General features: G+C 72.9%; 54 protein-coding genes, 1 tRNA gene, 1 pseudogene and 1 riboswitch (1 of these 57 only partly in view). Of the genes and pseudogenes, 35 read left to right on the forward strand and 21 right to left on the reverse strand.

The genetic code is table 11. The annotated features are described in order from the left end of the window. A pseudogene (locus JMJ56_RS09400) lies at positions 1-892 on the forward strand (hypothetical protein); the annotation flags it as partial. A 24-nt stretch (positions 893-916) separates the two neighbouring features. Here the strand turns inward: JMJ56_RS09400 and JMJ56_RS09405 are convergent. Then, positions 917-2,395, reverse strand: coding sequence for a protein adenylyltransferase SelO (locus tag JMJ56_RS09405; RefSeq protein ID WP_202831355.1), 1,479 nt, complete (start codon positions 2,393-2,395; stop codon positions 917-919). A gap of 80 nt (positions 2,396-2,475) precedes the next feature. Next, the gene (locus JMJ56_RS09410; protein WP_202831356.1) at positions 2,476-3,420 is read right to left on the reverse strand and encodes an NYN domain-containing protein; all 945 of its coding nucleotides are present in this window, start codon (positions 3,418-3,420) and stop codon (positions 2,476-2,478) included. A gap of 131 nt (positions 3,421-3,551) precedes the next feature. Here JMJ56_RS09410 and thrS point away from each other — a divergent pair, with 131 nt between their 5' ends. The 12 genes from thrS to dctP all read left to right on the forward strand — a co-directional run bounded on the left by thrS (position 3,552) and on the right by dctP (position 14,235). Continuing rightward, positions 3,552-5,510, forward strand: coding sequence for a threonine--tRNA ligase (gene thrS, locus JMJ56_RS09415; RefSeq protein WP_202831357.1), 1,959 nt, complete (start codon positions 3,552-3,554; stop codon positions 5,508-5,510). Positions 5,511-5,563: 53 nt separating this feature from the next. After that, a complete protein-coding gene (gene infC, locus JMJ56_RS09420) occupies positions 5,564-6,103 on the forward strand; it encodes a translation initiation factor IF-3 (protein ID WP_202831426.1) in 540 nt (179 codons plus the stop codon). Positions 6,104-6,272: 169 nt separating this feature from the next. After that, the gene (ffh, locus tag JMJ56_RS09425; RefSeq protein ID WP_202831427.1) at positions 6,273-7,670 is read left to right on the forward strand and encodes a signal recognition particle protein; all 1,398 of its coding nucleotides are present in this window, start codon (positions 6,273-6,275) and stop codon (positions 7,668-7,670) included. Between the two features lie 27 nt (positions 7,671-7,697). Then, positions 7,698-8,030, forward strand: coding sequence for a 30S ribosomal protein S16 (gene rpsP / locus JMJ56_RS09430; RefSeq protein WP_202831358.1), 333 nt, complete (start codon positions 7,698-7,700; stop codon positions 8,028-8,030). Positions 8,031-8,047: 17 nt separating this feature from the next. Next, positions 8,048-8,560 (forward strand): ribosome maturation factor RimM, encoded by a 513-nt coding sequence (gene rimM, locus JMJ56_RS09435; protein WP_202831359.1) that lies wholly within the window; start codon positions 8,048-8,050, stop codon positions 8,558-8,560. 47 nt (positions 8,561-8,607) lie between these two features. Further along, positions 8,608-9,300 (forward strand): tRNA (guanosine(37)-N1)-methyltransferase TrmD, encoded by a 693-nt coding sequence (trmD, locus tag JMJ56_RS09440; protein WP_202831428.1) that lies wholly within the window; start codon positions 8,608-8,610, stop codon positions 9,298-9,300. A 26-nt stretch (positions 9,301-9,326) separates the two neighbouring features. Beyond that, on the forward strand, positions 9,327-9,713 hold the full coding sequence (gene rplS, locus JMJ56_RS09445; RefSeq protein WP_202831360.1) for a 50S ribosomal protein L19: 387 nt from the start codon (positions 9,327-9,329) through the stop codon (positions 9,711-9,713). A 61-nt stretch (positions 9,714-9,774) separates the two neighbouring features. Next, the gene (gene leuC, locus JMJ56_RS09450) at positions 9,775-11,205 is read left to right on the forward strand and encodes a 3-isopropylmalate dehydratase large subunit (RefSeq protein ID WP_202831361.1); all 1,431 of its coding nucleotides are present in this window, start codon (positions 9,775-9,777) and stop codon (positions 11,203-11,205) included. Continuing rightward, positions 11,205-11,819, forward strand: coding sequence for a 3-isopropylmalate dehydratase small subunit (gene leuD / locus JMJ56_RS09455; protein ID WP_202831362.1), 615 nt, complete (start codon positions 11,205-11,207; stop codon positions 11,817-11,819). The genes leuC and leuD overlap by 1 nt, the downstream gene beginning before the upstream one ends. A 15-nt stretch (positions 11,820-11,834) precedes the next feature. Continuing rightward, positions 11,835-12,950: a 3-isopropylmalate dehydrogenase gene (leuB, locus tag JMJ56_RS09460; protein ID WP_202831363.1), complete on the forward strand. Its 1,116-nt coding sequence runs from the start codon at positions 11,835-11,837 to the stop codon at positions 12,948-12,950. Between the two features lie 70 nt (positions 12,951-13,020). After that, positions 13,021-13,097 (forward strand) — tRNA-Arg (locus JMJ56_RS09465). Positions 13,098-13,185: 88 nt separating this feature from the next. Continuing rightward, positions 13,186-14,235: a TRAP transporter substrate-binding protein DctP gene (gene dctP, locus JMJ56_RS09470; RefSeq protein ID WP_202831364.1), complete on the forward strand. Its 1,050-nt coding sequence runs from the start codon at positions 13,186-13,188 to the stop codon at positions 14,233-14,235. 6 nt (positions 14,236-14,241) lie between these two features. Here the strand turns inward: dctP and JMJ56_RS09475 are convergent, their stop codons facing one another. Next, positions 14,242-14,715, reverse strand: a complete 474-nt coding sequence (locus JMJ56_RS09475) for an Lrp/AsnC family transcriptional regulator (protein WP_202831365.1) — start codon at positions 14,713-14,715, stop codon at positions 14,242-14,244. A 119-nt stretch (positions 14,716-14,834) separates the two neighbouring features. Here JMJ56_RS09475 and JMJ56_RS09480 point away from each other — a divergent pair, with 119 nt between their 5' ends. Both JMJ56_RS09480 and JMJ56_RS09485 read left to right on the forward strand, forming a co-directional pair. Further along, positions 14,835-15,080, forward strand: a complete 246-nt coding sequence (locus JMJ56_RS09480) for a DUF6356 family protein (protein WP_202831366.1) — start codon at positions 14,835-14,837, stop codon at positions 15,078-15,080. 91 nt (positions 15,081-15,171) lie between these two features. Next, positions 15,172-16,935: a flavin-containing monooxygenase gene (locus tag JMJ56_RS09485; protein WP_202831367.1), complete on the forward strand. Its 1,764-nt coding sequence runs from the start codon at positions 15,172-15,174 to the stop codon at positions 16,933-16,935. On the opposite strand, the gene JMJ56_RS09490 is transcribed toward JMJ56_RS09485, so the two are convergent. Genes JMJ56_RS09490 through JMJ56_RS09505 form a run of 4 tightly spaced genes read right to left on the reverse strand, consistent with a single transcriptional unit; the run spans position 16,898 to position 20,565 of the window. Continuing rightward, on the reverse strand, positions 16,898-17,491 hold the full coding sequence (locus JMJ56_RS09490; RefSeq protein ID WP_202831368.1) for a histidine phosphatase family protein: 594 nt from the start codon (positions 17,489-17,491) through the stop codon (positions 16,898-16,900). The genes JMJ56_RS09485 and JMJ56_RS09490 overlap by 38 nt on opposite strands. A gap of 4 nt (positions 17,492-17,495) precedes the next feature. Further along, positions 17,496-18,272 (reverse strand): adenosylcobinamide-GDP ribazoletransferase, encoded by a 777-nt coding sequence (locus JMJ56_RS09495; RefSeq protein WP_202831369.1) that lies wholly within the window; start codon positions 18,270-18,272, stop codon positions 17,496-17,498. Continuing rightward, positions 18,269-19,267: a nicotinate-nucleotide--dimethylbenzimidazole phosphoribosyltransferase gene (cobT, locus tag JMJ56_RS09500; RefSeq protein WP_202831370.1), complete on the reverse strand. Its 999-nt coding sequence runs from the start codon at positions 19,265-19,267 to the stop codon at positions 18,269-18,271. The genes JMJ56_RS09495 and cobT overlap by 4 nt, the downstream gene beginning before the upstream one ends. Beyond that, positions 19,264-20,565, reverse strand: a complete 1,302-nt coding sequence (locus JMJ56_RS09505) for a cobyrinate a,c-diamide synthase (RefSeq protein ID WP_202831371.1) — start codon at positions 20,563-20,565, stop codon at positions 19,264-19,266. Before JMJ56_RS09505 ends, cobT begins: the two co-directional genes overlap by 4 nt. Before the next feature lie 47 nt (positions 20,566-20,612). Here JMJ56_RS09505 and JMJ56_RS09510 point away from each other — a divergent pair, with 47 nt between their 5' ends. Continuing rightward, the gene (locus tag JMJ56_RS09510) at positions 20,613-21,707 is read left to right on the forward strand and encodes a cobalt-precorrin-5B (C(1))-methyltransferase (protein ID WP_202831372.1); all 1,095 of its coding nucleotides are present in this window, start codon (positions 20,613-20,615) and stop codon (positions 21,705-21,707) included. On the opposite strand, the gene cobM is transcribed toward JMJ56_RS09510, so the two are convergent. From cobM to cbiE, 3 genes are read right to left on the reverse strand one after another with little or no spacing between them, the layout of a single operon-like run. Further along, positions 21,674-22,435: a precorrin-4 C(11)-methyltransferase gene (gene cobM / locus JMJ56_RS09515; protein WP_202831373.1), complete on the reverse strand. Its 762-nt coding sequence runs from the start codon at positions 22,433-22,435 to the stop codon at positions 21,674-21,676. The two genes, JMJ56_RS09510 and cobM, sit on opposite strands and share 34 nt — an antisense overlap. Then, complete coding sequence (locus JMJ56_RS09520; protein ID WP_236037577.1) at positions 22,432-22,899, reverse strand: cobalamin biosynthesis protein; 468 nt, start codon at positions 22,897-22,899, stop codon at positions 22,432-22,434. Before JMJ56_RS09520 ends, cobM begins: the two co-directional genes overlap by 4 nt. After that, complete coding sequence (gene cbiE / locus JMJ56_RS09525; protein WP_202831374.1) at positions 22,896-24,116, reverse strand: precorrin-6y C5,15-methyltransferase (decarboxylating) subunit CbiE; 1,221 nt, start codon at positions 24,114-24,116, stop codon at positions 22,896-22,898. Before cbiE ends, JMJ56_RS09520 begins: the two co-directional genes overlap by 4 nt. Between cbiE and JMJ56_RS09530 the strand changes: the two genes are divergently transcribed. Then, positions 24,115-24,864, forward strand: a complete 750-nt coding sequence (locus JMJ56_RS09530) for a cobalt-precorrin-6A reductase (RefSeq protein WP_236037578.1) — start codon at positions 24,115-24,117, stop codon at positions 24,862-24,864. The genes cbiE and JMJ56_RS09530 overlap by 2 nt on opposite strands. Here the strand turns inward: JMJ56_RS09530 and JMJ56_RS09535 are convergent. The 7 genes from JMJ56_RS09535 to JMJ56_RS09565 are packed head-to-tail and all read right to left on the reverse strand — an operon-like array spanning position 24,837 to position 32,683. Continuing rightward, positions 24,837-25,589 carry a precorrin-3B C(17)-methyltransferase gene (locus JMJ56_RS09535; RefSeq protein WP_202831375.1) on the reverse strand — a complete coding sequence of 251 codons (753 nt, stop codon included), beginning with the start codon at positions 25,587-25,589 and terminating at the stop codon, positions 24,837-24,839. The two genes, JMJ56_RS09530 and JMJ56_RS09535, sit on opposite strands and share 28 nt — an antisense overlap. Further along, entirely contained in the window at positions 25,586-26,314 is a 729-nt protein-coding gene (locus tag JMJ56_RS09540; protein WP_328702330.1) for a precorrin-2 C(20)-methyltransferase, read from the reverse strand. The genes JMJ56_RS09535 and JMJ56_RS09540 overlap by 4 nt, the downstream gene beginning before the upstream one ends. Before the next feature lie 2 nt (positions 26,315-26,316). Further along, positions 26,317-26,943 (reverse strand): precorrin-8X methylmutase, encoded by a 627-nt coding sequence (locus tag JMJ56_RS09545; RefSeq protein ID WP_202831377.1) that lies wholly within the window; start codon positions 26,941-26,943, stop codon positions 26,317-26,319. Continuing rightward, the gene (locus tag JMJ56_RS09550) at positions 26,940-28,022 is read right to left on the reverse strand and encodes a hypothetical protein (protein WP_202831378.1); all 1,083 of its coding nucleotides are present in this window, start codon (positions 28,020-28,022) and stop codon (positions 26,940-26,942) included. Before JMJ56_RS09550 ends, JMJ56_RS09545 begins: the two co-directional genes overlap by 4 nt. Then, on the reverse strand, positions 28,019-31,291 hold the full coding sequence (gene cobN, locus JMJ56_RS09555; protein WP_202831379.1) for a cobaltochelatase subunit CobN: 3,273 nt from the start codon (positions 31,289-31,291) through the stop codon (positions 28,019-28,021). The genes JMJ56_RS09550 and cobN overlap by 4 nt, the downstream gene beginning before the upstream one ends. A gap of 4 nt (positions 31,292-31,295) precedes the next feature. Beyond that, a complete protein-coding gene (gene cobW, locus JMJ56_RS09560) occupies positions 31,296-32,324 on the reverse strand; it encodes a cobalamin biosynthesis protein CobW (protein ID WP_202831380.1) in 1,029 nt (342 codons plus the stop codon). Further along, positions 32,321-32,683 carry a DUF1636 family protein gene (locus tag JMJ56_RS09565; protein ID WP_202831381.1) on the reverse strand — a complete coding sequence of 121 codons (363 nt, stop codon included), beginning with the start codon at positions 32,681-32,683 and terminating at the stop codon, positions 32,321-32,323. The genes cobW and JMJ56_RS09565 overlap by 4 nt, the downstream gene beginning before the upstream one ends. Before the next feature lie 115 nt (positions 32,684-32,798). Then, positions 32,799-33,008, reverse strand: a riboswitch (cobalamin riboswitch). A 78-nt stretch (positions 33,009-33,086) separates the two neighbouring features. On the opposite strand from JMJ56_RS09565, the gene cobU reads away from it, so the two are divergent. The 3 genes from cobU to JMJ56_RS09575 are packed head-to-tail and all read left to right on the forward strand — an operon-like array spanning position 33,087 to position 35,690. Further along, positions 33,087-33,617, forward strand: a complete 531-nt coding sequence (gene cobU / locus JMJ56_RS33765; protein WP_236037579.1) for a bifunctional adenosylcobinamide kinase/adenosylcobinamide-phosphate guanylyltransferase — start codon at positions 33,087-33,089, stop codon at positions 33,615-33,617. Next, positions 33,614-34,231 carry a cob(I)yrinic acid a,c-diamide adenosyltransferase gene (cobO, locus tag JMJ56_RS33770; RefSeq protein ID WP_407927897.1) on the forward strand — a complete coding sequence of 206 codons (618 nt, stop codon included), beginning with the start codon at positions 33,614-33,616 and terminating at the stop codon, positions 34,229-34,231. The genes cobU and cobO overlap by 4 nt, the downstream gene beginning before the upstream one ends. 4 nt (positions 34,232-34,235) lie before the next feature. Next, a complete protein-coding gene (locus tag JMJ56_RS09575) occupies positions 34,236-35,690 on the forward strand; it encodes a cobyric acid synthase (protein WP_202831383.1) in 1,455 nt (484 codons plus the stop codon). Here the strand turns inward: JMJ56_RS09575 and cbiB are convergent. After that, complete coding sequence (gene cbiB / locus JMJ56_RS09580; protein ID WP_202831384.1) at positions 35,674-36,636, reverse strand: adenosylcobinamide-phosphate synthase CbiB; 963 nt, start codon at positions 36,634-36,636, stop codon at positions 35,674-35,676. The two genes, JMJ56_RS09575 and cbiB, sit on opposite strands and share 17 nt — an antisense overlap. Position 36,637: 1 nt before the next feature. Here cbiB and cobD point away from each other — a divergent pair, with 1 nt between their 5' ends. The 12 genes from cobD (at position 36,638) to JMJ56_RS09640 (ending at position 48,433) form a co-directional block, all read left to right on the forward strand. Next, on the forward strand, positions 36,638-37,636 hold the full coding sequence (gene cobD / locus JMJ56_RS09585) for a threonine-phosphate decarboxylase CobD (protein ID WP_202831385.1): 999 nt from the start codon (positions 36,638-36,640) through the stop codon (positions 37,634-37,636). Positions 37,637-37,671: 35 nt separating this feature from the next. Then, complete coding sequence (locus JMJ56_RS09590) at positions 37,672-38,295, forward strand: HupE/UreJ family protein (protein WP_202831386.1); 624 nt, start codon at positions 37,672-37,674, stop codon at positions 38,293-38,295. A gap of 158 nt (positions 38,296-38,453) precedes the next feature. Then, positions 38,454-39,662 (forward strand): YbfB/YjiJ family MFS transporter, encoded by a 1,209-nt coding sequence (locus tag JMJ56_RS09595; protein WP_202831387.1) that lies wholly within the window; start codon positions 38,454-38,456, stop codon positions 39,660-39,662. Between the two features lie 22 nt (positions 39,663-39,684). Then, positions 39,685-40,800 carry an ABC transporter substrate-binding protein gene (locus JMJ56_RS09600; protein WP_202831388.1) on the forward strand — a complete coding sequence of 372 codons (1,116 nt, stop codon included), beginning with the start codon at positions 39,685-39,687 and terminating at the stop codon, positions 40,798-40,800. Further along, on the forward strand, positions 40,800-42,623 hold the full coding sequence (locus JMJ56_RS09605; RefSeq protein WP_202831389.1) for an ABC transporter permease: 1,824 nt from the start codon (positions 40,800-40,802) through the stop codon (positions 42,621-42,623). Before JMJ56_RS09600 ends, JMJ56_RS09605 begins: the two co-directional genes overlap by 1 nt. Beyond that, the gene (locus tag JMJ56_RS09610) at positions 42,623-43,468 is read left to right on the forward strand and encodes an ABC transporter ATP-binding protein (protein WP_202831390.1); all 846 of its coding nucleotides are present in this window, start codon (positions 42,623-42,625) and stop codon (positions 43,466-43,468) included. The genes JMJ56_RS09605 and JMJ56_RS09610 overlap by 1 nt, the downstream gene beginning before the upstream one ends. Further along, entirely contained in the window at positions 43,465-44,205 is a 741-nt protein-coding gene (locus JMJ56_RS09615) for an ABC transporter ATP-binding protein (RefSeq protein WP_236037580.1), read from the forward strand. Before JMJ56_RS09610 ends, JMJ56_RS09615 begins: the two co-directional genes overlap by 4 nt. After that, entirely contained in the window at positions 44,202-45,230 is a 1,029-nt protein-coding gene (locus JMJ56_RS09620; protein WP_236037581.1) for a putative FMN-dependent luciferase-like monooxygenase, read from the forward strand. The genes JMJ56_RS09615 and JMJ56_RS09620 overlap by 4 nt, the downstream gene beginning before the upstream one ends. Next, positions 45,230-45,817: a CMD domain protein gene (locus JMJ56_RS09625; protein ID WP_202831391.1), complete on the forward strand. Its 588-nt coding sequence runs from the start codon at positions 45,230-45,232 to the stop codon at positions 45,815-45,817. The genes JMJ56_RS09620 and JMJ56_RS09625 overlap by 1 nt, the downstream gene beginning before the upstream one ends. After that, complete coding sequence (locus JMJ56_RS09630) at positions 45,814-46,410, forward strand: alkylhydroperoxidase domain protein (protein WP_202831392.1); 597 nt, start codon at positions 45,814-45,816, stop codon at positions 46,408-46,410. The genes JMJ56_RS09625 and JMJ56_RS09630 overlap by 4 nt, the downstream gene beginning before the upstream one ends. Before the next feature lie 104 nt (positions 46,411-46,514). Next, positions 46,515-47,420, forward strand: coding sequence for an amidohydrolase family protein (locus JMJ56_RS09635; RefSeq protein ID WP_202831393.1), 906 nt, complete (start codon positions 46,515-46,517; stop codon positions 47,418-47,420). Positions 47,421-47,434: 14 nt separating this feature from the next. Next, a complete protein-coding gene (locus tag JMJ56_RS09640) occupies positions 47,435-48,433 on the forward strand; it encodes a 4-hydroxythreonine-4-phosphate dehydrogenase PdxA (protein WP_236037582.1) in 999 nt (332 codons plus the stop codon). Here the strand turns inward: JMJ56_RS09640 and JMJ56_RS09645 are convergent. After that, positions 48,411-48,986 (reverse strand): TetR/AcrR family transcriptional regulator, encoded by a 576-nt coding sequence (locus JMJ56_RS09645; protein ID WP_202831394.1) that lies wholly within the window; start codon positions 48,984-48,986, stop codon positions 48,411-48,413. The two genes, JMJ56_RS09640 and JMJ56_RS09645, sit on opposite strands and share 23 nt — an antisense overlap. 153 nt (positions 48,987-49,139) lie before the next feature. Between JMJ56_RS09645 and JMJ56_RS09650 the strand changes: the two genes are divergently transcribed. Genes JMJ56_RS09650 through JMJ56_RS09660 form a run of 3 tightly spaced genes read left to right on the forward strand, consistent with a single transcriptional unit; the run spans position 49,140 to position 52,940 of the window. After that, on the forward strand, positions 49,140-49,637 hold the full coding sequence (locus tag JMJ56_RS09650) for a (2Fe-2S)-binding protein (protein WP_202831395.1): 498 nt from the start codon (positions 49,140-49,142) through the stop codon (positions 49,635-49,637). After that, complete coding sequence (locus JMJ56_RS09655) at positions 49,634-50,692, forward strand: FAD binding domain-containing protein (RefSeq protein ID WP_202831396.1); 1,059 nt, start codon at positions 49,634-49,636, stop codon at positions 50,690-50,692. The genes JMJ56_RS09650 and JMJ56_RS09655 overlap by 4 nt, the downstream gene beginning before the upstream one ends. After that, positions 50,685-52,940, forward strand: a complete 2,256-nt coding sequence (locus JMJ56_RS09660; protein ID WP_202831397.1) for a xanthine dehydrogenase family protein molybdopterin-binding subunit — start codon at positions 50,685-50,687, stop codon at positions 52,938-52,940. The genes JMJ56_RS09655 and JMJ56_RS09660 overlap by 8 nt, the downstream gene beginning before the upstream one ends. On the opposite strand, the gene JMJ56_RS09665 is transcribed toward JMJ56_RS09660, so the two are convergent. Both JMJ56_RS09665 and JMJ56_RS09670 read right to left on the reverse strand, forming a co-directional pair. Further along, positions 52,931-53,680 carry a sulfite exporter TauE/SafE family protein gene (locus JMJ56_RS09665; RefSeq protein ID WP_202831398.1) on the reverse strand — a complete coding sequence of 250 codons (750 nt, stop codon included), beginning with the start codon at positions 53,678-53,680 and terminating at the stop codon, positions 52,931-52,933. The two genes, JMJ56_RS09660 and JMJ56_RS09665, sit on opposite strands and share 10 nt — an antisense overlap. A 26-nt stretch (positions 53,681-53,706) precedes the next feature. Next, a protein-coding gene (locus JMJ56_RS09670; protein ID WP_202831399.1) for a hypothetical protein crosses the window boundary here: on the reverse strand, positions 53,707-53,731 show its 3' portion. Its footprint extends 239 nt past the window's final position; only the last 25 of its 264 coding nucleotides appear in the window; its start codon lies off the right edge, out of view; it ends in the stop codon at positions 53,707-53,709.

Genomic DNA, 53,731 nt, shown 5'->3' on the forward strand with positions numbered 1-53,731 from the left:
TGCCGCGCCGCCGGTGGTGGAGCATGGGACGCCGAAGGGCCCGGTCGAGGCCGTGCTGGACGAGGTGCCGGTGGTCGCGCCGGTGGTGAAGCCCGAGGTGCCTGGGGTAATCGATCCCGTGATGCCGGCGGATGGCCCGGTCGTTGCCGCGCCGCCGGTGGTGGAGCATGGGACGCCGAAGGGCCCGGTCGAGGCCGTGCTGGACGAGGTGCCGGTGGTCGGGCCGGTGGTGAAGCCCGAAGTGCTGGGGGTTGCCGATCCTGTGGTGCCGGCCGATGGCCTGGTCGTCGGCGCGCCGCCGGTGGTGGAGCATGGGACGCCGAAGGGCCCGGTCGAGGCCGTGCTGGACGAGGTGCCGGTGGTCGGGCCGGTGGTGAAGCCCGAGGCGCCTGGGGTAATCGATCCCGTGATGCCGGCGGATGGCCCGGTCGTTGCCGCGCCGCCGGTGGTGGAGCATGGGACGCCGAAGGGCCCGGTCGAGGCCGTGCTGGACGAGGTGCCGGTGGTCGGGCCAGCAACGCCGTCCAGCATGCCGGCGGCCGATCGTGGCGGGCCCGCTGATACCCCAAGGTCGCCGGGCGCGATGCAGGAGGCCCCAAGCAAGCCGGCCGCGGCGCCGGGCGTGGATCAGGCGGACAAGACTGGTTCCGTGGGGAACCAGGGGGAGGCGACGTCGGTTGAGCCCGAGGCGCCCAGCCACACGGTGCTGACAGGGGCGGACAGCTTCAGCTTCAAGGATTCAGGAAGCGGTCCGGATGAGGTGATGCTGCCCACCGAGGCACATCACATCCTGCCGGAGCCGGGAAACGAGTCTGGGCTGCTGGTTGACCCCGTGCCGTCCTACGAGATCCTGCCGGATCACCCGGTGCAGCCGGATTACCATCTCATCTGAGGCATAGCCGCGCCGGAGTGGGGCTCAGGTGCCGCAGAAGGTCTGCAGCACCCGCTGCTCCGGCTCGGGCGGGGCGGCGTAGCGGGCGTGGTGGGGCTGGTCCTCGAAGGGACGGGCGAGGACGGACAGCAACTCGTCGAAGGGGCCGAAATCCTCGCGCTCGGTGGCGGCGGCGAGGGCGGCCTCAACCATATGGTTGCGCGGGATGAAGGCCGGGTTGACGGCGCGCATGGCGGCGGCACGAGCGGTGGGGGCGAGGTCTTCCGAGGCGAGCCGGGCGCGCCATTGCGCGGCCCAGGGGGCGTAGCCGCCGGTGGTGGCGAAGAGGGCCGCGAGGTCGGCATCGGCGGCGGGGTCGGCGGCGGCCTCGCAAAGCAGGCGGAAGGTCTGGGTGAAGTCGGCGCCGGCCTCCTGCATCGCGCCAAGCAGGGCGGCGATGAGGGCGGCATCCTCCTCGCGCGCCGTGGCGAGGCCGAGCTTGCGGCGCATCCCATCGAGCCAGGCGGCCTGGAACTGCGTGACGAAGCCGGTGAGCGACTCCTGGGCCAGCTCGACGGCCTTCTGCTCGTCATCGGCGAGGAGAGGGAGGAGGGCTTCGGCCAGGCGGGCCAGGTTCCACTGCAGGATGCGCGGCTGGTTGCCGTAGGCATAGCGGCCGGCATGGTCGATGGAGCTGAAGACGGTCGAAGGGTCGTAGTGATCCATGAAGGCGCAGGGGCCGTAGTCGATCGTCTCGCCGGAGACGGTGGTGTTGTCGGTGTTCATCACGCCGTGGATGAAGCCGACCAGCATCCATTGCGCGACGAGCCGCGCCTGGCGGGCGATGACGCCCTTGAGCAGGGCGCGGTAGGGCGCCTCGGCGGCGGCGGCTTCCGGGTAGTGGCGGGCGATGACGTGGTCGGCGAGGAGGCGGATGGCGTCCGCATCGCTGCGGGCGGCGAAGAACTGGAAGGTGCCGACGCGGATATGGCTGGCGGCGACGCGGGTCAGCACCGCACCGGGCAGCGCCGTCTCGCGGAAGACCTGGTCGCCGGTCAGCACCGCGGCGAGCGACCGGGTGGTCGGGATGCCGAGGGCGAACATCGCCTCGCTGATGATGTATTCGCGCAGCACCGGGCCGATGGCGGCGCGGCCGTCGCCGCCGCGGGAGAAGGGTGTGCGGCCCGAGCCCTTCAATTGCAGGTCGCGGCGCTGGCCGTCGCGGCCGACCACCTCGCCGAGCAGGATGGCCCGGCCATCGCCGAGCTGCGGGTTGAAATGGCCGAACTGGTGGCCGGCATAGGCTTCGGCGATGAAGGCGGCGCCCTCCGCGACGCGGTTGCCGGCGAGGATCTCGACGCCCTCGGGGCTGGCCAGCGCCGCCGGATCGAGGCCGAGATCCGCGCAGAGCGGCAGGTTCAGCTTCACCAGTCGTGGGGCGCTGACCGGCTGGGGCGCCATGCGGACGAAGAAGCGCTCGGGAAGCCGGGCGTAGCTCGTATCGAAGGGGATCTGGACGGGCATGGGGGGTTCCTCGGCGCGTCGCGCGGCGCGCCTCTGCCGGTAGTGCCTCGTTCAACGCCCCCGGGAGCCAGGGTTCCGGGCTAGGGCTCCTCGGGCGCGCGCGGGGCGTCGGGCAGGGGGACGAGGTCGGGCTGCTGGAGCGAGGGCAGGGCGTGGCGGCGCGGGTCGTAGAGCCAGCCGCCGCCGGGGCCGGATTCCAGCACCAGGTCCTCGGCGCCCTCGATCAGCCGGGCGAGCGTGCCGGCGCCGCCGAAGCGGCTGCGGCGGACCCAGCCGCCAAGCTCCAGATGGATGCGCTTGCCGAGCGCCGGCAGGTGGAGCGGCACCTCGGCGGCCGCGACCAGGCGGCGCAGGGTGGCGAGGATGGCGGCGCGCTGGGCGGCGGGCTCCACCGGGTCGCCAGTGGGGTCGCTACTGGGGTCGCTATTGGGGTCGCCGGAGGGGACAGGCGGCTCGGTCTCGGCGGGGATGGTGATCTCGGCGAAATCGCCCAAGGGGATCACCTGGTCGGCGGCGGCGCGGAGGGCGGCGGCGGCGCTGTCCGGGGCGATCACCATGATGCGGCGGTCGTGCTCGCGCAGCCGGTGCAGCAGCGGGGTGAAGTCGCTGTCGCCGGAGAGGATCAGCATCTCCTCGAAGCGCGTCGGGTGGCCGAGCGCCTCGTGGATGTCGAGCGCCATGACGATGTCGGCGGCGTTCTTCAGCCGGGCGAGGCGGGGGCAGTCCACTACGGTGAAGCCGGCGCGGACGAAATCGGCGCGGAAGCGGCTGTAATAGAGGCGGGGCTGGCCGAGCCAGCCGGCCAGCTCGCCATTCGGCTCCGGCTCGGTCCAGCCAGCCGGGTTCAGGTAGCAGCGGCGGACCAGCAGGCGGCGGGGGCCGCCTGGGGCGCTCTCGGCGAGCCAGGCGAGCCAGCGGGTGGGGTGGGAGGCGAAATTCCAGGCGGCCCATTCGTCGATGGCGGCGAGGCCGGCGAAGACATTGTCGAAATCGAGGTAGAGCGCCGCCCGGCGCGGTTCCGTCACTGGCGTTTCCTGTTCGTTAGGCATGGCCGCAATAAATGGGAGGCGTGCGGTAGCGGACAAGCTCGGCGCTTGACGCGGGTGGGGCCTGCCGCCCATGGTCCGGCCCCTTTCCTGAAGGACTAGCCAGAGCCATGCCTGCGATCACCCTGCCCGACGGTTCCGTCCGCGCCTTCGATGGGCCGGTGACGGGGACTACCGTGGCGGCGGCGATCGGGCCGGGTCTCGCCAAGGCGGCGCTGGCCATGCAGGTCGATGGCGTGACGCGCGACCTGGCGATGCCGATCGAGCATGATGCGAGCCTGCGCTTCATCACGCGGCGCGACCCGGAGGCGCTGGAGATGATCCGGCACGACGCGGCGCATGTGCTGGCCGAGGCCGTGCAGGCGCTCTACCCGGGCACGCAGGTGACGATCGGGCCCTCCATCGAGAACGGCTTCTACTACGACTTCGCCCGCAACGAGCCCTTCACGCCGGAGGATTTCGGCGCGATCGAGGCGAAGATGCGCGAGATCGTGGCGCGCAACGCGGCCTTCGTGCGCTCCGTCATGCCGCGGGATGAGGCGATCGCCTTCTTCGAGGCCCGCGGCGAGAAGTACAAGGCGCAGCTCATCCGCGACCTGCCGGAGACGGAGGAGATCAGCCTCTACTCCCAGGGCGACTGGATCGACCTCTGCCGCGGGCCGCATATGCGGGGCACGGGGGATGTCGGCACCGCCTTCAAGCTGATGAAGGTGGCCGGGGCCTATTGGCGGGGCGACCACCGCAACGCCATGCTGAGCCGCATCTACGGTACGGCCTGGCGCGACCAGAAGGAGCTGGACGCCTATCTCCACCAGCTGGAGGAGGCGGAGAAGCGCGACCACCGCAAGATCGGCCGCGAGATGCACCTCTTCCACCTTCAGGAGGAGGCGACGGGGAGCATCTTCTGGCACCCCAAGGGGTGGAAGCTCTACCGGACGCTCGAGGACTACATGCGGCGCCGGCTGGATGCGACGGCCTACCAGGAGGTGCGGACGCCGCAGCTGCTCGACCGGAAGCTCTGGGAGGCCTCGGGGCATTGGGAGAAATTCCGCGAGGCGATGTTCATCGCGCGCGTCGAGGATGAGTCGGAGAAGGACCGTGTCCTCGCCCTGAAGCCGATGAACTGCCCCTGCCATGTGCAGATCTTCAACCAGGGGCTTCGCAGCTACCGGGAGTTGCCGCTGCGCATGGCGGAGTTCGGCGCCTGCCACCGGTATGAGCCGTCAGGGGCGCTGCATGGAATCATGCGGGTGCGCGCCTTCACCCAGGACGACGCGCACATCTTCTGCACCGAGGAGCAGATCGCGGCGGAGACGGTGGAGTTCGTGGCGCTGCTCTCCTCCATCTACCGGGACCTCGGCTTCGAGGAATTCCGGGTGAAGTTCAGCGACCGGCCGGCGATGCGTGCGGGGACGGACGCGGTGTGGGACCAGGCGGAGGGGGCGCTGCGCGAGGCCTGCCGGACGGCGGGCGTCGAGTACACGCTCAATCCGGGCGAGGGGGCCTTCTACGGGCCGAAGCTGGAATTCGTCCTGCGCGATGCGATCGGGCGGGACTGGCAGTGCGGCACGCTCCAGGTGGATTTCGTCCTGCCGGAACGGCTTGGGGCCGAGTATGTGGCGGAGGACGGGTCGCGGAAGCGCCCGGTGATGCTGCACCGCGCTATCCTTGGGTCCTTCGAGCGGTTCATCGGCATCCTGATCGAGCAGCATGCCGGGCGGTTCCCGCTCTGGCTGGCGCCGGTGCAGGTGGTGGTGACGACCATCGTCTCCGATGCCGACGACTATGCGCGGGAGGCGGCAGCCGCTTTGGCCAAGGCCGGACTGCGCGTTGACCTTGATCTGCGGAACGAGAAGATCAACCGCAAGGTTGTCGACCACATCGAGCAGCGGGTGCCGGTGCTGGCCGTGGTCGGCCGGCGCGAGGCGGAGGAGCGGACGCTGGTGCTGCGCCGCCTCCCAGGCCGTGAACAGCAGGCGGTGCCGCTGGAGGAGGCGGTTCGCCTGCTGAGCGCCGAGGCATTGCCGCCGGATCGTGCAGAGGCCGCGCCGATGGTTGCAGCGGCGTGAGGCAAGCCCCATAAAGTAACGCTCTACCCCTTTTACTACGACAGGAGACGACCATAGCCAGAGGCCCCGTTTCGAATCAGCCGCCGACGCGCGACGGCCCGCGCGTCAACGAGGATATTCGCGTCCCCCAGGTGCGGCTCATCGACCAGGAAGGCGAGATGATCGGCGTCATGTCCGCGCGCGATGCGCTGCTGCGGGCCTATGACGCGGGGCTCGATCTGCTCGAGATCAGCCCCAATGCCGTGCCGCCGGTGTGCAAGATCACCGACTACGGCAAGTTCAAATACGAGCAGCAGAAGAAGGCGAACGAAGCCCGCAAGCGGCAGAAAGTCGTCGAGATCAAGGAAGTCAAGGTCCGCCCGAACATTGATGACCATGACTACGAGGTCAAGATGCGCCAGATGAAGAGCTTCATCGGCGAGGGCGACAAGGTGAAGGTCACGCTCCGCTTCCGCGGCCGCGAGATGGCGCACCAGGACCTCGGCATCAAGGTATTGGAGCGGATCCGGATCGAGCTTGGCGAGACCATCAAGGTCGAGCAGATGCCCCGGCTGGAGAACCGCCAGATGATTATGGTGCTGGCACCGAAGTAACCCGAGGCTTGCCCCGAGGCTTGACTATGGGGGTGTGAGGCCTTACGGCTCCTGCCCTCGGGTCGCCCCGAACCAGACGGTCCCCTGCCACGCAGGGGGCTCCGCCGCTCCGCGAAGGCTCGCGCAGCGGCGCGTTCTGTTTTGGGCGGGCCGGATGTAAAGGGTGACCATGTTCGAGGCATTGTCCGGCAAGCTGAACGGGGTCTTCGACCGGCTGCGCCGCCGCGGCGCGCTGACCGAGGCCGACGTGAACGAGGCGCTGCGTGAGGTGCGCGTGGCGTTGCTGGAGGCGGATGTCGCCTTGCCGGTGGTGAAGGACCTCGTCACCAGGGTCCGCGAGCGGGCGGTCGGCGTCGAGGTGCTGCGGAGCGTCTCGCCGGCCCAGCAGGTCATCAAGATCGTCAACGACGCGCTGGTCGAGGCGTTGGGCGGCGGCGAGGGGGATAACGGGGCGCGGGGGCTCGACCTCAATGCGCCGTCGCCGGTGCCGATCCTGATGGTCGGGCTTCAGGGCTCGGGCAAGACCACGACCTCGGGCAAGATCGCGCTGCGGCTGAAGAACCGCGAGAAGAAGAAGGTGCTGCTCGCCTCGCTCGACGTGCACCGGCCGGCGGCGCAGCTGCAGCTGGAGACGCTGGCGAAGCAGGTAGGCGTCGTATCCCTGCCGATCGTGGCGGGAGAGACGCCGTTGCAGATCGCGGCGCGCGCCATGGATCTCGGGCGGCGCGAGCTGTTCGACGTGGTGGTGCTCGATACCGCGGGGCGGCTCGCCATCGACGAGGCGTTGATGGACGAGGTGGCGCAGGTCAAGGCGGCGACGCGGCCGCACGAGACGCTGCTCGTCGTCGATGCGATGACCGGCCAGGATGCCGTCAACACGGCGCGAGCCTTCCAGGAGAAGGTGGGCGTCAGCGGCATCGTCATGACGCGGATCGACGGCGATGCGCGCGGCGGCGCGGCGCTGTCGATGCGGGCGGTGACGGGTGCGCCGATCAAGCTGCTGGGCGCGGGCGAGAAGCTCGACGCGCTTGAGGATTTCCACCCGGACCGCATCGCCGGGCGCATCCTCGGCATGGGCGACATCGTCTCGCTCGTCGAGCGGGCGGCGGAGACCATCGACCAGGCGGAAGCCGAGAAGATGGCGGCCCGGATGCAAAAGGGCCAGTTCAACCTGGAAGACTACGCCAATCAGCTGAAGCAGATCGGCAAGATGGGCTCGCTCTCCGGCATCCTCGGCATGCTGCCTGGCGTCGGCAAGATGAAGCAGCAAATCGAGGGCGCCAATCTCGACCAGACCATCCTCAAGCGGCAGGCCGCCATCATCGGCAGCATGACGCCGAAGGAACGGCGGGCGCCCGACATCATCAAGGCCTCGCGCAAGCGGCGGATCGCCGCCGGCAGCGGCGCCTCGGTGCAGGAGGTCAACCGCCTCCTCAAGCAGTTCGACGAGATGTCCGCGATGATGAAGCGGATGAACAAGCTCGGCCAGAAGGGGCTGATGCGGGGTGGCCTCGGCGCCCTGCTCCCCAAGGGGATGAACCTCCCCGGTGGCCGGAAGCCTTTCTAGAACCCAGTACGGAGTAGAACCAGGACCATGGGTCTCAAGATTCGCCTTGCCCGCGCCGGCGCCAAGAAGCGCCCCTACTACCACATCGTGGTGGCCGACAGCCGCAGCCCGCGCGACGGCCGCTTCATCGAGAAGGTCGGCAGCTACAACCCGATGCTGCCCTCCGACCATGCCGACCGCATCCGCCTCGAGGATGAGCGGATCAAGCATTGGCTGGGCGAAGGGGCGGTGGCCACCGACCGCGTGGCGAAGTTCCTCGGCAAGGCCGACCTGGCCCCGATGCCGGTGTTCAGCGAGCAGCCGAAGCAGTCCGCGCCGAAGAAGAAGGCGCAGGAGCGCGCCGCCGCGGCGGCGGGCTGAGCCAAGGGGGCTGAGCGGTGGCCGGCAAGCGCATCCTGGTGGGCGAGATCGGCAGGCCGCACGGTGTGCGCGGCCTGGTGAAGCTGCGCAGCTTCACCGCCGACCCCACCGCGATTGCCGGCTATGGGCCGTTGACGGATGAGGCGGGGATGCGGCGCTTCGGCATCACGCTGCTGGCCGAGGGGCTGGCACGGGTCGAGGGCGTCGCCGACCGGGATGCCGCCGCGCGGCTGACCGGGACCCTGCTTTATGCCGAACGCGACCGGCTGCCGCCGCCGGAGGAGGAGGAATACTACCTCGCCGACCTGATCGGCCTCCGGGCCGAGACGGAGGCGGGGGAGAGCCTCGGTGCCGTCCGCGCGGTGGAGGACCACGGCGCGGGGGCCTTCCTGGTGCTGGAGGGGCCGCCGGAGCGGATGGTGCCCTTCACCCGGGCGGTGGTGCCGGTGATCGACTTGGCGGGCGGGCGCGTCGTCGTCGTGCTGCCGGATGAGGTCGTGGTGCCGCCGGGTGCGGAGGATGCTGCGTGACAACATCCTCCCCTTGGCAGGCTTCCGTCCTCACCCTGTTCCCCGAAATGTTTCCCGGGCCGTTGGGGCATTCCCTGGCGGGCCGCGCGCTGCGCGAGGGGCGGTGGGCCTTGGATGCCATCGACATCCGCGGCTTCGCCACGGACCGGCACCGCAGCGTGGACGACACGCCCTGCGGCGGCGGGGCGGGGATGGTGCTGCGGCCGGATGTGGTGGATGCGGCCTGTGCGGCGACCTTGGCCTCCGGGCCGGGGCGGCCGTTGGTTGCCCTCACCCCGCGGGGGGTGCCGCTGGATCAGGCGATGGTCCGCGGCTTCGCCGAGGGGCCGGGGGTCGTCCTGCTCTGCGGGCGGTTCGAGGGCATCGACCAGCGCGTCATCGAGGCGCGGGGGATGCTGGAGGTCTCGATCGGCGACTACGTGCTCTCCGGTGGGGAGCCGGCGGCGCTCGTCCTGCTCGATGCCTGCGTGCGGCTGCTGCCCGGGGTGATGGGCGCGGCCGTAAGCGGGGAGGAGGAGAGCTTCTCCTCCGGCCTGCTGGAGTACCCGCACTACACGCGGCCAACGAATTGGAACGGCCTGGCTGTGCCGCCCGTGCTGCTCTCCGGCAACCATGCCGAGGTGGCGCGCTGGCGGCGGGAGCAGGCCGAGATGCTGACACGGACCCGCCGCCCTGACCTGTGGGCCCGGCATGGCTCCGACAACCCTATCGCGCTGGACGGCCAGGCCAGCGCCGCCTAGTTATCGAATGTAAAGGACAACCCATCATGAACCTGCTTCAGCAATTCGAGGCGGACCAGCTTGCCCGCCTCTCCGGCCTTCGCGGAGTGCCGGAATTCGGCCCGGGCGACACCGTGCGCGTCATGGTGCGGGTGGTCGAGGGCGAGCGCGTGCGCTCCCAGGCCTATGAAGGCGTGGTCATCGCCCGCAGCAACCGCGGCCTGAACAGCAATTTCACCGTCCGCAAGCTGTCCTATGGCGAGGGCGTGGAGCGCGTCTTCCCGCTCTACTCTCCCTCCGTGACGGAGATCGTGGTGGTTCGCCGCGGCAAGGTGCGGCGGGCGAAGCTCTATTACCTCCGTGGCCGGACCGGCAAGGCCGCCCGCATCATCGAGAAGCGCGAGGTCCGTCCGACGGCCGAGGCGCAAGGCTGAACCAGCGGCGTCCCCGGGCCCAACCGGCCCGGGGCGCCCATCAGAGAGTTTGGGGAACGTCATGTCAGCGCAGAAACCGCGCACGCTGTTCGATAAAATCTGGGACGCTCATGTCGTCGAGACCCTGCCCGACGGCACCGCGCTTCTCTACATCGACCTCCACCTCACCCATGAGGTGACGACGCCCCAGGCTTTCGACGGGCTTCGCGCCGCCGGCCGCAAGGTGCGCCGGCCCGATGCAACGCTCGCCGTCATCGACCACAACATCGCCACCGATGCCAGCCGCTATACCGGGATCGTCGATCCCGAGAGCCGGCTGCAGGTCGAGACGCTGGAGAAGAACGTCGCCGAGTTCGGCGTGCCCTTCATCCCGCTGCTCGATGCGCGGCAGGGCATCGTGCATGTGATCGGGCCGGAGCTCGGCCGCTCGCTGCCGGGCATGACCATCGTCTGCGGCGACAGCCACACCTCGACGCATGGCGCCATGGGCGCGCTGGCCTTCGGCATCGGCACCTCCGAGGTGGAGCATGTGCTGGCGACGCAGACGCTGCTGCAGAAGCCGGCGAAGAACATGCGGGTAGCGGTCGAGGGCAACCTCGCCGTCGGCTGCTCGGCGAAGGACGTGACGCTCGCCATCATCGGCAAGATCGGCACCGCCGGCGGCACCGGCCATGTGATCGAGTATGCGGGCGACGCGATCCGCGGGCTCGACATGGCGGGGCGGATGACGCTCTGCAACATGTCGATCGAGGGCGGGGCGCGGGCCGGCATGGTGGCGCCGGACCAGACCACCTTCGACTACATCGCCCGCACGCCGAACGGGCCGAAGGGCGAGGCGCTGGATCGGGCGATCGAGTGGTGGAGGACGCTGCCGACCGATGCGGGGGCGCATTTCGACCGCATCGTGACGCTCGCCGCGCATGAGATCGCGCCGCAGGTGACCTGGGGGACGAGCCCCGAGGACGTGCTGCCGATCACCGCCGCCGTGCCCGACCCGGAGGCGGTGGAGGACGAGGCGCGGCGCGAGCAGTTCCGCCGCAAGATGCAATACATGGGGCTGACGCCGGGGCAGCGGCTCCAGGACCTGCCGCTGGACGTCGTCTTCATCGGCTCCTGCACCAACAGCCGGATCGAGGACATCCGCGTCGCCGCCAGCATCGCGCGGGGCCGCAAGGTGGCCGAAGGGGTGCGGGCGCTGGTGGTGCCGGGCTCCGGCCTCGTCAAGAAGCAGGCCGAGGCGGAGGGGCTCGACCGCATCCTCCAGGAAGCCGGCTTCGAGTGGCGCGAGGCGGGGTGCTCGATGTGCCTCGGCATGAACCCGGACAAGCTGACGCCGGGGCAGCGCTCGGCCTCCACCTCGAACCGGAATTTCGAGGGGCGGCAGGGGCCGGGCGGGCGGACGCACCTCGTCTCGCCGGCGACGGCGGCGGCCAGCGCGATCGCCGGGCATCTGGCCGATGTGCGGGATTACCAGCCGAAGGACGCCCACTGATGGAAGCCTTCACGACGCTCACCGGCATCGCGGCGCCGATGCCGAAGGCCAATGTGGACACCGACCAGATCATCCCGGCGCGGTTCCTCAAGTCGATCAGCCGCACGGGCTTCGGCAAGAACCTGTTTGCGAACTTCCGCTTCAGGGAGGACGGATCGGAGAACCCGGATTTCGTCCTCAACCAGGAGCCGTACCGGAAGGCCGAGATCCTCATCGCCTTCGAGAATTTCGGCTGCGGCTCCTCCCGCGAGCATGCGCCCTGGGCGCTGCTCGACTTCGGCATCCGCTGCGTCATCGCCCCCGACTTCGCCGACATCTTCCACAACAACAGCTTCAAGAACGGCGTGCTGCCGGTGAAGCTGCCGCGCGAGGTCTGCGCGCAGCTGATGGAAGACGCGAAGATGGGCGGCAATGCGCGCATCACCGTCGACCTGGAGCGGCAGGTGGTGGTGCGGCCGAGCGGCGAGGAGATCCCCTTCCAGATCGACCCGCTGCGGCGGCACCTGCTGCTGAACGGGCTCGACGATATCGGCCAGACCATGCAGCACGCCCCGGCGATCGACGGCTTCGAGGCGAAGCAGCGGGCGGCGCAGCCCTGGCTCTACGGCGCGTAAGGCAAGGATAGGTCGATGGCTGCGAACAAGACGCTGCTGGTGCTGCCGGGCGACGGCATAGGCCCCGAAGTGATGGGCGAGGTCAGCCGCGTCATCGACTGGATGGAGCGGCGGCGAAGCGTCAGCTTCCGCATCGAGGAGGGGCTGGTCGGCGGCGCCGCGATCGATGCGGTCGGCACGCCCTGCCCGGACGAGACGGTGGCCAAGGCGCGCGCGGCGGATGCGGTGCTGTTCGGCAGCGTCGGCGGGCCGAAATGGGACAGCCTGCCCTTCGACCAGCGGCCGGAGCTCGGCATCCTCAGGCTGCGCAAGGACCTTGGGCTGTTCGCCAACCTGCGCCCTGCGCTGGTGATGGACCCGCTGGCCGAGGCCTCCTCGCTGAAGGCCGATGTGGTGCGCGGCGTCGACATCATGGTGGTGCGGGAGACGGTGGGCGGCGTCTATTTCGGCGAGCCGCGCGGCGTGGAGAAGGCGCCCGATGGCCGCCGCCGGGGCTTCGACACCCAGGTCTACTTCGAGGACGAGATCGCCCGCGTGGCGCGCGTCGCCTTCGACCTGGCGCGGAAGCGCCGCAACAAGGTGACGAGCGTCGAGAAGGCGAATGTCATGCAATCCGGCCGGCTTTGGCGGGCCGTGGTCGGCGAGGTGCACCAGGCCGAGTATCCTGAGGTGCAGCTTGAGAACATGTATGCCGACAACTGCGCGATGCAGCTCTGCTCGCGGCCCAAGCAGTTCGACGTCATCCTCGGCGACAACCTCTTCGGCGACGTGCTGAGCGACCTGGCGGCGGCGCTGACCGGCTCGCTCGGCATGCTGCCCTCGGCGACCCTCGGCGCCGTGGACCCGACCAGCGGCAAGCGCTATGCGCTCTACGAGCCGATCCACGGCTCGGCACCGGATATCGCCGGGCGCGGCGTTGCCAATCCCTGCGCGCAGATCCTCTCCTTCGCCATGCTGCTGCGCTGGTCCTTCGGCATGGAGGAGGATGCGGCGCTGATCGAGGCGGCGGTGGAGAAGGTGCTGGCCGGTGGGCTCCGCACCGCCGACATCATGCAGCCCGGCATGGCCCGGGTCGGCACCAGCGTCATGGGCGAGGCGGTGGTGCGGGAGTTGGAAAAGCTGTCCCTGTAAAGGGCGGATAGGGGGTTGCGCCACGGCGCGGCCTCCGCTATTTCGCCTGCCTCGCCGCTTCGGCGGCTGCGCGCCCGTAGCTCAGCTGGATAGAGCACCAGACTACGAATCTGGGGGTCAGGAGTTCGAATCTCTTCGGGCGCGCCATTTTTCCCCAGCGATTCAATTATGTAGACGTACCGGGTCGGGCCGGGCTTATGATCCGGCTCCGCTGGAGCAGGAAGGCGGTTGCGGCATGAGTCCGGTCTTCCGTCATATCCTGGCGCTGGCCCTGGCCTTCTGGCTGGGCATCGCCCCTGGCTTCGCCACCGAGCAGGCCTCGCCGCTCCGGGTCCGGGTGATCGGCGGCTTCGCCGGGACCAGCCAATTCGACCGCATCGAGCAGCCTTTCTGGACGCGCCGGCTGCCTGCCCTGACCGGCGGGCGGATGGTGGCGATGTTGCAGTCCTCCACCCAGGCCGGGGTATCGCCGGACCAGATGCTGAACGTGATGCGGAGCGGCGCGGTGCTGTTCGGCACGGTGGAGGCGAATGCCATCGCCCTCGACGAGCCGGAGCTGGCGGTGGCGGACCTGCCCTTGCTGGCCGAGGACACGGCGGCGTTGCGGCGGATGGTCGCGCTCTGGCGGCCGCGCTTCCATGCCATCTTCGCCGAGCAGTACGGGGCCGAGTTGCTGGCGGTGTTCATCCGGCCGCCACAGGTCGTCTTCTGCAACAAGCCCTTCACCGGGCTGCGGGGGCTGGCAGGGCTGCGGGTGCGGGCGGCCTCGGTCAACCAGGCCGACCTGCTGCTGGCGCTCGGGGCGCAGCCGGTGGTGATGGCATTCGACCGCATGGTCGGGGCGGTGCGCGAGGGCTTGGTGGATTGCGCCATCACCGGCGGGTTGCCAGGCCAGGCGGTCGGGCTGCACCGCGTCACCACCCATGTCTCCTCCCTGCCGCTCGGCTGGGCGATGTCCTTCCTCACCGCGCATCAGCCGGGCTGGCAGGCGCTGCCGGCCGGGCTGCGGGAGCAGGTGCAGCAGGGCGTCGCGGAGCTGGAGGCGGCGATGTGGAACGCGGCGGAGGAGGAGCGCGATCAGGGCGAGGCCTGCAACACCGGCGATGCGCGCTGCCGGCAGGGCGAGCGGGGCCGGCTGGTGGCGGTGCGGGAGGACCCGGCGGCGATCCGCCCGCTCTTCGGTGCCGCCGTGCTGCCGGGCTGGGCGCGGCGTTGCGGCGCCACCTGCGCCGAAAGCTGGAATGCCGTGGCGGGGCCGGCGGCCGGCGTCTACGCGCTCTGGTAACCGCCGCTACGGCGCGTACTGCGTCGGCAGGGCGGTGGTGTACTTGATCCGCTCCATGGAGAAGCCGGAGCTGACGTCGAGCAGATCACCGATCCCGATGAGCTGCTTGTAGATGGCATCATAGGCGGCGATGTCGGGGACGACGACGCGCAGCAGGTAGTCCACCGTGCCGCTCATGCGGTGGAATTCCACCACCTCGGGGATCGCCGAGACCAGGCGGCAAAATCGCTCCGCCCAGGTGGCGTTGTGCTGGCTGGTGCGGATGCTGACGAAGACGGTGACGCCGACGCGGAGCTTCTCGGCATCGAGCAGGGCGACGCGGCGGCGGATGATCCCTTCCTCTTCGAGCCGGCGGATGCGGCGCCAGCAGGGCGAGGGGGAGAGGCCGGCGCGCTCGGCGATCTCGGCGACGGGGAGGGTGGCGTCATCCTGCAAGGCTGCAAGGATGCTGCGGTCGATCCGGTCGAGCTGGAATGCCATGCCTCGGTATCCGTGAACATTGGAATAGGATTGCAGAACCATCCATCGGGGAGGGTGGATTTGCAACCTGGTTCCGGGCCTTGCGGGGGATGATCTCCCGGTTCCGAGAGGAGGCTGCCATGGCCCGCTGGTCCTTCACCCAACACCCGGCTTCGGTCAACGAGACCTATCTCGAGCACATGGCGACGGCGGGCAGCTTCGGCTGGCGGATGCTGACGGCCTCGCTCGCCTGCTTCGCCCATGCGCTGGTGCCCTTTGCCTTCGAGAAGACCGGCTCCACCGCCATCCGCGAGCTGCATGAGCGGATGGCAAGGAACCGGGTGCGGCACCAGGCCCCGGCGGGCGAGGCGCAGCGCGCTGGCTGATCGCGGCTTTCAGCCAGGCTTGTCTCCGGTCTAGCATCGCCTGGAAAGCGATGCCGGCTCGGGACGAAGGCCGGCTGGAGGAGCGCAGCCCATGGATGGCACCCTGACCGGCCGGTCGGCCGAGGCGACGGCCGCAACCTGGCTCGACGAGTTTGCCGCCGCGCTGGAGGCGCGCGAGGGGGGGCGGATCGCGGCGCTCTTCGCCGCCGAATGCCATTGGCGGGACCTGCTCGCCTTCACCTGGGAGCTGCATACCGTCTCCGGGGCGGAGGCGATTGCCGAGCGGCTGCAGCCCTGCCTCGCGCGGATGGCGCCGCGTAACGTGAGGCTGGCCGAGGGGCGGACGCCGCCGCGGGTGGTGCGGCGGGCGGGCACCGAGGCCATCGAGGTGATCTTCAGCTTCGAGACGGTGGTGGGGCCGTGCAACGGCGTCGTCCGGCTGGTGCAGGAGGCGGGCGGGCCGCGGGCCTGGACGCTGATGACGGCGCTCGACGAAATCCGCGGGCATGAGGACCCGGCCGACGGCAAGCGCTGGCAGGATGTCGACTGGCGGCGGAATTTCGGCGGGGAGAACTGGCTCGACCGGCGCAATCGCGCGCGGGCCTATGCCGACCGCGACCCGGCGGTGCTGGTGGTGGGGGCGGCGCAGGCCGGGCTTTCCGTCGCGGCGCGGCTGACGCTGCTCGGCGTCGATACGCTGGTGGTGGAGCGGGAGGGGCGCATCGGCGACAGCTGGCGGCGGCGCTACCACGCGCTGACGCTGCACAACGAGACGCGGGTCAATCACCTGCCCTACATGCCCTTCCCGAAGAGCTGGCCGGTCTTCATCCCGAAGGACATGCTGGCCAACTGGTTCGAGATCTACGCCGAGGCGATGGAGCTCAACGTCTGGACCGGGACGGAGCTGGTCTCAGGCAACTGGGACGAGGTGGCGCAGTGCTGGGACGTCCTGCTGCGCAAGGCGGACGGGACGGAGCGGCGGATGCGGCCGCGGCACATCGTCTTCGCCAACGGCACGAGCACGACGCCCAAGATGCCGGACCTGCCGGGGCTGCGCGACTTCCGCGGCACGGTGACGCATTCCGGGCGGCATGGCAGCGGGCTCGACTGGCGGGGCAAGCGGGCGCTGGTGCTGGGCACCGGGACCTCGGGGCATGACGTGGCGCAGGACCTCGCTGTCTCGGGCGCGGCGGAGGTGACGCTCGTGCAGCGGCGGCCGACCCTCGTCGTCAGCCTGAAGGAGGCGCAGGCGCCCTATGCGCTCTACGACGAGGACATCTCCTTCGAGGACCGCGACCTGCTGGCGACCTCCTTTCCCTTCCCCGTCTACAAGCGAGCGCACCAGCTGATGACGGAGCGCAACCGTGAGGCCGACCGGGAGATGCTGGAGGGGCTGGAGCGGCGCGGCTTCCGCCTGCAATGGGGCGAGGGGGAGAGCGGCTGGCAGATCATGTATCAGAGCCGCGGCGGCGGGTATTACTTCGATGCCGGCTGCTCGCAGATGATTGTGGAGGGGCGCGTCGGGCTGATGCAGTTCGACGATATCGAGCGCTTCGGGCCCGAGGGCGCGGTGCTGCGCGATGGCAGCGTGAAGCCGGCCGACCTCATCGTGCTGGCGACGGGGTATGAGGGGCAGGCGGAATCGGCGCGGCGCATCCTCGGCGAGGCGGTGGGGGCGCGGATCGGACGCGTCTGGGGCTTCGACGAGGAGGGCGAGTTGCACGGCATGTGGCGGCCGACCGGGCAGCCGGGGCTGTGGTTCCATGCCGGTGGGCTGGCGCAGTGCCGCATCTTCTCGAAGGTGCTGGCCTTGCAGATCAAGGCGCGGGAGCTGGGTCTGCTGGCCAGCGGGTGACGCGGACCGGGCCGGCGGGGCGGCGCTCGATGAGGAGGCCGCTGCCTTCGGGGGGCAGCCAGGCGAACCAGTCGCGCACCGGGAGGGCGAGCAGGCGGCCGGCGAGGGCGGCGATGGGGCCGCCATGCGAGACGGCGATAATTGAGGCGCCCTGTGGAAGGCCGGCGAGCCAGGCGAGGGCACGGGCGGCGAGTTCGTTCGTCGTCTCGCCGCCGCCGGGGCGGAAGCGGCCGGGCGCGTCGATCATGCCGTCCATGGCGCTGCCCTCGGCCTGCCAGATGGCGTCCCAGGGCTGGCCTTCCCAATGGCCGAAATCGCGCTCCATCAGGCGGCGGTCCCAGTGGATGGAGAGGGCGTGGCGGCGGGCGACGAGGCCGGCGAGCAGGGCAGCGCGGCGGGAGGGGGAGGCGTGCAGCGCATCCGCGGCGGGGATGCGGGCGGCGAGGCGGTGGGCGGCGGCGCGTCCCTCGGCGCCGAGCGGGGCCTCGCTCTGGCCGTAGCAGCGCGGACGCCAGGCGCCCGCGACCCTGGTGTGGCGGAGGAGGAGCAGGCGCATCGGCTCAGCGGTGGGCGGTGAAGGCGAGGGTGGTCAGCACCAGCCCGGCATAGCCGGCGAAGCCGAAGCAGTCGCCGGTGCTGCCGCCGAGATGCCGCAGAACCAGGCGGCGGAACCAGGCGAGAAAGAGGGCCGAGCCGAGCAGGGCGAGGAGCATCGCCAGGGCATCCCACCAGAGGCCGAGCAGGGGCGCGGGCAGGCTGAGCAGCAGGGCGAGGGCGAGGGCGCGCGGCGTCGCGTGCGAGGCGACGCTGCCGCCGAGGCCGGGGCGGCCGGGCATGGGCGGGATGGCGAGCATCGCGGCCAGCATCAGCAGGCGGCCGAGCCAGCCGGAGACGACGAGGGCGACGGCGGCGGTGGCGGCGTCGGGGAGGGCGATCAGGCCGGCGGCGCGCAAGGCGATGGCGAAGGCGAGGCCGAGCAGGCCGAAGGCGCCGATGCGGCTGTCTTTCATGATGCGGAGCACGTCCTCCGGCGTGCGGCCGCCGCCGAAGCCGTCGCAGAGATCGGCGACGGCATCCTCATGCAGGGCGCCGGTGAGGCGGGCTTCCAGGGCGAGGGCGAGCAGCACGGCGAGCGGCAGGGGCCAGAGCTGTGACGCGAGCCAGAGGGTGGCGGCAGTGAGGGTGCCGATCAGGGCGCCGGTCAGAGGAAAGAGGGCGAGGGCGCGGGGCAGATCGGCCTCGAAGCGCGCGGGGTCGGCGCTGGCGCCGCCGGGGACGGGCAGGCGCGTCAGGAATTGCAGGGCGGTGGCGGCGGCGCGGGGCCAGCCGGAGGTCATCCGCCGGTGACCTCGGCGAGCGTCGCCACGTCGCGCAGCACGGCGGCGGCGGCGTCGAGCAAGGGGAGCAGCAGGAGGGCTCCGCTGCCCTCGCCGAGGCGGAGCTGCCAGTCGAGGAAGGGTTCGAGGCCGAGAGCGGCGAGCACTGGGGCGTGGCCCGGCTCCTCGCCACGGTGGGCGGCGATGGCGGTGCGGAGCGCATCGGGCTCCAGCGCGCGGGCGACGAGGGCGGCGGCGCCGGTGATGAAGCCATCCAGTACCATCGTCAGGCCGAGGCGGGCGGCGGCGGCGATGCAGCCGGCCATGGCGGCGATCTCATAGCCGCAGAGGCCGGCGATGGCGTGGCGCGGGTCCGGCTCGGCGCGGGCGCGAGTGAGGGCGGTGGCGACGGCGGCGCGCTTGCGGGCGAGGCTTTCCGGCGTGGCGCCGGCGCCGGGGCCGACCATCGTCGCGGGCTCGGCGTTGGTCAGCAGGGCGGCGAGGCAGGCGGCGGCGGTGGTGTTGCCGATGCCCATCTCGCCGATCGCCAGGACGCGAATGCCGTCGGCCGCGGCTTCCTCGGCGGCGCGGGTGCCGACGGACCAGGCGGCGTCGAAATCGGCGACGGTCATGGCGGGTTTGCGGGCGAGGTTGGCGGTGCCGTGGGCGATGCGCCAGTCGCGGTAGCCGGGTGCGGGCGGGAAGCAGGGGGCCTTGGAGCCGGCGTCGATCAGCAGGAATTCGGTGCCGGAGGCACGGGCGAGGGCGGCGCAGGTGGAGCGGCCGTCGAGCATCAGCCGCATCATCGCGGCCGTCACCTCAGCGGGCCAGAGGCCGACGCCTTCGGCCACCACGCCGTGGTCGCCGGCGAAGACGACGAGGCGGCGGGGGCGGGTCTCGGGGGCCAGGGTCCCTTGGGTCTCGGCGAGGCGGATGGCGAGGCGTTCCAGGCGGCCGAGGCTGCCCTGGGGCTTGGCGAGTGCGTCGAGGCGCTGGCGCGCGGCGTCGGTGATCATGCGGGGGGCTCCGCCGGGGCGATGAGGTGGAAGAAGCTGCCGCTCACCCGGCCGCGCCGGCCGCCGGCGGGGCCGAGTGGTTCGCCCTCGGCGTTGCGGAGCTCGGCGAAGGGTGGGTCGGCGGTGGGGTCGAGGACGGTGGCGTAGTGGAATTCATGGCCGCGCCAGAGGCTGCCGTCGGCGAGGAGGCGGGCCTCGCGGTAGCCGAGATGCAGGCGGCGGCGGGCGAAGCTGGTGGCATGGCCGAGCAGGCCGGCCATGGCGTGGCGGGCGCCCTCGGCATCCTCGATGCCCTGGCCGAGCACCATGTAGCCGCCGCATTCGCCATGCACCGGGCGGGTTGCCGCGAAATGACGGAGGCCGGCGAGGAAGCGGTTCGCGGCGGCGAGGCGGGGGGCGTGCAGCTCGGGGTAGCCGCCGGGGAGCCAGCAGGCGTCGCAATGGTCGGGCGGGGGCTCGTCGGCGAGGGGGGAGAAGGGGTGCAGCTCGGCGCCCGAGGCGCGCCAGGCGGCAAGGATGTGGGCGTAGAGGAAGGAGAAGGCGGCGTCGCGGGCGAGGGCGATGCGCTGGCCGGGTGGGGCGACGCGCAGCGGGGCCTCGGCGGGGGGGATGGGGCGGGCGAGGGCCTGGATGGCGTCGAGGTCGAGGTGGCGTTCGGCCAGCGCCGCCAGGGCCGTGAGGGTTTCGGCGAGGGCGGGGTGTTCCTCGGCCTGGACGAGGCCGAGATGGCGCTCGGGCAGGGCGGGCGGCGCGGCGCGCGGGATGGCGCCGAGGACGGGGATGCCGAGGGGGGCGATCGCGGCTTCCACCATGCGGCGGTGGCGGTCGCTGCCGGTGCGGTTCAGCACGACGCCGGCGATGCGGGTGGCAGGGTCGTGGAAGGCGAAGCCGCGGAGCAGGGCGGCGGCGGATTGGGCTTGGCCGGTGACGTCGAGCACCAGCAGCACGGGGAGACCGAGGCGGGCGCAGAGGTCGGAGGCGGCGCCGGTGCGGCCGGGCGCGCCGGCGATGCCGTCGAACAGACCCATGGCGCCTTCGACCAGGAGCAGGTCGGCGCCGGTGGCGGCTTCGGCAGCGAGCGCGGCGAGCAGCGGGGGCGGCATGGCCCAGCTGTCGAGGTTGAGGCCAGGGCGGCCGGTGGCGGCGGCGTGGAAGGCCGTGTCGATGTAGTCAGGCCCGGCCTTCGCGGCGCGGATGGCGAGGCCGCGGGCGCGCAGCGCGGCGAGCAGGGCGAGCGTCACCGTGGTCTTGCCGGCGCCGGAGCGGGGGGCGGCGATGAGCAGGCCGGGGGCAGTCATGGGCGGGGCCGGTGACAGGGCGTGGGATCGGTCCTAGGTCGGGGGGGATGGATGCACCCGCCCCCCTTCGCCGTGGCTGGACGACCGGCGCCTGCGCGACGGCGGCGGCGAAGGCGGCCTTCGTCGCGCTCAGGACCAGCGCTTTTCCCGACCCAGTGACGATCACCCTGCCTGGGGGGCAGCGGCCGGCCTTCGCCCTGGCGCGGGGGGAGTTCGTCGCGGGCGGGGCGGTGGCGGGCGTCGTCAAGGATGCGGGGGACGACCCCGATGTAACGCATGGCGCGCTGGTGCTGGCGACGGTGCGGCCGCTGCCGAAGGGGAGCGGCGTGCGCTTCCGGGCGGGGCCGGGGGTCGGGACCGTGACCAGGCCGGGGCTGCCGCTGCCGCCGGGGGAGCCGGCCATCAACCCGGTGCCGCGGCGGATGATCCGGGAGGCGCTCGACGAGGTTGCGCCGGCGGGGGCGGATGCGGAGGTGGAGATCGCCATCCCCGGCGGCGAGGTGCTGGCGGAGCGGACGCTGAACGGGCGGCTTGGGATCGTCGGCGGGCTGTCGATCCTCGGCACGACGGGGATCGTGGTGCCCTATTCCTGCGCGGCCTGGATCGACAGCATCCATCGCGGGATCGACGTCGCAAGGGCGAGCGGCCTCGGCCATGTGGCGGGGGCGACGGGGGCGGCCTCCGAGGCGGCGGTGCGGGGGCTGCATGGACTGCCCGACGTGTCGCTGATCGAGATGGGGGATTTCGTCGGCGGGATGCTGAAGTACCTGCGGCGGCATCCGGTGGAGCGGGTCACCGTCGCGGGCGGCGTCGCCAAGATGACCAAGCTGGCGCAGGGGATGCTCGACCTGCACTCGAAGCGCGGGGCGGCCGACATGGCGGCGCTGGCGGCGCTGGTGGGCGATGCGGGGCTCGGCGAGCGGGTGCGGGGGGCGAATACGGTGGCGGAGGCCTTCGCCCTGGCGCCGGGGCTCGGCGAGGCGATCGCGGCCGGGGCGTGGCGGGTGGCGGCGGGGGTGCTCGATGATCCCGGCATCGCGCTGGAGGTGGTGGTCTTCGACCGGGAGGGGCGGCTGATGGGGCGGGCGGGGTTCGCGCCGAGTGCTGCTCATGCGCCCTCCAGCCCGCGGAAGCGGCGCTGATAGCCTTCCGAGTAGAGGGCGCTTTCGGTGAGGTGGGTGGCCAGAGCGGGGCCGACGAGGATGAGGGCCATGCGGTCCACCCCTGCCTCCGCCGTGCGGGGGGCGATGTCGGCGAGGGTGCCGCGGATGATCCGCTCGTCGGGCCAGGTAGCGCGGACGACGACGGCGGCGGGGCAGGCGGCGCCGTAGAGGGGCGTCAGCTCCGCCACGATGCGGGGGAGTTGCGTCACGGCGAGGTGGATGGCGAGCGTCGCGCCGGTGGCGCCGAAGGCGGCGAGGGTCTCGCCCGCAGGCATGGCGGAGGCGCGGCCGGGCATGCGGGTCAGCACAAGGCTTTGCGCCACCTCCGGCACGGTCAGCTCGCAGCCGAGGGCGGCGGCGGCGGCGGCGAAGGCGGGGACGCCGGGCGTCATCGTCACGGGGATGCCGTGGCGCTCGAGGCGGCGCTTCTGCTCGGCCAGCGCCGAGTAGATGGAGAGGTCGCCGGAGTGGAGGCGGGCGACGTCCTGGCCGGCGGCGTGGGCAGCGAGGCATTCGGCCTCGATGGCGTCGAGAGAGAGAGGGGCGGTGTCGACCAGCCTCGCGCCGGGCGGGCAGTGGGCGAGCACGGCGGGGGCGACGACGGAGCCGGCATAGAGGCAGACCGGGCAGGCGGCGATGAGGTCGCGGGCGCGGAGGGTGATGAGATCGGCGGCGCCGGGGCCGGCGCCGATGAAATGCACGGTCATGGGGCGGGCTCCGTGGTGGCGAGGGCGCAGGTGGCGAGGCCCCCGGCGGACCGGCGCGGGCCGAGCAAGCGGGCGCCGGGGCCGGCGGCGGCGAGCGCGGCGGCTTCGGCGAGGGAGGGGAGGCCGGTCAGCGCCTCGACGCGGGGGGAGGCGGTGATGCAGGCGGGGGCGGCGGCGGCGAGGGCGGCGTCCGGCGGTGTGGTGAGGGGGAGGGCGAGCCGGGCCGCCATCGCCTGGAGGCCGGGTTCGGCGGCTTTGGCGGTGCTGGTGGCGAGGGCGGTCAGCGCGGCGAGCGTGCAGCCGGCGTCGTGGAGTGCGGCGTCGAGGGCGGCGGCGATGGCCTCGGCGGGGGCGCCCCGGCGGCAGCCGAAGCCGGCGACCAGCGTGGCATCGCCCATGTCGCCTGCGGCTCGGGCTTGCCGTGCCGCCGCCGCGGGACAGCGCTGATCCTGCTCGGGGCTCATGGCTTTCGCCAGGACCATTGGGTGACGGGCATGGCGGGGCGCCAGCCCGTCATCCCGCCGACCGGCGCGGCGCGGCTCACGGCGAGGCGCAGCAACTCGCCGCCGAGCGTGGCGTGGCGGGCGAGGAGCAGGGCTTCGGTCTCCAGGGTGATGGCATTGGCGACGAGGCGGCCGGCGGAGGGGAGGGCTGCAAGCGCCGCTTCCATCACGCCGGGATCGGCGGCGCCGCCGCCGAGGAAGATGACGTCGGGCGTTGGGAGATTGGCGAGGGCGGCGGGGGCCGTGCCTTCGACGATGCGGAGGGCGGGGACGCCGAGGGCGAGGGCGTTGCGGCGGATGCGGGCGGCGCGGTCGGGGCGGGGCTCGATGGCGATGGCCCGGAGGGAGGAGTCGGCCAGCATCCATTCGATGGCGACGGAGCCGGCGCCGGCGCCGATGTCCCAGAGCAATTCGCCTCGCAGCGGGGCCAGCGCCGAGAGGGTGAAGGCGCGGATCTCGCGCTTGGTGATCTGGCCGTCATGCTCGAAGGCGGCGTCGGGCAGGCCGGGGGTGCGGGGGATCGGGCGCGACGACGGGCCGGCGGCGATCTCAAGGGCGAGCAGGTTGAGGGGGTGGATGCCGGCGAGGGCGAAGCCGGCGGCGGCGCTGGTGCGGATGCGCTCCTGCGGGCCGCCGAGGGCTTCGAAGACCGTCACTGGGCTGTCGCCGAAGCCGTCCGCCGTCAGCATCGCGGCGAGGGCGGCGGGAGAGGTGGCGTCGGAGGTCAGCACCAAGAGGCGGGCGCCGGGGTGGAGATGGGGGCGCAACGCCTCCTGCGGGCGGGCGTGGAGCGAGAGGGTCGTCACTTCCGCCAGCGGCCAGCCGAGGCGGGCGGCGGCGAGGCTGAAGGCGGAGGGGGCGGGGAGGACCAGTGCCTCCGTCGGCGGGATGGCGCGGAGCAGGGTGGCGCCGACGCCGTGCAGCATCGGGTCGCCGGAGGCGAGGACGGCGACGGCTTGGCCGCGGGCGGCGAGGACGGGGGCGATGCTGAAGGGGCTCGGCCAGGGGTGGGCCTCGCCGCGCAGCAAGGAGCGGGCAAGTGCGAGGTGGCGGGCGCCGCCGAAGATGAGCGAGGCGGCGGAGAGGCGCTCGGCGGCGGCGGGGGAGAGGCCGGCGATGCCCTCCTCGCCGAGGCCGATGATGGACAGCCAGGGCGATCCCTGGGATGGCTCAGCCATGACGCGACGCATCCTCATCCTGGGCGGGACGACCGAGGCGCGGGAGCTGGCCGGGGCGTTGGCGAGGTTCGACGTCGCCCTGTCGCTGGCCGGACGGACGGCACGGCCCGCTGCGCAGCCGGTGCCGGTGCGGGTCGGCGGCTTCGGTGGGGTGGCGGGGCTGGCCGGGTATCTGCGGGCGGAGCGGGTCGGGCTGCTGGTCGATGCGACGCATCCCTATGCGGCGACCATCTCGGCGCATGCCGCGGAGGCGGCTGACATCGCGGGTGTGCCGTTGCTGGCGGTGCGGCGGCCGGGCTGGGAGCGCGTCGATGGGGACGACTGGGTCGAGGTTGCCGATGTGCGGGCCGCCGTCGCTGCGCTGGGCGAGGTGCCGCGGCGCGTCTTCCTCGCGCTCGGGCGGCAGGAGGTGGCGGGGTTCGCCGCGGCGCCGCAGCATGACTACCTCATCCGCAGCGTCGATCCTGTCGAGCCGAAGCTTGGGGTGCCGCAGGCCGAGTATCTGCTGGGGCGCGGGCCGTTCGACGCGGAAGCGGAGCGGGCGATGCTGGAGGCGCATGGCATCGAGCGCATCGTCTGCAAGAACAGCGGGGGCGACGCGACCTACGGAAAGATCGTGGCAGCGCGGGAGCTTGGGGTTCGCGTGGTGATGCTGGCGCGGCCGGTGCTGCCGGAGGTGCCGGCGGTCGGCTCGGTGGCGGCGGCTCAGGAGTGGGTCGGTCATTGGGCGGCGCGGCGCGGGGTGTAGACAAGGGGTGGGCGGCTGTCGCGCGGGACGATGCGGGTTTCGGCGGTGCCGATCAGCAGGCAGGTGGCCATGTCAGCCCAGAGCGGGTCGGCCTCGGCGAGGGTGGTGATGCGGATGGCCTCGTCGGGGCGGGCGATGGCGCGGCCGAAGATCACCGGCGTCGTCGCGGGCAGGTGGGTGCGCAGCAACGCCAGGGCGGCGCCGAGCTGCCAGGGGCGGGCGCGGCTGATCGGGTTGTAGAGGGCCAGCGCGAAGCCGGCGCCGGCGGCGGCGGCGAGGCGACGTTCGATCAGCGGCCAGGGCTTCAGGTTGTCGGAAAGGGAGAGGGCGCAGAAATCACCGCCGAGCGGGGCGCCGGTGCGGGCGGCGAGGGCCAGCATGGCGGTGACGCCGGGGTAGATGGCGAGGTCGATGGCGCGCCATTCCGGTGGGCCGGCCTCGATCGCCTCGCACACCGCGGCGGCCATGGCGAAGACGCCGGGATCGCCGCCGGTGACCATGGCGACGGTGGCGCCGTCCGCGGCGGCCGTCAGCGCGGCCTCGGCGCGGGCGCGTTCGACGCGGTTGTCGGAGGGATGGCGGGACTGGCCGGGGCGGTGCGGGACGCGGTCGAGATAGGGGCCGTAGCCGAAGAGCATCGCGGCCGAGGCGAGGGCGGATTCGGCCTCGGGCGTGCGCAGGCCGGCGCCGCCGGGGCCGAGGCCGATGACGTCGAGGCGGCTCACGCGCCCGCCCAGCCGGGGACGAGGACGATGGAGAAATAGGGGGCGGGGGCGTCGTCGCGGGCGGCGAGCGGCAAGACGGCGGCGGCGTCCATGCTGCCGCGCTCGACATAGATGGCGCCGTCGAGGCGGCCGGTTGCGGCCAGGGCCGCGCGGATGCGGGGGAGGTTGCGGCCGACCTTCATGATGACGACGGCTTCGGCGGAGGCGAGGCGGCGGCGCAATTCCGGCTCGTCCAGCATGCCGGGGAGGACCATCAGCACGTCGTCGCCCTGCGCGACGGGCGTGCCGGCCATGGACCAGCAGGCGGACATGCCGGTGACGCCGGGCACCACCTCGGTTGGGTAGTGTGGGGCGAGGCGGACATGCAGATGCATGTAGGAGCCGTAGAAGAGCGGGTCGCCTTCGCTCAGCACGGCGACGCTGCGGCCGGCATCGAGATGCGCGGCGACGGCGGCGGCGGAGGCGGCGTAGAATTCCTCGATCTGCGTGCGGTAGCCGGCCGAGTGGCGCGGGAGTTCGGTAGTGACGGGGTAGATGAGAGGCAGCTCGATCGCCTGCGGGCGCAGGCGGGCGGCGACGGTGCGGCGGGCATTGCCGGGGGCGCCGCGCTTGGCGAAATGCGCGACGACATCGACGGAATCGAGGATGCGGGCGGCCTTCAGCGTCAGCAGCTCCGGGTCGCCGGGGCCGGTGCCGAGGCCGTAGAGGCGGCCGCTCGCAGGCATGGTCATAGCCCGGGCCTGGCGAGGGCGTTGACGGCGGCGGCGGTCATCGCGCTGCCGCCGAGGCGCCCGCGCACGACGGCCCAGGGGATGCCGAGGCGGCTTTCCTCCAGCGCCTGCTTCGACTCCATGGCACCGACGAAGCCGACGGGCATGCCGAGGATGGCGGCGGGGCGGGGGGCGCCGGCTTCCAGCATCTCAAGCAGGTGGAAGAGCGCGGTGGGCGCGTTGCCGATGGCGACCAGCGCGCCGCCCAGGCGCTCGGCCCAGAGCGACATCGCCGCCGCCGAGCGGGTGGTGCCCTGTGCCTCGGCCAGTGCGGGGGTGCGGGGGTCGTGAAGGGTGCAGATCACCTCATTCGCGGCGGGGAGGCGGGCGCGGGTGATGCCGTGGGCGACCATCTGGGCGTCGCAGAGGATGGGGGCGCCGGCGGCGAGCGCGGCGCGGGCGGCCTCGACCAGATCGGGGGCGAAGGCGATCTGCTCTGCGGCCTCGACCATGCCGCAAGCGTGGATCATGCGGATGGCGACTTCGGCTTCGTCTGCGGAGAAGGCAGAGAGGTCGGCCTCGTCGCGGATGATGGCGAAGGAGCGGCGGTAGATGGCCGCGCCGTCGCGGATGTAGTCGGTCATGGCGCGGTGGCGTCCTGCAGGCTGGCGATCAGGTCGGGGAGGGCCTCGGCATCGAGCATGCGCGCTGGCCTATCACGCGCCGTGCCGCCGGGCACGAGGCCGATGCGGCCGTCGAGCCCAACCAGGGTGAGGGCGGCGCGGGCGGGGTGGGCGCAGCCCTTGGGGCAGCCGGAGAGGTGCAGCGTGCGGCCGGGCGGGAGGTGCGGGGCGAGGGCTTCGGCGAGGGGGCGGGTGGCGATCGTGGCGCTGGCGCAGGCGGGGCGGCCGGCGCAGGCGGCGATGCGGCGGCGGGGGTCGTCCGGCACCGTGATGAGGTCGAGGCGGTGGGCGGCGGCGCGCAGGGGGGCTGGGTCCAGCGGGCCGAGGGCGAGCAGGGCGCGGCCGGGGACGCCGGTCAGGGCGGTGGCGCCGGCGGTGGCGGCGGCCTCGGCATAGGCGGCGAGGCGGGAGGCCTCGAAGGTGCCGGCGATGCCGAGGGCGAGGCCGTGGCGCAGGGGGTGGAGGCCGAGCGATTCGGCGGACGGGCGTGGAGCGGGGGGGAGGCGGCCGCGACGGGTCGGGTCGGCGAGGCGGGCGAGGAGGGCGGCGAGGGCCTCGGCTTCAGGCAATGGGGGCAGGAGGGTGTCGCCGTCCTGCAGAAGCCAGCCGGTGGCGGTGGCGGTCAGGCGGAGGTCGGCGGCGAGGGCGTCGAGATGCAGGGCGCCGCCGCCATCGACGGCGATGGCGAATTTGGGCGGCAGCGCTGGGGCGGTGGCGCGGATGGCCTCGGCCAGGGGGCGGGGGTCGGCATGTTCGGTGGGGTCGAGGCCGCCGAGGGGGGAGTGGGTGACGAGCGGGTCGGTGGGCCAGCCTTCCCCGATGGCTTCGGTGAAAGGGGCGGCCGTCGCGGGGCGGAGGCCGCGGATCTGGAGGTTGCCACGGGCGGTGATCTCGAGGAGGCCGTTGCCGTAGAGGGCGGCGGCTTCGGCGAGGGCGATCCAGCGGGCGGGGGGCATGGAGCCGGCGGGGATGCGGGCGAGCAGGCCGTCGCCGGTCGGCATCGGCGCGGCGAGGCTGGGGCAGGCGCCGCGCGGTGTCATGCGCCCAGCTCCACGTCGTTGCGGCGGGGGTGCCAGAGGCCGCGGCGGCGGGCATCGGCGAAGCGCAGCGCGATGGCGCGGGCGGCGGCGGGGTTCTCGTGGAGGAGGAAGGCGCGCACCGTCGGGTCACCGAGATAGGCTTCGTGGACGAGGTCGAGCAGGGCGCTGGGGACGGCGTCGGTGGTTTCGGCGAAGGCGACCAGGCGGTCCACCGTTTCGGCCAGCTCGGCAGCGCCGCGGGGGCCGTGGCGCATCTGGCCGGCGATGAAGCGCGGGTCGATGGCGCGGCCCTGGACGAGGCGGGCGAGGGCGGCGGCCAGCGGGCGGGCGCGGGGGCGGGCGGGGTCGGTAGTGTCGAGGGTGATCAGCGCCGGGCTGGTGCCGAGCAAGGCGGCGGCCGAGGCGAAGCCGCCGATATGGGCGGCGTCGGCGCCGCCCTCCAGCAGGTCGCGGCCGGGGTCGTCGCCGGTGTGGATCAGGGCGGCGGCTTCGGCGAGGCGGGTGGCGAAGGCGCCGGGGGCGGGGGTCGCCTCGCCGCCGGGGCCGCCATAGGTGTGGGAGGCGGCGGCGAGATAGGCGCGGCCGAGTTCCTCGCGGGCGGTCCAGCGGCCGGAGGCCAGCGCATCCTCGGGGCCTGCGCCATAGGCGCCGGGGGCGGTGCCGAAGATGCGGGCGGGCGGGGCGCCGGTGCGGTGGGCGGCGGCCAATGGGTTCTCGGCCGGGCTCTCGTCGCGGGCGGCGACGGCGCGGGTGGCGGCGTCGATGAGCGCAATCTGCGCCGGGAAGAGGTCGCGGAACAGGCCGGAGACGCGCCAGGTCACGTCGACCCGGGGGCGGCCCATGCTGGCGGGGGGCAGGACCTCGATGCCGGTGACGCGGCCGGTGGCGACGTCCCAGCTCGGGCGGCAGCCCATGAGCGCGAGGCCCTGCGCGATCTCCTCGCCGCCGGTGCGGAGCGTGGCGCTGCCCCAGAGGTCGAGCACCAGGCTGCGGGGCATCTCGCCCTGTTCCTGCTGGTAAAGGCTCAGCACCTCGGCGGCGGCGAAGCGGCCGAGCTCCATGGCGGTCGGGGTAGGGAGGGTGCGGGGGTCGGCGGCGAAGAGGTTGCGGCCGGTGGGCAGCACGTCGGTGCGGCCGCGGGCGGGGGCGCCGCCGGGGCCGGCCGGGATGTGGCGGCCGTCGAGGGCGGCGAGCAGGGCCGCGCGCTCGGCGGCGGCGCTGGCGGCGCGCTCGGGTGGGTCGGCGGCATCGGCGCGGCCGAAGATGTGCAGGCCGTCCTTGATCGCCAGCTCCTTCAGGTCGCAGAGCCAGGCGTCGAGGCGGCGGAGGGCTTCGTCGGGCTCGTCGCCGAGGGGCGGGAGGGTGCCGGGGGCGGCCTCTGTCGCGGCCTGGTGGATGAGGTGGGCGAGGCGGTCGCGGCGGCGGCGGTCGAGGCCGTCGGCGGCGGCGAATTCGTCGAGCAGGGCCTCGAGCGCGCGGGCCGGGCCGGTGAGGCCGGGGCCGGCGAGGCGCGGCGGCAGGTGGCCGAGGGTGACGGCGGCGATGCGGCGCTTGGCCTGGGCTGCCTCGCCGGGATTGGAGACGAGGAAGGGGTAGAGGACGGGGAGCGGGCCGAGCACCGCCTCGGGGAAGCAGCTCTGCGTGAGGGCGACAGATTTGCCAGGCAGCCATTCGAGGGTGCCGTGGGCGCCCATGTGGACGAGCGCGTGGATGTCGAGCCCGTGGCGCAGCCAGAGGCCGAAGGCGAGCAGGGCGTGGCGCGGCGGCAGGGCCGGGTCGTGGTACTCGGCGCGGCGCTCGGTGCTGCGGCCGCGGTCGGGCGCGACGGCGATGGTCACTTGGCCGAGGCGGAAGGCGCGGTGGTGGAAGGCGCCGTCGCTGCAATCGGGGTCGGCCTCGGGCGGGCCCCAGGCGGCGTCGATGGCCGCTTCCAGCGCGGGCGGCAGGAGGGCGCGGTAGGCGGCGAGGGTGAGGCCGGGGACCGTCGCATCGAGGGCAGCGAGGAGGCTGCGGGCCTCGGCAGGGGGCGGGGCGAGGGCGTAGCCGGCGGTGCGGAGGTCGTCGCAGAGGGCCAACAGGCTGGCGGGGACGTCGAGGCCGACCGCATAGCCGGTGCGGCCGCCGGCGCCGGGGTAGTCGGGCAGCAACAGGGCGAGGCGGCGCTCGGCGGGCGGGGTGCGGCGGAGGCGGATCAGGGCGGCGGCGCGGTCGGCCAGCGCGGCGATGCGGTCGGGCTCCGGCCGGTTGGCCTGGCGGGGGAAGCTTGGGTCCTCGACCGGCGCCTTGAAGGCGATGGCGCCGGCGAGGATGCGGCCGTCGAGCTCCGGCAGGACGACATGCATGGCGAGGTCGGCGGCGCCGAGGCCGCGGGGGCTCGCCTGCCAGGCCTCGCGCGCGGTCGTCGCCATCACCGCCTGGAGGACGGGGACGCCGGGGGTGGGGAGGATCGGGTCCTCCGCCTCGGCGAAGGCGGTGGTGGTGAGGATGAGGTCGGGCGAGAGGGTGGCGAGGGCTGAGCGGAGCACTTCGCGGGAGGCGGGCTCCTTCAGGCTGGCGAGGAAGATCGGGGCGGGGACGAGGCCGCGGGCCGTGAGCGCCTCGGCAAGGGCGGCGATGGGGGCGGCGTCAGCGGCGAGCAGGACGGAACGGTAGAAGAGGATCGGCACCACCGGGCAGCCGGGCGGCAGGCTGGCGGCGAGGCGGGCGATGGAGACCGTGCCCTCGGCGGGCAGCCAGCCGGCGGCGCGGGGCATCGGCTGCGGCGGCGGGGCGAGGAGCGGGGTGCCGGCATGGACGGCGAGGCGGCGCAGCAGGGCGCGCATGTTGTCGGGCCCGGCCTCGCGGAAATAGCCGAGGAGGGTGTCGCATTCGGCGGCGGGCAGGGTGGAGAGGGCGGGGAGGCGCGGGTCGTCGCGGTCCTCGCCGGGGAGGACCGCGAGGGCGATGCGGCGGGCGCGGCAGAGGTCCGCCAGCTGCTCGGCGCCGTAGCGCCACCAGTCGAGGCCGCCGAGCAGGCGGAGCAGGATCACCCGCGCGCCGGCGGCGGTGCGGTCGAGCCAGAGATCGACCGACATCGGGTGGCGCAGCTGCCGCAGCGGGGCGAGGCGGAGGGCGGGGAGGACGGCGCGTTCCGCCTCCCAGGCCGCCGCGAGGCCGGCGAGGTCGCTGTCGCTGAAGCTCAGCACCGCCATCGGCGCCGGGCTCTGGCGCAGGTCGACCGGCTCGGCCAGTTCCTCCAGCCCGGCGGTGGTGGTGTTGAGGATGTGCATCGGCTCAGCCGGCGAGGGCCTGGGCGGCGGCCACCTGGTCGAAGCCCTTCAGGCCGATGACGACGAGGCGGCCGCGACGCGCCTCGGCCTCGCCCCAGGCGCGGTCGAAATGGTGGCTGACACGGGGGCCGACGGCCTGGACCAGCAGGCGCATCGGCTTGCCGGCGATGGCGGCGAAGCCCTTGGCGCGCAGCACGTCCGGACGGGCGCAGAGCGTGGCGATGCGGGCGGCGAGGTCGGCGGGGGCGGCGAGCTCGGGCAGGTCGAGGACGATGCTGTCGAAATCGTCGTGGTCGTGGCCCTCCTCGGCATCGTGCCGGGTCGGGCGGTTGGCGATATCGTCCTCCGTGCCGAGGCCGAGGCCGAGCAGCACCGCCGGGTCGATGCGGCCACCGGCGCTGGTGACAGTGCCGACGGCGCGGGGGAGGGCGCGCTCCACCGCGGCGCGGGCGCGGGCGAGGCCGGCTTCGTCCAGCAGGTCGGACTTGGTGAGCACGACGAGGTCGGCGCAGGCGAGCTGGTCGTCGAAGACCTCCTCCACCGGGTCGTCATGGTCGAGCGCCTGGTCGGCGGCGCGCTGGGCGGCGAGCGCCGCGAGGTCGGCGGCGACGCGGCCTTCGGCCAGCGCCGCGCCATCGACCACGGCGACGACGCCATCGACCGTCACCCGGTTGCGGATGGCCGGCCAGTGGAAGGCCTGGACCAGCGGCTTCGGCAGGGCGAGGCCGCTGGTCTCGATCAGGATGTGGTCGGGCGGCGGGGTGCGGGCGAGCAGCGCGTCGACGGCGGGGACGAAATCGTCGGCGACGGTGCAGCAGAGGCAGCCGTTGGCCAGCTCGACGATGTCGGCCTCGTCGCAGGCGGGGATGCCGCAGCCGCGCAGGATCTCGGCATCGATGCCGACATCGCCGAACTCGTTGACGATGACGGCGAGGCGGCGGCCGCCGGCATTCTCGAGCAGGTGGCGGATCAGCGTCGTCTTCCCGGCGCCGAGGAAGCCGGTGACGATGGTGCAGGGGATGCGGGCGGTCATGCCGGAAGCTCCAGGGGCGGGATGCGGGCGATGAGGCCGCGCTTCAGGGGCTCGGGGCGGCCGCGCCAGGGCATCACCCGGCCCTCGGCGGCGGCGAGGAGGCGGGCGCCCTCCTGCAGGGCGGGGGCGGCCTCGGCGGGGTCGAGGTTGCCGAAGACATAGGTCCAGCCGCCGGGCACGGCGATGGCGGCGGTCGGGCCGCGGGAGCAGTTGCCGAGGCATTCGACGGGGCGCACCGCGAGGTCGGGGCCGGCCAGGGGCTCGGCATTGGCGGCGAGGGTGGCGCCGGCGCGGGGGGCGTCCTCGGCATCGCCGCTGCGGCGGCAGGTGGTGCAGACGAAGACGGTGACGGGCGGCATCGGGCAGGCATCCCCACCCGGCGGGCGCCGGGCATGCGGGGTGCAGCAGCGGGCGCGCCAAGGGGGGCGTGTCCGTTCGCCGGTGCGGCAGCCGCGCCAGGGCACCCCGCCCGGCACGTCGTCTCGAGCGAAGGCAGGTCTCCTGGCTCGCGGGTCGACGTCCGGCGCCGTCTTCCCGGCCGGGCCCCGAGGGGCTGGCGGCCAGTGACATGGTGGCGCGGACTCGCCGCTCACAGTTGCGGGGGCAGCTACGGCCTGGGCGGGGCCCTTCCGTATTCCCTTTTCATCCCGCCTTCCGGCGGGAACCTTCGATCGAAGGGGACTAGGCCCGGGCGGCGGGGCGGCTGTCAACCATCGGCGTCGGTTGTTGTGCGGATGGGCGGGTGCTGCCACACCGTGCGGCATGCCCGATGCCCCCTTTCCGCTGGTGCTGGTGCTCGGCGGCGCGCGCTCCGGCAAGAGCCGGCAGGCCGAGGCGCTGGTCGAGTCCTGGCCGTCGCCTTGGACCTATGTCGCCACCGCCGAGGCCTTCGATGCCGAAATGGCGGCGCGGATCGCCGAGCACCGGGCGCGAAGGCCGGCGGGGTGGGTGACGCTGGATGCGCCGCGCGACCTGCCGGGGGTGCTGGCGGGCGTGCCGGCAGGGCGGCCGGTGCTGGTCGATTGCCTGACGCTCTGGCTCAGCAACCTGCTGCTGGCGGAGCGCGAGCTGGAGGCGGAGGGGGAGCGGTTGGCGGCGGTGCTGGCGCGGCGAGCGGGGTCGGTGGTGCTGGTGTCGAACGAGGTGGGCTTCGGGATCGTGCCGGAGACGCCGCTTGGGCGGCGCTTCCGCGATGCGCAGGGGCGGCTCAACCAGCGGATGGCGGCGCTGGCGGACCGGGTGGTGCTGGTGGTGGCCGGCATTCCGGTCGTGATCAAGGGAGGCGCGGCGTGAGCGGGATCGATCCGGAGGAGGCGGCGCGGCATCGCGCGAAGATGGCGCGGCGGAAGGCGGTGCAGGATGCGGAGGTCGCCGGCAAGGCCATCGCCGAGAAGGGGCTGCTGATCGTCCATACCGGGCCGGGCAAGGGCAAGTCGACGGCAGCCTTCGGGCTGGCGCTGCGGATGCTGGGGCGCGGCGGGCGCGTCGGCGTGGTGCAGTTCATCAAAGGCGCCTGGGACAGCGGCGAGCGGGCGGCGCTGGAGAGCTTCGGCGAGCGTGTTGTTTGGCACAGCATGGGCGAGGGCTTCACCTGGGAGACGCAGGACCTGGCGCGCGACATCGCCGCGGCGGAGCGGGCCTGGGGAATGGCGCGGGCGATGCTGGCGGACCCTGGCTTCGACCTGCTGGTGCTGGATGAGCTGAACATCGCCCTGCGCTACGGTTATCTGCCATTGGAGGCGGTGGTGGCGGAGCTGGTGGGCCGGCGCGAGGGGCTGCATGTCGTCGTCACCGGGCGGAATGCGAAGCCGGAGCTGGTGGCGGCGGCGGATCTCGTCACCGAGATGGGGGCGGTGAAGCACCACTTCGCGGCCGGAGTGAAGGCGCAGCGCGGGATCGAGTTCTAGCTTCATGCGCGCGATCATGCTGCAGGGCACGGGCTCGGATGTCGGCAAGTCGCTGCTCGTCGCGGGGCTGGCGCGGGCGCTGACGGAACGGGGGCTGCGGGTGCGGCCGTTCAAGCCGCAGAACATGTCGAACAATGCGGCCGTGACCCTTGATGGCGGGGAGATTGGGCGCGCGCAGGCTTTGCAGGCGCGGGCGGCACGCGTCGCACCCAGCGTCCACATGAACCCGGTGCTGCTGAAGCCGCAGGGCCAGCTCGGCGCGCAGATCGTGGTGCAGGGGCGGGTGGTCGGTGCGGCGGGTGCGGCCGAGTATCAGCGGCGGAAGGCCATGCTGCTGCCGGCGGTGCTGGAGAGTTTCGCGCGGCTCAGGGGCGAGGCGGATATCGTGCTGGTGGAGGGGGCGGGGAGCGCCTCCGAGGTCAATCTGCGGGCCAACGACATCGCCAATATGGGCTTCGCGCGGGCGGCGGATGTGCCGGTCGTCGTCGTCGGCGACATCGACAGGGGCGGGGTGATCGCCAGCCTGGTCGGGACCAGGGTGGTGATCGATCCGGCGGATGCGGCGATGGTCGTGGGCTTCGTCGTCAACCGATTCCGCGGCGATCCGTCGCTCTTCGCGGATGGGATGGCGCTGATCACGGCGCGGACGGGGTGGGCGCCGCTCGGCCTGGTGCCCTTCCTGCCGGAAGCGGCGCGGCTGCCGGCGGAGGATGCGCTGGCGCTCGACCATGCGCTGCCGCGACGGCCGGGGGCGCGGTTGCGCATCGCCGTGCCGGTGCTGCCGCATATCGCCAATTTCGACGACCTCGACCCGCTGGTCGCCGAGCCGGACGTGGAGGTGATGCGGGTGCGGCCGGGCGAGGCGCTGCCGGGGGATGCGCAACTCGTCATCCTGCCGGGGTCGAAGGCGACCATCGCCGATCTGGCGGCGCTGCGGGCGGCGGGGTTCGATGTCGATATCGCGGCGCATCTGCGGCGGGGTGGGCATGTGCTTGGGCTGTGCGGCGGCTTCCAGATGCTGGGGCGGAGCGTCGCCGACCCGGCGGGGGTGGAGGGCGCGGCGGGGCGCGTGGCGGGGCTTGGGCTGCTCGATGTCGAGACGGTGCTCGGCGGGGACAAGCGGCTGGTGCCGGTGGAGGGCGTGAGCGCGGATGGGGCCAAGCTCGCCGGCTATGAGATGCATCTCGGCAGTACCGAGGGGCCGGGGCGGGCGCGGCCTTTCGCGCGGCTGGCGGATGGCGCGGCGGAGGGGGCGATCTCGGCGGATGGGCTGGTGACCGGGACCTATGTCCACGGCCTCTTCGCAGCGGAGGCGCAGCGGGCGGCCTGGATGGCGCGCTTCGCGGCCGGGGCGCCGGCGATCGCCTATGAGGCGGGGGTGGAGGCGGCGTTGGATGCGCTGGCGCGGCATCTCGAGGCGCATCTCGACATCGACCGGCTGCTCAGCCTGGCACGGTGAGGGCCAGGGCAACCGCGAGGGCGATGAGCAGGGCGTCGGCGAGCCGGTAGAGGCGGAGGGCGCGGCGGATTTCGGCGGCGGTGGCGTCGCGGCGGCCGTCGCCCATCAGCGCATCCTCGACCAGCACGCCGCCGTAACGGCGCGGGCCGGCCAGGGCGAGGCCGAGGGCGCCGCCCATTGCCGCTTCCGGCCAGCCGGCATTGGGCGAGCGGTGGCGGTGGGCGTCGCGGCGCAGGGCGCGCAGGGCGGCGGCGGGGCTGGCGCCGGGCATGAGGCAGGCGGCGAGGACCAGCAGCAGGGCGGAGAGGCGGGAGGCGGGGAGGTTCACCAGGTCGTCGAAGCGGGCGGCGGCCCAGCCGAAGGCCTCATGTCGTGGGGTGCGGTGGCCGATCATGCTGTCGGCGGTGTTGACCGCCTTGTAGGCGGCGGCGCCGGGCAGGCCGCCGAGGGCGAGCCAGAGGGCCGGGGCGACGATGCCGTCGGAGAAATTCTCGGCGAGGCTCTCGATGGCGGCGCGGCAGATGCCGGCTTCGTCCAACGCATCCGGGTCGCGGCCGACGATGTGGGAGATGGCGATGCGGCCGGCGGCCAAGCCTTCCTGCTCCAGGGCGGTGGCGACGCGGGCGACGTGCTCATGGAGGCTGCGTTGGGCGAGGAGGCTGCTGGCCAGCAGCGCGACGGCGAGCCAGCCGAGCGGGAGGTGGTGCAGCGCAGCCTCGATCAGCCAGGCGGGGGCGAGGCTGGCGGCGAGCAGGATCAGCAGCGCGGCGAGGCCGGCGGCGCGGCGGTGGGCGGCGGGCCAGGCGGGGCGGTTCAGGTGGCGGTCGAGCGAGGCGATCAGCCGGCCGAGCCAGATGACAGGGTGGCCGATGGACCGCAGCAGGCGGTCCGGGTATCCGAGGGCGGCCTCGATCAGCAGGGCGCAGGCAACGGTGGCGAGGGCCATAATGGACGGTATCCCGGGCATGGCCCATGGCGGCGATCTGGAGGCGGCGCGCCGGCTCTTCCCGCAGGCGCCCACTCCCTTCCTCGACCTGTCGACCGGGATCAACCCCCATGGCTACCCGATGCCGCCGCTCGGGGCCGAGGTCTTCGCGCGGCTGCCTGAGCCGGCGGCGCTCGCCCGGCTGGAGGCGCTGGCGGCGGAGCGGTATGGCGCGCCCTCGGCGGCGCATGTGGTGGCGGCGCCGGGAACGCAGCTCCTGCTGCCGCTGGTTGCCGGGCTAATGCCGCCGGGTGGGGCGCGCATCCTGGGGCCGACCTATGCTGAGCACCGCCGGGCGGCGGAGCTGGCGGGGCATGCGGTCGGCGAGGTCGGGGCCGTGGAGGGGCTGGAGGGGGCGGGGCTGGCCGTGCTGGTCAACCCGAACAATCCGGATGGGCGGCTGGCGGAGCGGCGGGTGCTGCTCGGGCTGAGGGCGGGGCTGCTGGTGGTGGATGAGGCCTTCATGGAGGTGATGCCATCCGGGGCTTCCTTGGGGGGAGAGGTAGGGCGAGGGGGCGTCGTCGTGCTGCGGTCCTTCGGGAAATTTCATGGGCTGGCGGGAGTGCGGCTGGGCTTCGCCCTGGCTGAGCCGAGGATCGCCGAGCGGCTGCGGGCAAGCCTCGGGCCCTGGGCGGTGTCCGGGCCGGCGATCGCGGCGGGGATGGCGGCGCTCGGCGATCTGGCCTGGGCGGAGGCGATGCGGGCGCGGCTGGCCGCGGAGGCGGCGCGGCTGGATGCGCTGCTCGGGCGGCATGGCCTGGCGGTGGTGGGCGGGACGGCGCTGTTCCGGCTGGTGCGGGGGGCGGAGGGAGCTTTCGAGGGGCTCGGGCGGCAGGGGGTGCTGGTGCGGCGCTTCGAGGGGCGGCCGGGGCTGCTGCGCTTCGGCCTGCCCGGGGACGAAGCGGGGTGGGAGAGGTTGGGGCGGGCGCTCGACGGTTGCGGTGCGGCCCGGGGCGGATGAAGCTGCGGGGCGAATTGATCTCTCCGGGAGTTACCATGCCGAAGCTCAGCCCCATCGCCCTCGTCGCCCTCGCGGCGGCCATGCCCGTGCCGGCGCTGGCGCACCATCCGATGGGCGGCGCCGTGGCGACGACGGCCTGGCAGGGCTTCGTCTCCGGCGTGGCGCATCCGGTGATCGGGCTCGACCACCTAACCTTCCTGCTGGCGGCCGGAGTGCTGGCGACGGCGGTGGGGCGGCGGGCCGGGATGGCGGCGCTGGCCGCCTTCCTCGGCGCCGGGCTGCTGGGGGCGGTGCTGCATCTCGGCGGCTTCGGGCTCGGGCCGGTGGAGGCGGCGGTGGCGCTGTCCGTGCTCGGCGCGGGGGTGGCGCTGCTGGCGGCGCCGGCGCGGTTGCCGGCCGCTGCGCCGGGCTGGCTGGCCCTCAGCTTCGGGGTGGCGGGGTTGTTCCATGGCCATGCCTATGCCGAGGCCGTTGCTGGCTCCGGACCGGCGCCGGTCATCGCCTATCTGCTGACGCTGCTGGCGGTGCAGGCCGGGATCGGGCTGCTGGCGATGCGGGTGGCGCGAGGCCTGGGCGAGGCGCGGCCGCAGCGGCGCTGGGCCGGGGCGGCGGCGACGGTGGTGGGCGCGGTGGCATTCGGGGCGGCGGTGCTTGCCTGAGGCAAGGGCAAGCGAGGACGGGCTCGGCAGAGCCCGTCGATGCCGACCTTTGAGCGTGAGCCATCTCTGACAGCGATAGCAAGGATCAGGACAAATCGTTTTTCCGGATGCCGTAGCCAGCGCAGCCTGACGGAGATCGGTCGGCTCCGGAGGGTGGCATGCTGGCAATGCGGGAAGGTGTGGCGGGGCTGCCGCTGGCGCTTGGCGGAATGCTGGCGCTGGCTTCGGCGATCGGCATCGGCCGCTTCGTCTATACGCCCCTCCTGCCGGCAATGGCCGAGGGGCTGGGGCTGACGGGCGGCCAGGCGGGACTGATCGCCTCGGCCAATTTCTGCGGCTATCTCGCCGGGGCGCTGCTGGCGGCGGCGCGGCTGCCAGGGTCCCGCCGGGCTTGGCTGCTGGGAGCGCTGGCGCTCGGGGCGGCCACGACGGGGGCGATGGGGGTGGCCTCCGACTTGCCGGCCTTCCTGTTGCTGCGGGGGATCGGCGGCGCGGCGAGCGCCTTCGTGCTGGTCTTCGCCTCGGCTCTGGTGCTGGACCGGCTGGCGGCGGCGGGGCGTGGCGGCCTGGCGGCGCTGCATTTCGCGGGCGTGGGGGTGGGGATCGCCGTCTCGGCCGGGCTGGTCGCCCTGCCGGGCCTGGGCTGGCGTGAAATGTGGGGCGCCTCCGGGCTGGGCTCGCTGGCGGCGGCAGGCGTGGTGGCCTGGCTCGTGCCGGGGGAGGAGGGCGCGGCGAGGCCGGCCGCCGTGCGGCGTGTCGGCGATGGCGGGTGGCTGGCCTGGTGGGCCGTGGCCTATGGGCTGTTCGGCTTCGGCTATGTCGTCACCGCGACCTTCCTCGTCGCCATCGTCCGGGCGGAGGCGGCGCTGCGGGCGGTGGAGCCCTTCGTCTGGCTGGTCGTGGGATTGGCGGCGGTGCCCTCGGTGGCGCTGTGGGGCTGGAGCGGGCGGCGCTTCGGCCTGGCGCGCAGCTTCGCCGCGGCCTGCCTGGTCGAGGCGGCCGGGGTTGCGGCGAGCGTGCTCTGGCCGGGCACGGCCGGGGCACTGGTCGCGGCGGCGCTGCTTGGCGGGACCTTCATGGGGCTGACCGCGCTGGGGCTGGCCGGCGGGCGGGCGCTGTCGGCGGATGATCCCCGACGGACCTTCGCGGTGCTGACGGCAGCCTTCGGCATCGGGCAGATCGTCGGGCCGGTGCTGGCCGGGCTGCTGCACGACCGGACGGGAAGCTTCAGCCTGCCCTCGCTGCTGGCGGCAGCGGCCCTGCTGACGGCGGGTGCGATGGCGCTGCGGGTGCCGCTGCGGGGCGAGGCCGCTCGCCGCAAGCCTATGGTGCAGTGCGGTAATTCGTGCTCGGATGTGGCGGACTGATGACCAAGGCAGGAGAGCCCCCATGATCCCGCTGCGCCGTCGTTCCCTTTTTGCCGGGCTGGTGGCCGGGGCTGCCGCCACGCAGCGGGCCGCCGCGGCCGAGACCGTCCATGTCGGCGTCAGCGGGCCGCTGACCGGGCCCAATGCGCAATATGGCGCGCAATGGAAGGATGCCTTCGACCTGGCGCTGGCCGAGGTCAACCCGACGGCGCAACGGCAGATCCAGTACGTGTTCGAGGACAGCCAGAGCGACCCGCGGCAGTCGGTCGCCATCGCGCAGAAATTCGCCAACGACCAGCGGATCGTCATGGAGCTCGGCGATTTCTCCTCGCCGGCCTCAATGGCGGCCTCGCCGATCTACCAGCGCGCCAAGCTGGTGCAATTCGGCTTCACCAACTCGCACCCGGACTTCACCAAGGGCGGCGACTACATGTGGAGCAACTCCATCAGCCAGGCGGAGGAGCAGCCGGGGCTGGCGGATTTCGCCATCGCGGGCCTCGGCAAGCGGCGGCTGGGAGTGATCCACCTCAACACCGACTGGGGCGTGACCAGCAAGAACCTCTTCGCCGCGGCGGCGAAGGAGAAGGGGGCGGAGGTGACGGCTGCCGAGGGCTTCCTGCCGGGCGAGCGCGACTTCCGTTCGACGCTGGTGCGCATCCGCGACAGCAACCCGGACTGCATCGTGCTGCTGGCCTACTACGCCGATGCGGCGACCATCGTGCGGCAGATCCGGACGCTCGGCCTGCCGCAGGCAATCGTCGCCGTCAGCTCGGTCTATTCGCCGAAGCTGCTGGAGCTGGGCGGCGAGGCGGTGAACGGCGTGCATGTCATCACCACCTTCTTCCCCGACGAGCCGCGGCCGGAAGTGCAGCGCTTCGTCGCCGCCTTCCGCGCCAAGTACAACCGCGAGCCGGACACCTTCAACGCCACCGCCTATGACACGATGATCCTCGCCTCCACGCTGGTGAACCAGTATGGCGCGACTCGGGCGGCGGTGCGCGAGGGGCTGGCCAAGGTGCGGGGCGTGCCGAGCGTGGTCTTCGGCACCATGCAATTCGATCCGAATACCCGCCGGGTGGAGGGCGCGCGCTACAAGCGGCTGGTGGTGAAGGACGGCCGCTTCACGTTGTGGTCCTGATGAGCGGCGCCTGGTTCGACTACACGGTCAACGGCTTCGTCATCGGCAACATCTACGCGCTGCTGGCCGTCGGGCTGGCGCTGATCTACGGCGTCGCCAACCTGGTCAATTTCGCGCATGGCTCGGTCTATGTGGTCGGTGCCTATACCGGTTGGGCGGCCATCACCTACCTGGATACGCCGCTGCCGGTGACGCTGCTGTGCGTGATCGCCGTCTCGGCCCTGGTTGGGGTGGGGATCGAGCGGATCGGGCTGCGGCCGCTGCATGGCAGCTCGCGCATCGCGCCGCTGCTGGCGACCATCGGCATCGCGCTGGTGCTCGATCAGGTGTTGCAGCTGCTCTTCACGCCGGACCCACGCGCGGTGCCGATGCAGGTGCCGGAGTGGCGCGTCGCCATCGGCGGCGGCACCATCGGCGCGCTCGACCTGCTGATCGCCGGCATCGGCATGATCTCGGCCGTGGTGCTCTACAGCTTCCTGCGCTTCACCAAGCTCGGCTGGGCGGTGCGGGCGACGGCGCAGGATTCGGACGCGGCGCAGCAGATGGGCGTCGACGTCAACCGCGTGAACATGGCGGTCTTCGCCATCGCCTCGGCGCTGAGCGGCGTCAGCGGCGTGCTGGTCGGCATGTACTACAACCAGATCAGCACGGCGATGAGCTTCGAGGCGACGCTGAAGGGCATCGTCGCGCTCATCATCGGGGGCTTAGGCAACGTGCCGGGGGCGATCGCCGGCTCGCTGATCCTCGGGCTCACGGAGAGCTACGGCATCGCGCTGTTCGGCACCTCCTACCGCAACCTCTTCGCCTTCGTGCTGCTGATCGCCATGCTGGTCTGGCGGCCGAACGGGCTCTTCGCCGCGCGGCGTTCGCTGCCGCCGGAGCCGATGACGGGCACCTTCATCGCCCGGTCGCGGCCGGTCGCGGTGCCGCGCTGGGCGGTGGCCGCGATGATCGCGGTGGCGGCCCTGCTGCCGCTGCTGGATCAGCCCTACCTGCTGCAGATCGGGGCCAACTCGCTGATGTATGCGATGCTGGCGCTGAGCCTGACGCTGGTGGCGGGCACGGTCGGGCAGGTCTCGCTCGGCCATGCGGCGCTGCTGGCGATCGGCGGCTATGCCTCCGGCCTGCTGGCGATGGATGCGGGCTGGCCGGTGGCGCTCGCCATCCCGGCGGCGGGGCTGGTGACGGCCGCGCTCGGCACGCTGCTGGTCTTCCCAGCCTTCCGGCTGACCGGGCATTATGTCTCCATCGCAACCCTCGGCATCGGCGAGATCGTCGCCCTCGTCATCCTCAACTGGACCGGGCTGACGCGGGGGGCGATCGGGCTGGGGGGGATTCCGCCGCTGGAGGTGTTCGGCATCGACCTCGGCTCGGTGGAGGGGACCTACTGGCTCTGCCTCGCCGTGCTGGTGCTGCTGGCGCTGCTGCAGCTGCGGCTGCTGCGCTCGCATCTCGGGCGGACCTGGCGGGCGATCCGCGACGACCCGGTGGCGGCGCGCTCCTACGGCGTCAGTGGCGACCGCTACAAGGCACTGGCCTTCGGCTTCGGCGGCTTCGCGGCGGGGATCAGCGGCGCCATCACCGCGCATGCCTATTCCTACATTAACCACGAGACCTTCGGCGCCAGCATCTCCATCCTGGCGCTGACCATGGTGATTCTCGGCGGGCTCGGGAACGTCCTGGGCGCGGTGCTGGGGGCGACGCTGCTGATCGCGCTGCCGGAGGCCTTCCGCTTCCTTGCCGAGTACCGGATCCTCATCTACGGCATCGTGCTGCTGCTGCTGATCCGCTTCCGCCCCCAAGGCCTGATGGGGACGGTGTGATGGCGCCCGTGCTCGAAGTCCGCGGGTTGCAGAAGCGCTTCGGGGGCGTGACCGCCGTCGCGGATGCGGCGCTCGACCTGCGGGAGGGCGAGCTGCTCAGCATCATCGGGCCGAACGGCGCCGGGAAGACGACGCTGTTCAACCTGGTCAGCGGGCTCGACCGGCCGGATGCGGGGAGTGTGCGGCTGTTCGGCCAGGATGTGACGGGCGCGGCGCCGGAGCGGCTGGCCGGGCTCGGGCTGGCGCGGACCTTCCAGCATGGGCGGGTCTTCGGCAATCTCAGCGTGCTCGACAACGTGCTGGTGGGCGCGCATGCGCGGCTCCGGGCGGTGCGGCCTTCGGTGCCAGTGCTCGGGCCGCTGCTGGAGCTGGCGCTTGCCGCCATCCGGCCGGGCGCGGTCAGGGCGGAGGAGGCGGCGCTGCGGGAGGATGCGATGCGTATCATCTCGCTGTTCGGCGAGCGGCTGATGCCGCGGCTCGACCACCCGGCCTTCAGCCTCTCCTATGCCAACCGGCGGCGCGTCGAGATCGGGCGGGCGCTGGCGCTGCACCCCCGCCTGCTGCTGCTCGACGAGCCGACGGCGGGGATGAACGAGACCGAGACGGCGGAGATGCAGGGGGTGGTGGCCGAGCTGAAGCGCAGCGGCCTCACCATCCTGCTGATCGAGCACAAGCTCGAGATGGTGATGCGGCTCTCCGACCGGGTGATCGTCATGGACAACGGTCGGCGCATCGCCGAGGGGCTGCCGCAGGCGGTGCGGCACGACCCGGCCGTGATCGAGGCCTATCTCGGCCACCGCGAGGCCGGCATGGCGCGGGCGCCGGCCCAGGGGACGGTGGCATGAGCGCGCTGCTGCGGCTGGAGGGCATCAACTCCTTCTACGGGCCGGTGCAGGTGCATTTCGACCTGAACCTCGCGGTCGAGGCCGGGCAGATCGTCTGCCTGCTCGGCGGCAATGCCAGCGGCAAGTCGACGACGATGAAGACCGTCCTCGGGCTGCAGCGGCCGGGCTCGGGCCGGGTCTGGTTCGACGGGGCGGAGATCACCGGCCTGCCGACGCCGCAGGTGATCCGGCGCGGCATCGGCTCGGTGCCGGAGGCGCGGCGGCTTTTCCCGGCGATGACGGTGCGGGAGAACCTGCTGATGGGCGCCTATGCCCGCAGCGACCGGGCCGCCATCGCCGCCGACGAGGAGCGGGTGCTGGGGCTGTTCCCCCGGCTTAGGGAAAGGCTGGGGCAGCGGGCGGGGACGATGTCGGGCGGCGAGCAGCAGATGCTCGCCATGGCCCGCGCGCTGATGGGGCGGCCGAAGCTGATCTGCATGGACGAGCCGACCATGGGGCTCTCGCCGCTCTTCGTCGACCGGGTGCTGGAGTTGATCCAGGCGATCAACCGCGAAGGCGTGACGGTGTTCATGGTGGAGCAGAATGCGAGCCTGGCGCTCGGCATCGCCCATTACGGCTATGTTCTGCAGACCGGGCGGATCGCTTTGCAGGGACCGGCCGGGGAATTGCTGCGCGATCCGCGCATCCGCGACGCCTATCTCGGCGGGACGGCACGTGACGGGGGGGATGCGGGATGATGGCACCGAAGCGGCTCGGCTTCTTCACCCGGGTGCTCGACGAGGTCGGGCCGGCGGAGCGCTACCGGCTGGCCACCGAGCAGATCATCCATGCCGAGCGCTGCGGCTTCGATTCCGCCTGGGTGGCGCAGCACCATTTCCATGAGAACGAGGGCGGGCTGCCGGCGCCCTTCGTCTTCCTGGCGCAGGTGGCGGCGCGGACCCAGCGTATCCGCCTCGGGACGGGGATCGTCACCCTGCCGCTCGAGCTGCCGATCCGGGTGGCGGAGGATGCGGCGGTGCTCGACCTGGTCTCGGGCGGGCGGCTGGAGATGGGCATCGGGCCGGGGGGCAATCATGCCGCCTTCCGCGCCTTCGGCCTCGATGCGGCGGAGCGCGGGGCGATCTTCGCCGGGAATGCGGCATTGCTACGCACGGCCTGGGAGGGCGGGGCGCTGCCGGGCGGGGACCGGCTCTACCCGCCGGCGCCGGGGCTCGCGGGCCGCATCTGGCAGGCGACCTTCACCGTGGAGGGCGCGCGGCGGGCCGGGGCGGCGGGGGATGGGCTGATGCTGTCACGCACCCAGCCGCGGCCGGAGGGGACGCCGGGGATGACGCTCGCCGACATCCAGAACCCGATGGTCGATGCCTATCTGGCGGCGCTGCCGGCGGGCTGCGCGCCGCGCATCCTCGCCTCGCGCTCGGTCTTCGTCGCCGACCGGCGGGACGAGGCCTGGCGGCTGGCGGAGCAGGGGCTCGGGCGGTTCCGCGACCGGGCGGCGGCGCAGGGCCGCGCCACGGGGCGGGAGACGGTGGCGGAGATGGTCGCCGACTTCGACGTGCATCTCGGCACGGTGGCGGAGGTGGTGGCCTCCCTGCAGGCGGACACGGTGCTGCAACGGGCGACGGAGCTGGCGGTGCAGGTGCATTCGGTCGATCCGCCGCATCCCTTCATCCTGCGCTCGCTGGAGCTGGTGGCGGGGCAGGTGGCGCCGGCGCTGGGCTGGGTGCCGCCGGGCGGGCTGGCCGAGCGGCGGGTGGCGTGATGACGGATGTGATCGACCACCTGGCCGGCATCGGGCCGGGCTCGGCGCTGGACGCGGTCCGCGCCCGGCGGCCGGAGGCGCGGCGGCAGGCGCAGGCAAGCCACGACGCGCTCTTCGCCCCGGAGGAGCCAGGCGAGGTGACCCTGGAGGAGCGGCGGGCGCTGGCCGCCTATGTCTGCGGCCTGCATGGCGAAGCCGAGATCGAGGCCTTCCATGCCGAGGGGCTGGTGGCCGGGTTGCGGGCGGCCATCGCCGAGGCGGTGGCCGGGTCACGGGGGCCGGGGCCCTTCGGTCATTACCCGTCGGGGCCGTTGAGCGCCGAGGACAGCGAGGGGCCGGCTTGGCAACCGGACGCGGCGCTGGCGGAGCGGCTCGGGGCGCGGCTGGCGGCGGCCTGCGCCCATCTGCACATGCTGGTCCTGCATCCGCGGGATGCGGCGCCGGCCGACCTGCAGCGGCTGCTCGATGCGGGGTGGTCGGCCACCGGCATCGTCACCCTGTCGCAGATCGCCGCCTTCCTCAGCTTCCAGATCCGCACCATCCGCGGCCTCGCGGTGCTGCGGGCCAGCCTCGAGGCATCGCCATGACCGAGCCCGTGCTCACCCCGCCGCCGCATGCGGTGCCGGCCGCCTTCACCCGCGCCCAGCTCGACTGGCTGCCCTGGCTGGAGCCGCTGGCGCCCGAGGCGTTGACGCCGCGGCACATGGCGGCGCTGGTCGATGCGTCGCGCGCCGGCTCGCCCTATTTCCGCCTGCTGGCGCGCGACCCGGCGGCGCTCGAGGCGCGCACGCGCACCGACAAGGACATCTTCTACAACACCGATGCCGGGCTGCCGCGAGCGGAGCGCGAACTGGCGGCGGCCGCGACCTCGCGCTTCAACGGCTGCATCTACTGCGCCTCGGTGCATGCGCGCTTCGCCGCGACCTATTCGAAGCGGGTGGAGGATGTGCAGCGGCTGCTCGACGAGGGCGTCGGCGCCGCGCTGGGCGAGCGCTGGGAGGCCATCGTCGCGGCCTCGGTGGCGCTGTCGGCGACACCGGTCGCCTTCGGGCCGGAGCATGTGGCGCGGCTGCGGCAGGTCGGGCTGGACGACCTGGCGATCGCCGACGTCATCCAATCGGCGGCCTTCTTCAACTGGGCGAACCGGTTGATGCTCTCGCTCGGGGAGCCGACGGAATAGGGGCGGCACCGGACGCCTGTTGGTCCGGCGCCCCGGCTGGACCATGATGGCCCGCAGCTTCCAGGGGCATCATAGATGAAGCTATCGCAAAGGGGCGGGGCGGCATGAGCGGCGCGCCCTATGCCGGGCCGGTGGTGGATGCGCATCACCACTTCTGGGACCCGCGCGTCAACCATCACCCCTGGCTGACCGAGGCGGGGGTGATTCCCTTCCGCTATGGCGACTACCGGGCGATCCGCCGGCCCTATCTGCCGGACGAGTACCGGGCGGATGCGGCCGGGCACAACCTGGCCGGCAGCGTCTATGTGGAGACGGAGTGGGACCCGCAGGACCCGCTCGGCGAGGTGCGCTATGCCGCGTTGCTGCGCGAGCGGCACGGGCTGCCGGATGCGGTGGTCGGGCAGGCTTGGCTTGACCGGGGGGATGTGGCGGAGGTGCTGGCTGGGCATGCCGCCTCCGTGCTGGTGCGGAGCGTGCGGCACAAGCCGGGCAGGCCGAAGGCGCCGGGGGAGCCGGGACAGACGCTGATGTCGGACCCGGACTGGCGGCGCGGCTATGCGCTGCTGGCGCGGCACGGGCTGCATTTCGACCTGCAGACGCCGTGGTGGACGCTGGATGAGGCGGTGCGGCTGGCGGAGGATTTCCCTGAGACGCTCATCATCCTCAACCACACGGGGCTGCCGGCGGATCGCAGCGCCGAGGGGCTGGCGGGGTGGCGGGAGGCGATGGCGCGGCTGGCCGAATGCGCCAATGTGGTGGTGAAGGTTTCGGGGCTCGGCGTGCGGGGGCAAAGCTGGGCGGCGGGGTGGACCGGGTGGATCATCCGCGAGGCGGTGGCGCTGTTCGGCACGGCGCGGGTGATGTTCGCCAGCAATTTTCCGGTGGACAGCCTCTGTGCCAGCTTCGATGAGATCTACTCCGGCTTCAAATCCGCCGTCGCGGACCGGCCGGAGCCCGAGCAGCGGGCGATGTTCTGCGACAATGCGCGGCGGGTCTACCGCATCGGGTAGGGAAGGGGATGGGAATGAGCCAGCCGAGGCCGCATGTCGCGCTCGCCATGGGGGATGCCGCCGGCATCTCGCCTGAGCTCACCGCCCGGGTCCTCGCCGATGCGGAGGTGCGCGCGGCGGCGGCCATCACCGTGATCGGCGATGCGCGGGTGCTGGCCGAGGGCGCGCGGGTGGCGGGGGTCACGCTCGACATCGACACCGGCGAGGGACGGCCTGGAGAGCGGCCGTCACTGCGTGACCTTGGGCATTGCGATCCGGCGGCGGTGCCGCTGGGCCAGGTCTCGGAGGCGGGCGGGCGGTTCGCGACCGCGAATTTCCGCCGCGCGCTGGCCATGGCGGCGGCGGGGGAGGCGGATGCGGTCTGCTTCACGCCATTCAACAAGGCGGCGATGCGGCTGGTGACGCCGGACTATGAGGACGAGATCGGCTTCACCGCGGAGGCGATCGGCTTCCGGGGGGTGGCGAAGGAGTTCAACATCCTCGAAGGGCTGTGGAATGCGCGCGTCACCTCGCATGTGCCGCTGAAGGATGTGGCGGGGCTGCTGAGCCGCGAGGCGATCCTCGAGAATCTCCGGCTGACGGCGGGGGCGCTGCGGGCGGCGGGGGTGGCGCGGCCGCGGATTGCGGTCGCGGCGCTCAATCCGCATGCGGGGGATGGCGGTAACTTCGGGCGAGAGGAGATCGACGTCATCGGCCCGGCCGTCGAGGCGGGCAAGGCCGAGCAGATCGGCTGCGACGGGCCGTACCCGGCGGATACGGTCTTCGTCCGGGCCAAGCGGGGCGACTTCGACGCGGTGCTGACGATGTACCACGACCAGGGGCAGATCGCGATGAAGCTGATCGGCTTCGAGGCGGGGGTGACGCTGCTGGGCGGCTTCCCCTTCCCGATCTGCACGGCGGCGCATGGCACGGCCTATGACATCGCCGGGCGCGGCATCGCCCATCCGGGGGCGATGCGGAATGCGGTGCTGCTGGCGGCGCGGATGGCGGTCAGCGGCGCAAGCCGGCGATGAGCACGTCGAGCACGCGGAGCACCCTGGAGCGCCAGTCCGGGCCCTCCTGCGCGTAGCAGACGCCGACCAGGGCCAGCAGCAGCTCCTCCGCATCGAGGTCGCTGCGCAGATCGCCGGCTTCCGTCGCGCGGCGCAGCAGGCCGCCGAGTGCCGCGCGGAGGCGGTCGAGCGCGGAGGCGATCGATTCCGAGGATTTGTGCGACACCATGGCGAGGGCGGCGGCCATGCCCTTTTTGGTGGCGATGAACTCGACATTGGCGGCCAGCCAGCGGCGCAGCGCCTCGGCGGGAGGCAGCTCGGCCGAGAGCCGGGCGGCGAGCTCCACCAGCTGATCCACCTCGCGGCGGTAGACCGCCTCGTAGAGCGCCTCCCGGGTCGGGAAGTGGCGGTAGAGCGTGCCGATGCCCAAGCCCGCCTCGCGGGCGACGGCCTCCAGGCTCGCCGCCGGGCCGCCCTGGTTGAAGACGGTGCGGGCGGCTGCCAGCAGGCGGTCGCGGTTGCGGGTGGCGTCCGCGCGGGGCTTCCGTGGTGTCTGGCTCCGCTCCTCGGTCATCGCGCTTGGTTGATATCCTGCCCCTTGTAAGCGGAGGGTGCCTCCGTATATCGCCCCATATGAGGCCAGGGAGCGGCTGATCGCCCTTGGCTCCAGGACCCGCCCCGCCGTGCCGGCGGGGTGGCAACGCCGTGGCCCTCATCGGAGATCCGCATGAGCCTGTCCATCACCCTCACCGTGAATGCGGTGCCCAGGACCATCGCATTGGACGATCCCCGGGTCACGCTGCTTGACCTGCTGCGCGAGCGGCTCGACCTCACCGGGACCAAGAAGGGCTGCGACCGTGGCCAGTGCGGCGCCTGCACCGTGCTCGTCGATGGGCGGCGGGTGAACTCCTGCCTGGCGCTGGCCGTGAGCCTCGACGGGGCGGAGGTGCTGACCATCGAGGGGCTGGCCGAGGGCGAGGTGCCCCATCCGGTGCAGGCGGCCTTCATCGAGCATGATGCCTTCCAATGCGGCTTCTGCACGCCGGGGCAGATCATGAGCGCGGTCGGGCTGATCCGCGAGGCGCAGGCGGGCGACGACCCCGAGCGGGTGCGCGAGGCGATGAGCGGCAATCTCTGCCGCTGCGGCGCCTACAAGGGCATCACCGAGGCAGTGCTGGAGGCGCAGCGGCGCCTTGCCGCCGATGCAGAGGAGAAGGCGGCATGAACCGCTTCGACTATGTCCGCCCCGCGACGGTGGCGGAGGCGGTGGCCGCCGCGGCCCAGCCGGGCAGCGCCTATCTCGCCGCCGGGACGAACCTGCTCGACCTGATGAAGGGCGGGGTGATGCGGCCGGCGCGGCTGGTGGATCTGGCGCGGGTACCGGGGCTCGACGCGATTGAGGCGTTGCCGGATGGCGGCGTGCGGATCGGCGCGCGGGTGCGCAATTCGGACCTCGCCTATGATCCTGGCTTCGCGCGGCGCTTCCCGGCGGTGGCGGAGGCCTTGCTGTCGGGTGCTTCGGCGCAGTTGCGCAATGCGGCGACGGTCGGCGGCAACCTGCTGCAGCGGACGCGCTGCGCCTATTTCTACGATCCGGCCAGCGCCTGCAACAAGCGCGAGGCCGGCGCCGGTTGCGATGCGCGAGAGGGCGAGAACCGGCTGCATGCGGTGCTGGGCTGGAGCGAGCAGTGCATCGCGACGCACCCTTCGGATTTCTGCGTGCCGCTCGTCGCCTTGGGCGCGGTGGTGGAGATCGAGGGGCAGGCGGGGCGGCGCGAGGTGCCGCTCGAGGAATTCCATCGCCTGCCCGGCACCACGCCGGAGCGGGAGAGCGTGCTGGCGCCGGGCGAGCTCATCGTGGCGGTGCGGCTGCCGGGCGAGGCCGCCGGCTTCGCCGGGCATGCGCGCTATGTGAAGCTGCGCGAGCGCACCTCCTATGCCTTCGCCGTGGTCTCCGCCACGGCCGGGCTGCGGCTGGAGGATGGCGCCATCGCCGAGGCGCGGCTGGCGCTCGGCGGCGTCGCGGCGAAGCCCTGGCGGGTGCCGGAGGCGGAGGCCGTTCTGCGCGGCGCGCGGCCGGGTGCCGAGGCCTTCCGCCGGGCAGCGGAGGCGGCGCTGGCCGAGGCGCGGCCTTCCGGCGACAACGCGTTCAAGATCGAGCTGGCGCGGCGCATCCTGGTACGCGCGCTCACCCTCGCCGCGGCCGGCACGCCGGAGCGGCTGCCGGCCCTGCCGGCCTCCCCCCATGCCCCCCATCCGGGAGTTTCCCTCCATGGCTGAGCTCGCATCCTCCGCGGCGCATGTCCGTCACGGCTCCAGCATCGGCCAGCCGCTCACCCGGCGGGACGGGCAGCTGAAGGTCACCGGCGGGGCGCGCTATGCCGCCGACAACCATCCGCCGGGGATGCTGCATGCCGCGCTGGCGGTGAGCAGCGTCGCGCGCGGGCGGGTCACCGGGCTTGATCTCGAGGCGGCGCGGGCGCATCCCGGCGTGGTCGCGGTGATGACGCCGGAGAACCGGCCGGCGCTGGCGCAGGACCCGAACGACAAGTCGGGACCCTTCGTCTTCCGCATGGAGCTGCTGCAGGACGATACGGTGCGCTATGTCGGCCAGCCGGTCGCGGTGGTGATCGCCGAGACGCTGGAGGCGGCGACCGAGGGCGCGGCGCTGCTCGCCCCGCGTTATGCGGCGGAGCCGGTGAGCACCGGGCTCGAGGATGGCGAGGCCTTCGTCCCGCCCGCGGTCGGCGTCGGGGCGCCGGCGGAAGTGCGGCATGGCGATGTGGAGGCCGGGCTCGCCGCGGCGGCGCGGCGGGTCGAGGCGGTCTACGAGACGCCGGCGCAGTACCACAATGCGATGGAGCCGCATGCGGTCGTCGCCGCCTGGGAGGGCGACCGGCTCTCCATCGACACGCCGAGCCAGGGTCTTGTCATGGCGGTGGGGCGGGTCGCCGGGCTGTTCGGCATCCCGCCGGAGAATGTCGAGATCCGCAGCCCCTTCCTCGGCGGCGGCTTCGGTTCCAAGGGGGCGATCTCGGGGCCGCAGGTGCTCGGCATCCTCGCAGCAAAGCTGGTCGGGCGGCCGGTGAAGCTGGTGCTGAAGCGCGACCAGATGTACGGGCCGGTCGGGCATCGTGCGCCGACGCGGCAGACGCTGCGGCTCGGCGTGGATGGCGAGGGGGCGCTGACCGCGCTGCATCACCATGTCCGCACGGCGAGCAGCCGGTACGACGACTTCTTCGAGCCCTCGGGCAGCGTCTCGCACACGCTCTATGCCAGCCCGGCCATCGCCACGACCAGCGATGCGGTGCGGCTGGATAGCGGGACGCCGATCTTCATGCGGGCGCCGGGCGAGGCGAGCGGCAGCATCGCCCTCGAAGGCGCGATCGACGAGATGGCGGCGGCCTGCGGCATGGACCCGCTGGAGTTCCGCCTCAGGAACTATGCCGAGGTGGAGCCGACGAGCGGCAAGCCCTTCTCCTCCAAGGCGCTGCGCGAATGCTATGCGCAGGGCGCCGAGCGCTTCGGCTGGAGCGGGCGGCCGCTGGCGCCGCGGCAGATGCGGGATGAGGACGGGCTGCTGGTCGGCTGGGGCGTCGGCACCGCGACCTTCCCGGCGCTGATGATGCACGGCCAGGCGCGGGCGGTGCTGCGGCGGGACGGCAGCGGGCTGGTCGAGACAGGCGCGCATGACATGGGGCAGGGGGCGTGGACGGCCTTCGCCCAGATCGCGGCCGACAGCCTGGCGCTGCCGATCGACCAGCTGGAGTTCCGCGCCGGGCATTCAGGCCTGCCGGATGCGGGCATCGCCGGCGGCTCGGCCCATACCGCGACGGCGGGCATGGCGATCCATGGCGCTGGCGCCGATGTCATCGCCCGTCTGGCGGAACTGGCGATGACCGATCAGCGCTCGCCGCTCTTCGGCGCCGGGAATGCCGGCGTGGTGGCGCGCGAGGGGCGGCTGGTGCGGCGCGACGACGAGAGCCGGGGCGAGAGCTATGCCGAGATCCTCGCCCGTGCCGGCCTCGACGAGATCGAGGGGCGCGGCACCGGCGCGATGGATCAGGCGGCGCAGGAGCACTACGCCATGCACGCGCATGGTGCCGTCTTCGCCGAGGTGAAGGTCGACCCGGAGCTTGGGCAGATCCGCGCGACGCGGCTGGTCGGCGCCTTCGCCGCCGGGCGGATCATCAACCCGCGGCTGGTGCGGAGCCAATACTATGGCGGGATGATCTGGGGCGTCTCCTTCGCCCTGCACGAGGCGGCGGTGGTGGACCGGCGCACGGGGCGGGTCATGAACGCCAATCTTGGCGAGTACCATGTGCCGGTGAATGCGGACGTGCCTTCGCTCGAGGCCATCCTGGTCGATGAAGTGGACCCGCATGTGAATGCGCTCGGCATCAAGGGCGTCGGCGAGATCGGCATCACCGGCTCGGCGGGGGCGGTGGCCAATGCCGTCTGGCATGCGACGGGGGTGCGGGTGCGGCGCTTCCCCATCGCCATCGAGGAGTTGCTCGGTCAGCCGTAGGCGCGGCGGAAGAAGACGGCGGTCATCGCCACGCTGAAGGCGATGACGAAGCCGCGCAGCCAGGGCGTCGGCACGCGGCGGGCGAGGCTGGCGCCGAGGTAGCCGCCGATGACGGCGGCGACCAGCATCACCGCCGTCTCCGGCCACCAGACCGGGCCGGCGACGGCGAAGCAGAGCACGGCGACGGCATTGGCGGCGCTGACCAGGATGGTCCGCGCCGCGCTCATCGAGCGGATGTCGGAATCGCCGAGCAGGCTCCAGACCGCCATCATCATGATGCCGACGCCGCCGCCGAAATAGCCGGCATAGACGGCGAGCGGCACCTGTGCGCCGGTCACCGCGCCGGGGCCGATCCGCACCCGCCGGCGCAGCGCAGCGCCGAGCGGGCGGCCGAAGGCGAAGGCCAGGGTGCCGACAAGCAGCAGCCAGGGCAGCAGCACGTCGAAGGCATGCTGCGGCGTGACCAGCAGCAACAATGCGCCGACGAGGCCGCCGGCCAGGCTGATGAGGATCATGGTGCGGAGCGGGATGCCCTCGAAGGGACGGAAGTCCCGCCGCCAGGCCCAGGCGCTGGCAATAGTGCCGGGTAGCAGCGCCACGGTGCTCGAGGCATTGGCGGCGACCGAGGGCAGGCCGACGAAGACCATCGCCGGGATGCTGACGAAGGAGCCGCCGCCGGCTGCGGCATTCATGGCGCCGGCGAGAAGGCCGGCGCCGAACAGGATGACGAGTTGCTCCATGGGCGAAGAGTGCTCCGCCCGAGGGGTCAGCGCCAGCCGTAGGTCCGGTCA

This window comes from Belnapia arida (assembly GCF_016773205.1).
Taxonomy (GTDB): domain Bacteria; phylum Pseudomonadota; class Alphaproteobacteria; order Acetobacterales; family Acetobacteraceae; genus Belnapia; species Belnapia arida.

Bases quoted from the DNA above. Each gene is read 5' to 3' on its own strand.
- JMJ56_RS09405 (WP_202831355.1), bottom strand. From the start codon at position 2,395: ATGCCCGTCCAGATCCCCTTCGATACGAGCTACGCCCGGCTTCCCGAG.
- thrS (WP_202831357.1), top strand. From the start codon at position 3,552: ATGCCTGCGATCACCCTGCCCGACGGTTCCGTCCGCGCCTTCGATGGG.
- ffh (WP_202831427.1), top strand. From the start codon at position 6,273: ATGTTCGAGGCATTGTCCGGCAAGCTGAACGGGGTCTTCGACCGGCTG.
- rpsP (WP_202831358.1), top strand. From the start codon at position 7,698: ATGGGTCTCAAGATTCGCCTTGCCCGCGCCGGCGCCAAGAAGCGCCCC.
- trmD (WP_202831428.1), top strand. From the start codon at position 8,608: ATGTTTCCCGGGCCGTTGGGGCATTCCCTGGCGGGCCGCGCGCTGCGC.
- rplS (WP_202831360.1), top strand. From the start codon at position 9,327: ATGAACCTGCTTCAGCAATTCGAGGCGGACCAGCTTGCCCGCCTCTCC.
- leuC (WP_202831361.1), top strand. From the start codon at position 9,775: ATGTCAGCGCAGAAACCGCGCACGCTGTTCGATAAAATCTGGGACGCT.
- leuD (WP_202831362.1), top strand. From the start codon at position 11,205: ATGGAAGCCTTCACGACGCTCACCGGCATCGCGGCGCCGATGCCGAAG.
- leuB (WP_202831363.1), top strand. From the start codon at position 11,835: ATGGCTGCGAACAAGACGCTGCTGGTGCTGCCGGGCGACGGCATAGGC.
- dctP (WP_202831364.1), top strand. From the start codon at position 13,186: ATGAGTCCGGTCTTCCGTCATATCCTGGCGCTGGCCCTGGCCTTCTGG.
- JMJ56_RS09475 (WP_202831365.1), bottom strand. From the start codon at position 14,715: ATGGCATTCCAGCTCGACCGGATCGACCGCAGCATCCTTGCAGCCTTG.
- JMJ56_RS09480 (WP_202831366.1), top strand. From the start codon at position 14,835: ATGGCCCGCTGGTCCTTCACCCAACACCCGGCTTCGGTCAACGAGACC.
- JMJ56_RS09485 (WP_202831367.1), top strand. From the start codon at position 15,172: ATGGATGGCACCCTGACCGGCCGGTCGGCCGAGGCGACGGCCGCAACC.
- JMJ56_RS09490 (WP_202831368.1), bottom strand. From the start codon at position 17,491: ATGCGCCTGCTCCTCCTCCGCCACACCAGGGTCGCGGGCGCCTGGCGT.
- JMJ56_RS09495 (WP_202831369.1), bottom strand. From the start codon at position 18,272: ATGACCTCCGGCTGGCCCCGCGCCGCCGCCACCGCCCTGCAATTCCTG.
- cobT (WP_202831370.1), bottom strand. From the start codon at position 19,267: ATGATCACCGACGCCGCGCGCCAGCGCCTCGACGCACTCGCCAAGCCC.
- JMJ56_RS09505 (WP_202831371.1), bottom strand. From the start codon at position 20,565: ATGACTGCCCCCGGCCTGCTCATCGCCGCCCCCCGCTCCGGCGCCGGC.
- JMJ56_RS09510 (WP_202831372.1), top strand. From the start codon at position 20,613: ATGGATGCACCCGCCCCCCTTCGCCGTGGCTGGACGACCGGCGCCTGC.
- cobM (WP_202831373.1), bottom strand. From the start codon at position 22,435: ATGACCGTGCATTTCATCGGCGCCGGCCCCGGCGCCGCCGATCTCATC.
- JMJ56_RS09520 (WP_236037577.1), bottom strand. From the start codon at position 22,899: ATGAGCCCCGAGCAGGATCAGCGCTGTCCCGCGGCGGCGGCACGGCAA.
- JMJ56_RS09530 (WP_236037578.1), top strand. From the start codon at position 24,115: ATGACGCGACGCATCCTCATCCTGGGCGGGACGACCGAGGCGCGGGAG.
- cbiE (WP_202831374.1), bottom strand. From the start codon at position 24,116: ATGGCTGAGCCATCCCAGGGATCGCCCTGGCTGTCCATCATCGGCCTC.
- JMJ56_RS09540 (WP_328702330.1), bottom strand. From the start codon at position 26,314: ATGCCTGCGAGCGGCCGCCTCTACGGCCTCGGCACCGGCCCCGGCGAC.
- JMJ56_RS09545 (WP_202831377.1), bottom strand. From the start codon at position 26,943: ATGACCGACTACATCCGCGACGGCGCGGCCATCTACCGCCGCTCCTTC.
- JMJ56_RS09550 (WP_202831378.1), bottom strand. From the start codon at position 28,022: ATGACACCGCGCGGCGCCTGCCCCAGCCTCGCCGCGCCGATGCCGACC.
- cobN (WP_202831379.1), bottom strand. From the start codon at position 31,291: ATGCACATCCTCAACACCACCACCGCCGGGCTGGAGGAACTGGCCGAG.
- cobW (WP_202831380.1), bottom strand. From the start codon at position 32,324: ATGACCGCCCGCATCCCCTGCACCATCGTCACCGGCTTCCTCGGCGCC.
- JMJ56_RS09565 (WP_202831381.1), bottom strand. From the start codon at position 32,683: ATGCCGCCCGTCACCGTCTTCGTCTGCACCACCTGCCGCCGCAGCGGC.
- cobU (WP_236037579.1), top strand. From the start codon at position 33,087: ATGCCCGATGCCCCCTTTCCGCTGGTGCTGGTGCTCGGCGGCGCGCGC.
- JMJ56_RS09575 (WP_202831383.1), top strand. From the start codon at position 34,236: ATGCGCGCGATCATGCTGCAGGGCACGGGCTCGGATGTCGGCAAGTCG.
- cbiB (WP_202831384.1), bottom strand. From the start codon at position 36,636: ATGGCCCTCGCCACCGTTGCCTGCGCCCTGCTGATCGAGGCCGCCCTC.
- cobD (WP_202831385.1), top strand. From the start codon at position 36,638: ATGGACGGTATCCCGGGCATGGCCCATGGCGGCGATCTGGAGGCGGCG.
- JMJ56_RS09590 (WP_202831386.1), top strand. From the start codon at position 37,672: ATGCCGAAGCTCAGCCCCATCGCCCTCGTCGCCCTCGCGGCGGCCATG.
- JMJ56_RS09595 (WP_202831387.1), top strand. From the start codon at position 38,454: ATGCTGGCAATGCGGGAAGGTGTGGCGGGGCTGCCGCTGGCGCTTGGC.
- JMJ56_RS09600 (WP_202831388.1), top strand. From the start codon at position 39,685: ATGATCCCGCTGCGCCGTCGTTCCCTTTTTGCCGGGCTGGTGGCCGGG.
- JMJ56_RS09605 (WP_202831389.1), top strand. From the start codon at position 40,800: ATGAGCGGCGCCTGGTTCGACTACACGGTCAACGGCTTCGTCATCGGC.
- JMJ56_RS09610 (WP_202831390.1), top strand. From the start codon at position 42,623: ATGGCGCCCGTGCTCGAAGTCCGCGGGTTGCAGAAGCGCTTCGGGGGC.
- JMJ56_RS09615 (WP_236037580.1), top strand. From the start codon at position 43,465: ATGAGCGCGCTGCTGCGGCTGGAGGGCATCAACTCCTTCTACGGGCCG.
- JMJ56_RS09620 (WP_236037581.1), top strand. From the start codon at position 44,202: ATGATGGCACCGAAGCGGCTCGGCTTCTTCACCCGGGTGCTCGACGAG.
- JMJ56_RS09625 (WP_202831391.1), top strand. From the start codon at position 45,230: ATGACGGATGTGATCGACCACCTGGCCGGCATCGGGCCGGGCTCGGCG.
- JMJ56_RS09630 (WP_202831392.1), top strand. From the start codon at position 45,814: ATGACCGAGCCCGTGCTCACCCCGCCGCCGCATGCGGTGCCGGCCGCC.
- JMJ56_RS09635 (WP_202831393.1), top strand. From the start codon at position 46,515: ATGAGCGGCGCGCCCTATGCCGGGCCGGTGGTGGATGCGCATCACCAC.
- JMJ56_RS09640 (WP_236037582.1), top strand. From the start codon at position 47,435: ATGAGCCAGCCGAGGCCGCATGTCGCGCTCGCCATGGGGGATGCCGCC.
- JMJ56_RS09645 (WP_202831394.1), bottom strand. From the start codon at position 48,986: ATGACCGAGGAGCGGAGCCAGACACCACGGAAGCCCCGCGCGGACGCC.
- JMJ56_RS09650 (WP_202831395.1), top strand. From the start codon at position 49,140: ATGAGCCTGTCCATCACCCTCACCGTGAATGCGGTGCCCAGGACCATC.
- JMJ56_RS09655 (WP_202831396.1), top strand. From the start codon at position 49,634: ATGAACCGCTTCGACTATGTCCGCCCCGCGACGGTGGCGGAGGCGGTG.
- JMJ56_RS09660 (WP_202831397.1), top strand. From the start codon at position 50,685: ATGGCTGAGCTCGCATCCTCCGCGGCGCATGTCCGTCACGGCTCCAGC.
- JMJ56_RS09665 (WP_202831398.1), bottom strand. From the start codon at position 53,680: ATGGAGCAACTCGTCATCCTGTTCGGCGCCGGCCTTCTCGCCGGCGCC.